The sequence below is a fragment of the Mesobacillus selenatarsenatis SF-1 genome (assembly GCF_000813125.1).
Classification (GTDB): Bacteria; Bacillota; Bacilli; order Bacillales; family Cytobacillaceae; genus Mesobacillus; species Mesobacillus selenatarsenatis.
The window spans coordinates 1-57671 of the sequence record NZ_BASE01000072.1 but is presented as its reverse complement, the minus strand read 5'-3'; the positions used below and the strand labels follow the sequence as shown (position 1 = coordinate 57671).

Genomic DNA, 57671 nt, shown 5'->3' with positions numbered 1-57671 from the left:
TCCAACTGCCCAAGCCCGCTGGCAAGAGTATTTGCACCATTTGCCAACTCTTTCACTCCGGAATTTGCCGAATTCATCCCTTGATTGAACTCGATTGACTTGCCCGCCAACACGGATAAATTTTTATAAAGCTCCTGGCTTCCATCTTTTAGCTTACCCGCACCATTGTTAAGTTCAGCGGCTCCCTCACTTGCTTTACCAAGACCACCGGCAAGGTCGCCGATTTTATTAAACATAGTCTCAGCATAAGTTTCAGAGAGTTTCTCGGACACTGATGCCTTAATTCTCTCAGCAGCCGTTTCACCGATTTGAGCGGACAAAAAGTTAAAGCTCTCATTTGGCATATACACAAGCTCAAGCTTCTCGGGATGTTCCTCTAGTAAGGTTGTAGCATTTTCAGAGAAATCTTCCGGAATTTTAATCATCATATAATACTCTTGCTGCTCCAGACCTTTTTTCCCTTCATTTTCAGATACAAATTGAAAATCGAAGTCTTTACTTTTTTTTAATTTTTCAACTAGATCATCGCCTAATTGCAACTTTTCACCATCCACCGTTGTTCCTGAGTCTTCATTTGCAACAGCAACGGGAAGGTCGGAAAGATGTTCATATGGATCCCAGAATGCCCATAAGAACATGCCGCTGTATAAAACCGGGATGAACAGAACTGCAATTATCGGAATCAACAGCTTCTTATTACGGAAAACAGCAAGCAATTCTTGAATAAATAGTTTGTTTTTCATTGTTGTCCTCCTCGTTAGAACGAATGACCATTTTATCCGATTGGTCATTTGATTGATGAAATTAAGGATTATCTTAAGTAGACAATCCTCTAAAAAGATAGAACTCAAATAGTTCTGAGATTTCAGCCTTATTAAGCGGCTCATTCTTCTTTTCCCAGTCAAATATCAGTGCGATATAAAGCTTCATCATGATGAAGGATGTAATTTCGGGGTCACAATCCTTTATTTCGCCCTTTTGAATAGCAAGAATGACCTTATCTTTTATGAAGTTTAAAATCGCCAGCTCCAGTTTTTCCATAACCTCTAGAACAGCGGGTGTTCCAATATCCCTGGCTTCCTGGGAAAGCTTAATTGTGAGCTGATGCTTTTTACGAAATTCCAGCAATTTATACAATGCCCGGTGGACATTTTCATAAAAAGAATCGGAAGGATTTACAGCGTCATTGGCAACCTCTTTCATTTCTTTTATTAGGTCATTAATAATCTCGTCAAAGAGTTCTTCTTTATTCTTAAAAAAAGTATAGATAGTACCTTTACCTACATTAGCAAGCTTTGCTACTTGATCAATTGTAGTTGCCTTATAGCCGAATAGAGAAAATGAGTTTGTTGCCGCATCAATGATCTGCTGCCTTCGGTCAACTGCCATGCTATCACCTCTTATTATTTGACCAAATGGGAAAAGTGGTCATTCAGTCGAAATTTAATTTATCACACCTTTAACAATATGGCAAGCTTGAAAACATTGGGATAAAATAAAAAACCCTTTAAAGGGTTTTTTATTGATTACTGATCAAAGTTTAGAAAGGCGAGGATTTTCTTCACAGCGGCTTCTCCCTGATCGATGCAGTCTGGCAGGCCGACCCCTTCATAGGAACTGCCGCCTACAAATACGCCCGGAAGCTCATTTGCGAGATTGTTCTTCAGGTTCGCTACCCTTTCCTTGTGCCCCACTGTATACTGCGGCATTGCCTCTTTCCAGCGGGAAACTACTGCAAATTCAGGCTGCGCCTGGATATCCATCGTTTTATTCAAATCTTCAAGAGCAATCTTGATGATTTCATCGTCCGAAAGCTCAACAATTGCTTCATCACCTGGCCTGCCAACATAAAGACGGAGCAATACTTTTCCCTCTGGGGTAGTATGTGGCCATTTTTTATGTGTCCAGGTGCAGGCAGTGATTGTATAATCACTATTCCGTGATACAACAAATCCAGTACCGTCAATATCTTCTTTTATGACACTTTCCGGAAATGCCATCGCAACTGTCGCCACAGATGTAGAAGGCATATTCCGAAATGGATCAAAAATATGTTCATGCTCTGAAAACATATGGAGAGCAGCTTCATGTGGAGCAGAAACAAGAATACTATCTGCATCCAGTGTTTCCCCGCTGCTCAGTCTCATCCGGTAGCCATTTTCCTGCTTGCTTACTTTATCGACTCGGATTCCTTTTATCACAGAACCTGGTTCAAGTTTCGACTCAATTGCATCTACAAAAGATTGCAAACCTGAAGTTACCGTCAGGAACATTCCCTTTTTCTTAGCATGCCCGGTTTCAGCAGGCTTCTTTTTCGCCGAGGGAGTCGTTTTCTTTGTACCAAGAATCAGGCTCCCGTATTTCTGCTCCACCTGATAGAATTGCGGAAAGGTTGATAATAGACTCATGTTATCAATATCCCCGGCATAGATTCCGGAGAGCAGAGGCTCAATCAGATTTTCAACGACTTCATCGCCAAGCCTGCGGCGGAAAAATTCACCTAGTGACTGATCACCTTTCACCTTGGAAGGCGGCATAAAGAAGTCTCCTGCAGCCCGGAACTTGCCTGGCCAAGAAAACAGGCCAGTTGTAACAAAAGGGGCGATTTGTGTAGGAATCCCCATCACTGATCCGCCAGGCATAGGGTGGAGCTTGTCTTTCACTAACACATACGATTTCCCCGTACTGTTATTGACTAATTTATCTCCCAAGCCTACTTCCCTGGCGAGTCGTCCTGCACTTTCTTTCCTCTCCAGGAAAGAATCCGGTCCTCTTTCAATGACAAAACCATCTTTAACATAAGTTTGCATCTTCCCGCCAACACGATGAGAGGCTTCGACCAATTTCACATCAAGCAGAAGCTGGCTCTCCCTGGCATGCTTTTGCAAATAGTATGCAGCCGCCAAACCAGTTATGCCTCCCCCTACGATTACAACTTTCTTCTTTTCTGTCACGGTAAATCGCCTTCTTTAAATAGTTTTAGCGAGGCTCTTTTCGTAAACTTTTTGCTGTCTCAGCCTGTATGAATGCTATCTTAATTTTGAAGTCTCCTCGAAAATAGCAATGATACCATTCTTGATGCGGTATACAGAACATGTACGAAAAGCCGCAATTATTGCGAAAACAGCCTAATTTGAAATTGACAGCTTCTTTAAAATCACATCTGCCAATGCATCAATAAATTCAGGCTCTGTATTTGGCATTGCCGGCCTGTAATAGCTGGCCCCGATCTCATCCGTTACGATCTTGCATTCATAATCATTGTCATATAGTACTTCCAGGTGGTCGGAAACAAATCCAGCCGGCACATAAACAAAGGCTTTATATCCATTTGCCTCGAACAGGTCTCTCGTCAAGTCCTGGACATCTGGCCCTAGCCATGGCTCAGGTGTGTTTCCTGCACTTTGCCAGCCAACCTCGTAATTTTTCACATTTGCCTGGTTTGCGATCATATCAGCTGTTTCTTTTAATTGTTCAGGATACGGATCCCCCATTTGGAGAATCTTCTCCGGAAGGCTGTGGGCCGAAACGATCAATACTGCGTTCTCGCGCTCATCAGCAGGCATTTCAGCAAATGTTTTACTTACTCTGTCTGACCAGTACTTAATAAATTTCGGCTCATCATACCACTGTTCTACCGATACAATTTCTGGTCCGCCCAATTTTGCCGCTTCTTCCTTGGCGCGTCCATTATAGGATTTCACACTGAAGGTCGAGAAGTGCGGTGCGAGCACGATGCTGACCGCTTCTTCAATGCCATCATCATGCATTTGCTTGACTGCATCCTCGATGAACGGCTCGATATGCTTAAGACCGAGATACATCTTGAATTCGATGTCATCCTGGATGCTGTTCAAATACTGTTCAAGCTTCTCACCTTGCAGAGCGGTGATTTTCGCAAGTGGAGAAATACCGCCAATTGCTTCGTAACGCTGTTTTAAGTCCTCAAGCATTTCCGGTGACGGCGTGCGTCCGCGGCGAATATGTGTATAATATCGTTCAATATCTTCTTCTTTGTAGGGTGTGCCATATGCCATTACAAGCAAACCCATCTTTTTCTTCGTCATGATTGCACCTCTTTTTCGTGTCTCTAAGCTTCTATTCTGCCAAAAACCAGACCATTTTACCAAATGTAATGCTCTGAAGCAGTATAGAGACTATTTGCCTAGTTTAGAGGCAGAATACTCATGGATAAAAGCAGTCAGCTTTTTCAATGTTTCCGGGTTCACTGATGGGAATACACCATGCCCAAGGTTGAAGATGTAGCCTGGTTTTGCCATGCCCTGGTCAAGGATAGCCTTGGCCTTTTCTTCGATTACTTCCCAAGGTGCAAGCAGGATTGCAGGATCGAGATTTCCCATGACGGTTTTCTGGATTCCAAGCTCGCGAGCCTCACTGATTTGTAGACGCCAATCTAATCCAACAACATCTAGCGGAAGTTCGTTCCATTCCATGGCAAGGTGGCTTGCTCCAACACCAAACATGATCAATGGAACATTTTCTTTCTTCAGTTCAGAAAAAATCCTGTTCATGACTGGCTTGATGAAAGTTCGGTAATCCTGAACATTCAGCGCACCTACCCATGAATCAAAAATCTGGATTGCTTTAACTCCGGCTTTGATTTGGGATTTCACATATGTAATCACCATATCACCAAGCTTGTCCATCAGCGCGAACCATGCTTCTGGCTGGGCATACATGAATGCTTTAGTCTTGTTGTAATTCTTTGAAGGGCCGCCTTCGATCATATAGCTTGCCAGCGTGAACGGTGCTCCTGAGAAGCCAATCAATGGCACAGACAACTGTTCTTCTGTAAGAAGTTTGATCGTGTCAAGTATGTAAGGGATATCAGATTCAGGGTTAATCGTACCCAACTTTTCAACATCAGCAAATGTTTTTACTGGATTGGAAATGACAGGTCCGATGCCTGACTTAATTTCCACATCCACTCCCATAGCTGGCAGCGGTGTCATGATGTCCTTGTAAAGGATCGCAGCATCTACTCCATATTGTTCAACAGGCAGCCTTGTCACATAAGCACAAAGTTCAGGCTGGTGCGTAATTTCGAATAAAGAATATTTTTCCTTGATCTCTCTATATTCAGGCTGGGACCTTCCAGCTTGTCTCATATACCAAACAGGAACGTAATCTGTTGCTTCTCCTCTGGCTGCTTTTAAAAATGTATCGTTAATAATCTTGCTCATTAGGGGAAATCCACCTTTCAATAATGTCTGTATTCCATTGTAATATAAAAGGAATAAAATAAAAAACAACTATTTTCCGAATCGGCTTCGCGATAGCGTCCGTAGTTCATACCAAAAAAACAAACTATATACACTATATCGTTTTTATCAGCCGATTTCATAGCAAACGCTTTAAATTGTTGAAAATTTGACGAATTTTGCTTTTACTTACTCAATAAAAGGGAAAACAGATGATAGCTTGGGTTTTGAAAGATACAATTAGTATAATAGAAGCAAAGCATTTTTATTTAAAATGAGGTGAGAAAATGAATCTATATATGACGTCAGGAACTCCAGATTTTTTAATGAAGTTGAAAGAAAAGCATCAAGGAGAAAACATGATACTGATGAACAATAATGAGTCGTCGCTCCTTGTCCATGAGACAGGCAAGAAAACATTGTTCAGTTCACCACGGAAATATGAAGTCATTGATTCCGCTGGTTCACTTGACCATGAAGGGTTCGCTGTTCTCAACAATATTCCAGTAACAGATGAAGGCAGGCCCCTATTTGAAGACCGATTTTTGAACAGACCGAGGCTGATAGAGAATGAACCAGGTTTTATCGCAATCCGCGTTCTTCGTCCTTTAAGCTCCAACACATATATCATTTTGACAATCTGGGAAAATGAAGGGGCATTCGAAAACTGGCAAAAATCGAAGGCTTACGAGAATGCACACAAAAAACGAGGTACAGAAGCAGGAATAGACGGTGCTCGACCGAATATTTTTGAGAGCGCATCATATGTTTCAAAATACTATATAGAAAAATAGAAAATGGGAGGGGCAAATAGCACCCTCCCATTTTTATGAAGTTTTTATCAAACCATTTCGATTTGCATAAACCGCTGCCTGCGTCCTGTCTGATAAACCGAGTTTACCCAGAATGTTCGAAACATGGGTTTTGACCGTTTTGACACCGATGAATAACTCCTCACTGATCTGCTGGTTTGTCATTCCTTCTCCAATACATTTCAGGACATCTAGCTCTCGTTCTGTCAGTTCATCATGTGGCTTACGCTCCTGCGGCCTAAGTCTTTTCATCATCCTATTGGCCACTTTTGGTTCAATGACCGTTTCCCCTCTTGAGGCTTTTTCAATCGCCTTGATGACTTCAGTTGCGGACGCTGTTTTTAGCATATAGCTAAATGCTCCTGCCTCGATGGCCGGAAAAACCTGTTCATCGTCATAAAAGCTAGTGATAATGATGATTTTACATTCTGGATAAAAACTTAGTATCTCCCTGGTTGCATCAATCCCCGATCCATTCTCCATTAACAAGTCCATCAGGACAACATCCGGTTTCGTTTCCTTTACAAGTGAAACTGCCTTTTTTCCACCATCCGCCTCACCGACAATCTCGATTGCTGGTTCAGTCTCCAAATAGGAAATGATGCCTTTTCTGACCATTTCATGATCATCAACTACGACAACCCTGATTTTCCCCATTACTCTTCCCTCCTCAAAGCCGGTATCCGTATTTCAATATATGTTCCTTCGTTTGCTTTTGAACGAATATTATATGTACCGCCAATTTGTTCGCACCGTTCCCTCATCGTCTTAAGGCCGTATGATGCCATCTTTTCTTCATGGATGTCGAAGCCCTTACCATCGTCACCTATATACAGATGAATATATCGATTCTCTTCTGCAAGCACCAATTTCACCTTGGTCGCATCGGCATGGCGCAGGATATTTGATAGTGCTTCCTGAACAATCCGGAATATATGCTCTTCTGCAGCCTGCGAAATATGTTCGATTTCATCAACGCTAGCTTCGAATGCCAGGTTCGTTTTTTGCTTCAGTTCCCTGATTAGTTTAATGATTCCTTCACACAAGCTCTCCCCACTCAATTGGACAGGTCTTAGATGAAGAAGAAGAGCCCTCATTTCCCCCTGTGCTTTGCCCGCTATCTCAGATATTTGCTCCAGCTGCTTCCTGGCCTTCTCTGGGTCCTGGTCGAAACATCTTAGTGAAGCAGATGACATCATGCTGAGCGCGAATAGCTGCTGGCTCACTACGTCATGCAGATCCCTGGCGAGCCTCTGTCTTTCCTCCATGGTTGCGGCGGACTTTGCCGTCTTTGATAGCTCCGTTTTTTCTTCCGCAAGCCGCTGCAATGAATGAACCTGGTCCTGGAGGTATTCAGATAACTGATTGAGCTCCTCTGAAATAAGTCCGATCTCATCTTTTTCATCCGTTTGGATTCTTTCCGTGAATTTACCTCTGCGCAAAGTAGCGATGAATAGTAATATATCGCCAAGACGTCCTTTGATTACGTAGCTTCCTCGTAAACTGAAGTAAAATCCGACTGCTGCCATAATGACAAAGCTATACAGCCAAAACCAGAATGTCATAGCAGTTGAAAGACCGCTGTCAGGCACAACGAATAAGAAAATTTGCAGGCCAATGAAGAAGATGAGAGAAGTTATGAAAGCCATCATCAAGAACGTTTGGATAAACCATAAGCGGATACTTGTCACTTGCTACTTCCCCCTACACCCGATCAATCCGGACAGAACCGATCTTCAATTCGATTGTGATGTTCAACTTTCTTACTGCATCATCATAATCATCCGATTTATATGCTATTACGTGTTTTATTTGCTCCTGAGCATAATCGAACAGTTTTACCTCGCCGACGCCTATGACAGCATCGATCTTTACAGGCACATCCTCCGGAATGAGCATTTTCACTTCACCAACCCAGCCTCGCACCCTTATCGGAGTCTCCCTGTCAGGAATGAAGCCTTTGCTGAAGTCGATAAAATATTCACCGACCATATTGTATAAATCCATTGGTTCGACTGCCCAGTTTTGCTTTTTGAATGTTACCTTGCCAATCGACACCCCTCGTATCTTCTTCAATGTAGTTTCGGGAGCTGGTATATTATCAATCTGCTTCGCTGATGGAAAATCCGTTTGGTAAATAACTTTTATTTTTTTATTCCTGAACATCATCGCGAATCCAAAATGAATCAGCAATAGTGGCCAAAGCTTCCACACATCAAGAAATTTAAAGGGAATCAGGCCAAAGCGGTCCATGATCAGCAATGATGAAAACAGAACGATGAATGAACCCCATCCGGGCTTTCTCTGCAATAAAACTACTAAACCATAAATCAGTATAAAAAAAGGATAGGTTACGACAAAAAGCTCTTTTATTTCCAAGGAAATGACACCTAAATTAACTAACAGAAGAATAACTCCCAAGCCTGATAGTATGACAGCCGCAGCTATCTGATTCATCGACCGTGTACGCAAAAGTTCCCCCTTCTTTCTTCCTATCATAATCACTAATTCTTTTCCTGGTGGGAAAATCCCTTTTTTAAGGTTAAACATGCTGGTTATTAAAATATAGTTTCATATTATAATACGGCTCGGCATTTTTCTCCCCTCTGGAGAAGCTGTTCCCCTCCGTCTCGAGACCGAGAAAAAATTCTCCGATACCGCTCACACCTTTCCGCTGCCATCATATCCTGTAGTACTCAATTAGGAAATTTGCCTATATAACGGAAGGTACACAACAAGTCATTTAGAAAGGAGGATTATTCCATGGTCATAGAATTAACGGCACTTCATTGGATATATGTTTTATTCATTTTCCTGATTATCGGTTTCATGGTCATGAAAAGAGACACAACCCTTATCTCAATTACCGGTATCTTTATACTGGCAATCGTCGCAACGGGATCCCTGAGTGGATCGGTCAGCAGTATATTCAATAGCTTCATATATGCGATTACCGAGCTTTTGCCTACTATTCTTGTTATTTCGATTATCGTAGCGATGAGCAGGACACTTACAGTGACCGGAATCAATGATGCGATGATATCCCCGTTTGCAAAGTTGATCAAAACACCGGCGCTGGCTTATTGGACGATTGGTATTGTCATGATGGTCATATCCTGGTTCTTCTGGCCTTCCCCGGCTGTAGCCTTGATGGGCGCAGTTCTTTTACCGGTTGCTGTCAGAGTCGGACTGCCTGCGTTAGGGGTAGCTGTCGCAATGAACCTCTTTGGGCACGGAATCGCGCTGTCCGGTGACTTTGTCATCCAGGCTGCTCCAAAGCTTACGGCTGATGCAGCAGGCATTCCTGTCAGTTCGGTTGTGCAGGCTAGTATCCCGCTGGTCATTGTGATGGGTGTAGTTACTACGGTCACCGCTTTTTATCTATTAAAAAGAGATATGAAAAACGGGACACTAAAAGGTGGCGGCGCACTTGAAATTGAAATGGATCATAATAGTGATCCCAGCTTGCTATCGGCCGATGCCAAGAAATTTTTCGCCATCTTGATACCGGTTTTATTTGCTGCTGATGTCGCGGCAATGTCCATTCTTGACTTGCAGGGTGGCGACGCAACTGCGCTCGTTGGCGGGACTTCGATTTTCATTCTTCTTCTCATTTCACTCGCAGCACATAAGAACAAAGGTCTTGAAAAAACGACTAGCTATCTGATCGAAGGATTTCAGTTCGGCTTTAAGGTTTTTGGTGCAGTCATTCCGATCGCAGCATTCTTCTACCTAGGAGATTCAGGCTTCACAAAAATAATCGGCGAATTCCTGCCAAAAACTTCTCAGGGCATCGTAAATGACCTCGGCGTGGCGCTGGCTTCTGTCGTGCCACTCAGTGCTGAAGTTGGAGCCGTGACCCTCACTGCTGTCGGGGCAATTACGGGCCTCGATGGATCTGGCTTTTCCGGAATTTCGCTTGCAGGCTCGGTAGCAGCGATTTTCTCAACTGCCATAGGTGCAGGAGCCGCTACTCTGACCGCTCTTGGTCAAATTGCTGCCATATGGGTCGGCGGCGGCACCCTTGTTCCATGGGCATTGATTCCCGCAGCTGCAATTTGCGGAGTGGATCCGTTCGAACTAGCAAGAAGAAATCTGCTTCCGGTTACAATTGGCCTGATAGTCACCACGATTGTGGCAATGTTCCTGATTTAAAATACTGGATGCCATTACAAGGCTCCATTTATATACGAAGCTTCCTTTATGGGAGCTTCTTTTGCTATCGTTCTAAAAGGTTTTTATTCTATTTATGTGCTATAATTATTTAAATTATCAAACTATTTTACATAAGGAGATGAACCAATTGCAGGATCAGCTTTTTAAAAAGATCGAAAACCTTTATCCGGAAATGGAGGAAATCCGCCGTTATATGCACCAACATCCTGAATTGTCTTTCCAGGAAGTGAACACAGCACAATATATTCAATCGTATTATGAAAAACTCGGAGTTGAGTTCCGCGCCAATGTGGGCGGCAACGGAGTGGTTGCAAAAATCCATGGTGCAAAGCCAGGAAAAACGGTCGCACTTAGAGCTGATTTTGACGCCTTGCCGATACAGGACGAGAAAGATGTACCATACAAATCATTAGTTCCAGGTGTGATGCATGCCTGCGGCCATGATGGACACACAGCGACATTATTAGTGCTTGCAAAGGTACTATATGAAGCAAGGGAAACTTTGCAGGGAACGTATGTGATGATCCACCAGCATGCTGAGGAGTACGCTCCAGGCGGGGCGATTTCGATGATTGAAGATGGCTGTCTTGAAGGAGTGGATGTGATTTTCGGTACCCATCTGTGGGCAACTGAGACGACAGGAACAATCCAATACCGGATTGGACCAATCATGGCAGCAGCTGACCGATTTGAAATAGCAATCCAGGGAAAGGGCGGACACGGGGCCCAGCCGCATAAAACAAAGGACGCTATTGTTGCTGGAGCACAGCTGGTTTCAACCTTACAGCAAATTGTCAGCAGACGTGTTGATCCTGTCGATTCCGCCGTTGTGACCGTCGGTTCATTCGTAGCAGAAAATGCCTTTAATGTAATTGCCGATAAAGCAAAGCTGATTGGCACAGTCAGGACATTCAACGAATCAACCCGTGATTTCATCGCAGCGGAAATCGAAAAAGTAGTCAATGGCACCTGCCTGGCAACAGACTGCACATATGATTACCAGTATGAAAAAGGCTATCCTGCCGTCGTCAACCATGCAGCAGAAACTGAATTCCTGATCGACTGCGCTACAAAAGTACCAGAAGTGACAAAGATTGAAGAAGGTGATCTCCAAATGGGTGGCGAGGACTTTTCCTACTACCTCCAGCATGTAAAAGGAACCTTCTTTTTCACCGGTGCGAAGCCAGAAACAGAAGGTTCGTATCCACACCATCACCCTAGATTCGATTTTGACGAAAAAGCGATGGTCATAGCCGCAAAAACTCTTTGCGCAGCCGCACTGAACTATCAAATAAAGGAACAAACCAAACACGAAAAAAGTGAGACATTAGCATAAAAACCGCATTGCAAAACACCTCCGCATCTTATAGTTGCGGAGGTGTTTTCAGGATCCTTATCCTATAGGCATTCATCGCTGTTTCACCTAACTGGTCGAGCAGATTGTAATTTGCGTAAGCTCCTACAACAGCTCCAATCCCGGGCATTAGCTGCAGCATTTTGGCAAAGTCGATATAGTCTCTGTATTCCTGCTGAAATTGCTGCCAATCCAGCTCCGACAATTCAGCTTTTCTTGCTTCCCAGTTCTCAATCAAGTCCAGCGTCTGCTTTCGATGGTCATCACTTGAAAAAGCCAGCTGGAAAACATAAAGGATAAAAAGCCTTTCTTCATATCTTGAAGGGTCATAACCATAGACTGATGCAGCCTCGAAAAGAAATTTCATTTTTATCGATAAAAGCAATGGAAAATCCGCCATTCCGAGCAGTATGCCCCCGGCTCCAGTTCCTGCCCCTTCGACAGCCGCCGTCCTCTTGTATGCAGACAGCTTTTTATGAAGCTCCTGGTCTTTCTCAGCAAGTGTAAGCCCTGTTCCCTGTTGCTTTTTCGTCATGTAATTTGATCCAGCCAAAGTTGCCTTGACCATGTTCTTAATACTTTCCGTCAAGAATTGATGGACTCTGTCTGGAATCAATTGATTCACTTTCGTCTGCGCCTTCTTTGAAGCACGCGCCAAAATGCTGGAACGTTTATTCAGCTTCCGCTTCCAGGCGAGAACCTCTTCATAAGCCTTCAATTCATATTCATTCATGCTTTCACCCCTTGTTTTTACTATTACGTCTCAAACACAAAAACGATTCAAAAAAAATCCTTTTCATAAAAGCTCAAAGCGATTACGAAAAGGATTTCCAAATTAGGATTTAAGCTTGCTCTGACTGTAAAAATAGACAAAGAACAGTGAAAATGCGATTCCAGAAGCTAATACAATCGCTCCTAATATCAGTTCCCCTTTAATGAAAACTGTCCCTGCAAAGACAGCTGCCTGAAAAATCATGATTCCCAGCAACAGGCTCGTAAAGGATTTTTTTCTTGAATTCTCTGGTACAGGATACAGACCGACCCATAGCTTGTTTTGGTGATGATTCCATAAAGGCAAAAGCTGAAACCCTGTCAAATACATGAAAAGCAAAGCAAACAAAATTTGTCCTGGCCCATATGATAGGAAATAAAGCGCTGCTCCTCCTATCAATGTTAGGCGGACAAGCAAGCCGAAATAATCCCCGGATCTTGCGAAGGTCCTTAAGTAAAGATGGCTGAAGGCCAGGTCCTGCTTGTATGGAATGATGTTAACGAGCCAATCAAGCCATTTTCTTCTTTTCGTGCGGTCTCGCAGCTTTGGAACATCCGTAAACATATTGGCCACACGGTAAAAGGCATTCATCCGCCGTTCTTCGTCCTCGATCAACTGCTCCCACTTCAAGCCTTTATCCTTTGTCTGCTTTTTATAGTAAAAATACAGCATGATTAAGACAGCAGCTGGAACGGCTGCAAAAAATAGCTGCGCTCCTGAAAAGATAAAATACAAAAGAACGACATTAATACAAAAACGAATGATGCTATCCGTCAATTTTACGTTCTTCTCGATAAAATACTGTACATTCCAGCGTATCAATATATTGATCCATTTTATCAGGATGAGTGCGATTAAAAGGATGAAAAACGATTTGAAATCGGCACCATGTATTTTTACATGAAGCGGCATTAGCACTGCTAGTAGGAGCAGCAATAAATAGGACTGCAGGCTCAGGCTGAATGTGATCGATTTCCGGAAATAGTCATCCAATCTGGTTTCAAGGGGCAATAAGAATATTTTATCCGCCTCGGTCAAAAATGTCTGAATTGGACTATATGTAAGCACGACAGCGAGAACCAAGGCGATGATCCACGCTGCCGGGAAGTCCGGCTGCAGTGTTTCAATCCACTCTTGATAGTAAAAAGCCGCTGTTCCCAATAAAAATAGGACGACAATCACTAAATGGCCATTAAAGATGTATCGCAGGTAGCTTCCGGTTTCCTTGGAAAAAGTACCGAAACGCTCCTTCCATAAGTGCTGCGGATTAAACATAGTCTTCTTCCTTTGTCAGTTGGATATACAGGTCATCCAGTGTTGCGCCAGGCATTTGGAATTGGTCCCTCAACTCTTCAAGCGTTCCATGCGCCCTGACCTCTCCATTATGGAGAATGACAAAACGATCGCAATAACGTTCGGCCGTTGCAAGAATATGCGTCGACATCAATATGCCAGCTCCATTTTCCTTCATCTTGTCCATCAAATCCAACAAAGATTGAATCCCAAGTGGGTCAAGACCGACAAATGGTTCATCGACGATATAAAGTGAAGGTTGTACCAGGAATGCACACATGATCATAACCTTTTGCTTCATCCCTTTTGAAAAATGGGCAGGAAACCATTTCAGCCTTTTGCTCATCCTGAATTCCTTCAATAAAGCCTCTATTCGGTGTTCATATTCTTTTTCCGCAAGACCATAGGCCATTGCTGTCAGCCGCAGATGCTCCTCAAGCGTCAATTCATCATAAAGGATTGGGGTTTCAGGCACAAAGGTGAACTGCTTCCTGTACTCCTCCTTGCCTTCTAAAAAGGTTCTGCCGTTAATTTTAATATCACCCTGATGAGGCTCCATCAAGCCGATTACATGCTTGATTGTCGTACTTTTTCCGGCACCGTTCAGGCCAATCAATCCAACGATTTCATTTTTATTGACAGTGAAACTCACATTTTTCAATACCGGATTCCTTGTATATCCACCGGTTACCTGGTTAATCTCCAATAAAGACATGAACAACGCCCTTCCAGTTCGTATTCTGTACCGTTATTTTAACAAATCCATATCCATTAGGAAAAGCTTCAACTTCTCCCTAAACTTTTTCGCATATATGTTTTCAATCGGGGCATCATAATTTTTGAAGGGGCAACAAGCAATAATTCGAAATGAGGTGTCTGTTAAAGACATATTATTCGATTTATAAGCACACTGATTTAAACGTTCAAACAAGGGGATGGTTGCATTGCGCTACGTAAATGTTAACCCAGCCGTTCAGTAACATCACTCCACATTTTGAAATGAGGTGTGTGTCGCAGATCACTTCCCGCTTTATAAGTTGTGAAACCGACTAAAGCAGACAAGGGGATGGTCCGATTGAACCAGGTACTGAATAACCCATCATTTTTATAATTCAAATGAATTGAAAATGAGGTGTTTATCAAAGGTAAACCTGCTGAGAACGTCAATGAACAGTAATTAGTTCCCCTTCAGGGACAGGATTCCATGCGGATCCTGTCCTTTCTTTCTTTATGTTTATTGGTAAAATGTGATAAAATACCATAAAAAAGCGCAGAGTCCTGGAGTCACGGGGCAAAAGCGAATTTTAAAAGGGAAGGGTGAAAGAGATGAGTGATTGCATTTTTTGCAAAATCATCAACGGCGATATCCCATCAGCAAAGGTGTATGAAGATGAGAACGTCCTTGCATTTCTCGATATCAGCCAGGTAACGAAAGGACATACTCTTGTGGTCCCGAAGGTACATAAAGAAAATGTCTATGAGCTCACTGACGAGATTGCCGCGAATGTATTCAAGGCAGTCCCAAAAGTCGCTAATGCAATCAAGGTTGCATTTGATCCTATCGGGCTGAATGTGCTTCAAAACAACGGAGAAGCAGCTGGCCAATCAGTCTTCCACTTCCACATGCATTTGATTCCGCGCTATGGCAATGGTGATGGCTTCGGTGCTGTGTGGAAAACCCACCAGGATCAATATACATCCGACGATTACCAAAAAATCGCCGCAGAAATTAATAGCAATATTTAGACTTCCGCATTGCGGGAGTTTTTTTATTGGTGCTAGAATCAGCTTTATTATTGGACAATCTTCAGGCTATTCACATTGTGTTTGTCCGATAGAGCTTCCTTATCGGACACTTTTTGCGGTTCTTCCCTTCGGTTTGTCATTTCTTGAAAATTTATTTTAATTTTTCTGAAAACATTAGAATTCTGCTTGAATTTCTGGTAGCATGATGATAACTTTAACACATTAAAGACATACCGTAATTAAATTTTCGGGGGGATCAATTTGAAACGAGCTCTCAATTTTAATGCTGGTCCGGCTGCATTGCCTGAGGCAGTACTAGCTAAAGCAGAAAAGGAAATGATGAATTACCAAGGCAGCGGCATGGGTGTGATGGAGCTCAGCCATCGCAGCAAGGAATTCGAAGAAATTAATCAACTTACAAAAAATCTTCTCAGGAATCTGCTCACCATTCCTGATGAATATGAAATTCTATTTCTCCAGGGTGGTGCAAGTCTGCAGTTCTCAATGATCCCAATGAACCTGCTTGAGGAAGGATCGACTGCGAGCTATGTCTTGACCGGAACATGGTCTGAGAAAGCGCTGAAGGAAGCTCAGAAAGTTGGAAATGCCGTGATAGCCGCATCTTCCAAAAATGCCAACTATAGATCAATCCCCAACCCTTCAGAAATCGACGTTTCAGCTGAATCTTCTTATCTCCACATCACGACGAACAATACGATTTTCGGAACCCAGTGGCATACCCTCCCTGAGGATCTTGCTATTCCTCTGGTTGCTGACATGTCCAGTGATATTCTCAGCCGGCCTCTAAACCTATCATCATATGGACTCATTTATGCAGGTGCACAGAAAAACCTCGGCCCATCCGGTGTCACTGTTGTCATCATCCATAAAGATTTGCTTAAACGTTCTAGATCGGGACTGCCTTCCATGCTCAATTATCAGGTCCATGCTGATTCACAATCGCTTTATAACACTCCTCCTACTTTATCGATTTATCTTCTGATGCTTGTTCTTCAATGGGCAGAAGAGCTGGGCGGGGTAAAACAGCTTGAATTGCTGAGCAAGCAGAAATCGGCACTGCTGTATGATGCGATAGACAGAAGCGAAGGGTTCTATACCGGTCATGCCGAAAAAGGAAGCCGTTCACGAATGAATGTCACCTTTACACTTGAAAATGACAGCGTGGCTTCGTCCTTCCTCCACGAGGCGGAGGAATACGGCTTTATCGGGCTTGCCGGCCACAGGTCTGTCGGCGGCTGCCGAGCCTCGATCTATAACGCCGTTCCACTTGAAAACGTTGAAAAACTTGCTGACTTTATGAATCGATTCAGGAGCAGAAATTAACAGAATATTAATCCTTTACTCCATTAAAATATGTGTTATAATTGGAGAAAGCTTTTCGCTGCAGGCACAGAGAGCACTGCAGGAGGAGTACTAGTTAGCTAGAATAGCAGAGGAGAGATGAGAAATGAATACGAAGAATCTTGTAGCATTGTCACTTTTAGTGGGGATGGGAGCAGTCTTGCACGTTGTTGTACCAGGTTTTTTCCTTGGGATGAAACCAGATATGATGCTGACGATGATGTTCCTTGGAATCATCCTGTTTCCTGACAAAAAGAGTGTACTACTGGTTGGAGCCGTCACTGGACTAATTTCAGGATTGACTACTACTTTCCCAGGAGGCCTTGTTCCGAACATCATTGATAAGCCTGTTACTGCGTTTGTCTTTTTCGGAATACTGATGGCACTGAAAAATTTCAAGTTTTCGATTTATACTGCAGCTGCCCTTACAGCGGTTGGAACCATTGTTTCAGGAATCGTTTTCCTTGGTTCGGCATATTTCCTTGTCGGCCTGCCGGGACCGTTCACTGCGTTATTCGCAGCGGTTGTGCTTCCAGCAGCAGCATTTAACGCTGTTTTCATAGGCATTCTTTATCCTGTGGCAACAAACATTTTTAAAAGAGCAAAGCTCGCTGAAATCCATTAAAAATATCTGCCCCTGTCTATTACGGACAGGGGCTTTGTTATGTCTATTAGAATGTGTAAAAGATAATCCCGATCAATAAAAAAATTGCTCCTCCCCCTGCCAGCGTTCCTGCTCTCTTTCGCAGAAGCGCCTTAGGAGGATACATACCTGGCTTCTTTAACGCAAGGAGATGATGGACGGCCCCCACAAAGAAAGCAACGCTGATGAGAAATACCACACTTGTAAAAATCTTGACTCCCCTCCTCTCCTTCCTGAACATGACCTTACTATATTTTTATGCCTGTTAATTTAAGGCTATGAAGCTAATAACGTTTATTTGTGCGAGAATAGGAAATTAAATATAGAAGAAAAGAGGAATCGCGATTCATTTGGAGAACTTATACAGAAAAATCGATGAGGTGGTCAAAACATGAATGCGAAGAAAGTTTTATCAGGAATGGTTATAGGTGGTGTTGTAGCAGGAATTGCAACCCTGCTAGCAACTCCAAAATCAGGATATGAAACGAGAAGAAATCTTATAGCCAATAAAAATGAATACATTGGATCCATTAAGGATATAAAGGATTCCGCTGTTGAATTGAAAAATACAGTGTCCACTGCTTCAAAAGAAGGAAAAGAATCTATCCAAACATTTATCACCGATGTAAAGACGGCTATCTTTGAGTGGAAGCTTGAAACCGAAGAAAACAAGAAAGGTCTTCAGGAAGATGTAATGGAACTTGAAGATTCAATTAAAGACTTGGAAACTGAATTGGCGGCAGCTAATTCTAAAGAAAAATAATAATCAGGAACAATCCTTCCCCTTAAGTAAAATTTTTCCGGTGGGAAGGATTTTCTTTTTTTATCAAGAAAGATTTATTATGCAAATGGCGTTTTTGTTGTGACAATGAAAAAATTTCATAAAAAAACCCCTGACTTTAGATGGAATTTAACAAATTCAAAAAATTTTGTAAATTTATATCTTTATTAATTTTTGTTTTATTGGCATAATGAAAATAGAAACAATAAAGTAGGTGAATATGAGAATGGGAGATAAAAATTATTCTATGAAAGAAGCAATGATATTTAGCCAGAGAATTGCCCAGTTGAGTAAGGCCCTTTGGAAGTCTGTTGAGAAGGACTGGCAGCAATGGATCAAACCATTCGACCTGAATATCAATGAGCACCATATTTTATGGATTGCTTATCATTTGAATGGAGCTTCGATTTCAGATGTGGCAAAATTTGGTGTCATGCATGTTTCCACTGCTTTCAACTTTTCCAAAAAGCTTGAGGAACGTGGTTATTTGAAGTTTTCCAAGAAGGAAAGCGACAAGAGAAATACGTATATCCAGCTTACGGAAGAAGGCGAAGGTATATTGCTCGCTTTGATGGAAAACTATGAGCCAGATACTAATGCCGTTTTTTCAGGAGCCATGCCACTGAAGGAACTATATGGAAAGTTCCCGGACATCATTGAAATCATGGCAATTGTCCGTAATATTTATGGCGATGACTTTATGGAAATATTCGAGAAATCTTTTTCGAATATCGACAGCAAGTTTTCTGATGAAGACGGCACACTTAAAAAAATAGATCCAGCCGAAAAGGAGTATGCTTGATACTTTATGTATGATGCACTCCAACAATAGAGGAAGGATAACCCCTCGGAGCTACAAACTTGTCCACTTCCTCTGGCTGTAGTTTTTGGCTGGAGTCCAGCTGAAATCATCTTATAAAGCGGATGAATGAACATTAATCCCTCCGCTTTTTGTTCTTCCTATGGTTTGCTCATTCCCTCACATTCCAAAGCAAGCTTACAGTTTGGCAAATCTTGATTTCAGTTATCTTCCTTTCAACCCTCCTACACAAAATAACTAGCTATATGCCTTTATCAAATAACTATCTTTTTCTCAAAATATTTGTTATTGTATTTAAGATAAAAAGATTGCTAAGGAGGGATTCTTCGATGATCTCCATTTTATTCGTGTTTGTCCTATTTGCTGCTTTCATTCTTTTCTATATAAATAAGCTTACAGATTCCCTCTGCATCCAGAAGGAAATACCGGAAGACAAACATGCGAAAATATTCAGGACGATCAATATTTTAGTTACAATCTTGCTAATTTCATCTTTCGTTGAAATTTTGTATACGTGACGTGACTACATAGAAAAGCGGAAGCGCCTCGGTCAGCCCCGACAAGCGCTGGAGGACTTGACAGTGAAGTCGCTCTTTGACTTCATTGGCAAGGCCGAAGCGACTCGAGGGGTTAGGCGCTGGAGCTGGACATTTGTCGATGTGGAAATAATAAAATACCTATTACATAAATTAAGCGGCGAGGTCTCCCTCACCGCTTTTTATTTCCAGATTATTAAATTAGCCAAATGATAAGGGCATGCAGAAAGCATTGCCCCATCAGTGCTTACAGCCAAGAAGCACCGATAATGATTAACAGAATGAACAAGACAACGAGCAATGCAAAGCCGCCGCCATATCCATGTCCTCCTCCAGACATTGAGGTTCCTCCTTTCTGCTTTAGGAACTTGCCTTAACATCGTTGTTTAGAAGTATGGGGGCCAAATGTCCCCCATACTCTTTACTCAGAGATTAAAGCCAAGCTGCACCCACGATGATTAACAGAATGAATAACACGACAATTAACGCGAAGCCGCCGCCGTATCCTGCACCCATATTAACACCTCCTTCCAAAGTGGTTATGGTATCTTATTCAAGTAATGTCGTTTCCGCATAGGCAACTATCCCGCATTACTTGCATTTTGTTGATTACAGGTAAGCTGCACCTACAACGATCAGCAAGATGAACAGGACAACGATTAACGCAAAGCCTGAATTATAGTGGCCCATTATCAACTACCTCCTTTTTTTCTCTTCTATACATCCTATGCACCCTCGAACAAACGGTATAGATATTCGCCCAGCTCATTAAATACCCAATAATATCCATTACTTATTTTTTGTAGAAAAATGAAATTATGTTATAGTAGAGTTTGTGGATTAAAAACGGCCACTAGAATTTTCTGTTTAGGAGATGTTCACCATGAAAAAAATGATAATTTCCCTCACGGTTGCAGCCGGAGTTATGGGATTAGCCGCTTGCAGCAACGATAATGCCGATTCTTCAGAAGTAATCGTTGAGTCGAAAGCAGGCAACATTACCAAGGAAGAGCTTTATCAATCAATGAAGGAAAAGTATGGAGAGCAAGCACTTCAAGAATTGCTTTACCAAAAAGTTCTTGCGGAAAATTATGAAGTGACAGATAAAGAGGTTGAAGAAAAAGTGGCCGAGCTTAAGGAAGAGCTTGGAGAGAACTTCGAGCTAGTTCTTCAGCAAAACCAGCTTAAAGACGAAGAAGAATTAAAAGAAGTCCTTAAAGACCAGCTTCTTATGGAAAAAGCTGCACTTAAAGATGTAAAAGTCAGCGAAGATGAAATTAAGAAGCGTTACGAAGAGTACAAGCCTGAAATCAAAGCCAGTCACATCCTTGTAAAAGATGAAAAAACAGCACAGGAAGTAAAGAAAAAGCTTGAAGAAGGCGCAAAGTTTGAAGACCTTGCGAAAGAGTATTCTCAAGACCCTGGTTCAGCCGCACAAGGCGGAGACCTTGGATTCTTTGGCCCTGGAAAGATGGTTCCTGAATTCGAAGAGGCAGCTTATGCCCTTGAAGTAAATAAAATCAGCGATCCTGTACAATCACAGCACGGCTTCCACATCATCAAGGTGACTGAGAAGAAAGAAAAAGACTCTTACGAAAAAATGAAGGACGAACTTGAGTATGAGTTGAAACTTGCTCAGCTAGACTCTAACAAGATTCAAGAGGTTCTAAAGCGTGAGCTTGATGCTGCTAATGTAAAAATCAAGGATAAAGACCTTAAAGGCGCTGCTGAATTCCCAGAAGCAGAAGCACAAGCACAACCACAATAAGAAAAGCGGAAGCGCCTTGTCCAGACCCGACAAGCGCTGGAGGATCTGACAGTGAAGTCGTTCTTTGACTTCATTGGCAGGACCGAAGCGTCTCGAGGGGCTAGAAGCTGGACCTAGACAGTTGTCAAAGTTGATATTATATAAATTCTGATATTATAGTGAAAAAACACTGGCTCCATTTTATGGAGACCAGTGTTTTTTTATGCTTCCGCCGAATGATCACGCCGCTCTTTTTCCCGCTCAAGACGCTTCATATAAAGCTCGCCTTCACGTTCTATGCTTTCCATTTCTTCTTTTCGTTCTTCTTTCCCTGTTTTCACTGCCATGAAGGCACTGAATACGATCCCTGCTGCGACTGCTATTACCCAGATTGGAATTGACATTTTTTCATACCCTCCATTTAAAAGGTTGTCCAAATTGAACTCTTACAGTATTAATATGAGATTTAATCTTAAATATGCCTTAGGAGCTCCAAAAGATAATAAACAAAAAGACCCCCTCCATAGAATTGGAGTGAGGCCATTTTTGCTTTTACTTATGGAATACAGGCTTGTAAAAGGACCGGTTATCAAGCGCAAATACTCTTTCAGAGAACTCGCCTGGCTTAACCCTGGCAAGCGCGCGGTCTAGCATATTCATTTTTGCATCAAGATTATCGATGTAATGCAGAATTTCCGCCTCTTTGATCATTGGCGGTTTCGGGCTTCCCCACTCCGCTTTCCCGTGGTGGGACAATACCATATGCTGAAGAATGACTACTTCCTCGCCGCTGATTCCTAGTTCATCGGCTGCCTTGCCAATTTCATTGACCATGATGGATATATGTCCGAGCAAATTCCCTTCAACCGTGTAAGTTGTTGAAATAGGGCCGGATAGCTCAAAGACTTTTCCTAAATCATGGAGTATGACCCCAGCATACAAAAGATCCTTATCAAGGCTTGGATAAAGTGTTGCGATTGATTTCGCAAGGTCCAACATAGAGACAACGTGATACGCAAGTCCTGAAACGAATTCGTGATGGTTCTTTGTTGCCGCAGGATATTCCATAAATGCATTCATATGCTTTTTCAAAAGGTGTCTCGTGACCCTCTGGATATTAGGGTTTTTCATTTCAAAAATGTATTGGGTGAGCTTGCTGCTCATTTCATCCTGGCTGACAGGGGCTGTCTCAAGAAAATCAGATAGTTTAACAGAGTCAGCTGTCGAAGCTGGCCTGATTTGTCTGATCTTCAACTGGTTTCGTCCTCGGTAATTCTGGATATCTCCCTGGACTTTCACAATGCTTTCAGCACTGTAAGTACTTTCATCTTCCTCGGAAACATCCCAAAGCTTTGCTTCGATTTCCCCGCTTTGGTCCTGAAGGATGAGTGTCAAAAACGGTTTCCCATTACTGGCAATCCCTTTTGACGAATGCTTGATCAATAAAAACAATTCTACTTGGTCCCCTGTTTCGTGATTCAAAATTCCTTTATTCATAGTTAACCGCCCTCTCCTCTCTGCAACAGTATAACATACAGAGTCTATTGTCTCAGGTTCTACGAGCATGGCATTTTTAAACTATATTTGTACTTTTTTCTTGCAGATTGAGAATTTCATTTTCCGTAAAGTAGTCCAGCAGATGACGATGGCATGTAAAAATGAGAATCTGATTGTTGTTGCTCATTTCCCTAAGCAGCTTAATAATCCGGGCAGTCCTGTTATGATCAAAATTGACAAAACTGTCATCGATGATAATCGGGAATGGATAACGGTCATAATGTCCGGCTGCAAGTGCCAGCCTGATGGATACATAGACTTGTTCTGTAGTTGCCTGGCTTAGTTCATTCGCTTCAAATAACATATGATCATTTCTTTCAATCAGAAAACCGCTTCCTGAAAGTTGAGGAATGATTTTCACATAACTTCCATCAGTCAAAATCGACAGAAAGTTCTCAGCTTTGGCAAGCATTCTCGGTAAGCGCTCATCCTTATAACGGTCTATTGTCCTCGAAAGCAAATCCTTGGCAATCGCAAACTTTGCCCAATCCTTTGCATCTTCCGCAAACTCATGCTGAAGCTGCTTATATTTATGGAGCAATTCACTGTATATGCCGCCTTCTTCAAGTACCTTCATCTTATGCTTTACATCTGCGATTACATCAAACTGTGTGGTTAACTCCCTCTTGCACTTTTCTAGCCTCATTTCATTTTCCTCTATTTGTTCCCCAAGCGAAATTCCTGTTAGAATCTTATCTCGATCCTCATCGGTCAATCCAGATGCAAGCAGCTGATAATTTATATCCTCCTGCCTTGCACTCAAGTTTTTCACCAATGCAGCATCCTTCGCTTTCTGCCTGAATTCATCCTCATCTTCTGCTCTTGCCAGAGCGAGTAACCCTTCCTTTTCTTGACTGATCACTAATTCTTCCTTCTGAAGTGATGAATGTTCTTCTTCAACTTCCTCTAGTTTCACGGTCAATTCGTGATACCTCGACTTCTGGTCAATTGCTTCACGCAATGACCGCTTCAGCAGACTAGCTGCCTCCACCGGAGCAAGATTGCTATTATGAAGAAATCGTTCAGCAAGCATTTTCAGGCTATTTTCCATTTCCATTAAAGATTCAGTTATTTTCTTTAAGCTTTCTCTTATTCTCTTCCTCTCACGGAAGTATTGCTTCTGGGTATCGATTAATTGATAGGCATCCATCACTTTGATAGTGCCAGCAGTTTCCGTTAGACCAAATTGCTTCAGTAATTCTGCCCTTTTCCGCTTTATACCGGCTATATCTGCTTCCCATGCTTCAAATTGCTGGACAACTTTTTCAAAACGATCATGCTGCTGCTCGATTTTGATGAGCAGTTCACGATGGCGCAGTCTCGCCTCCTCGTCCCTGGCAAGCAGATTTTTGATTGTAAAAGCACTGCCTTCAGGCTGGCTGCCTAACGCATCTTTTAGCTCTCTTTCCCGCTCCAGCAACTTGGGTTGGATTTGGTCCTCCACTAGCATTTTCTCATTTGGCTTATAGCGCGCAGCCAACAAAAACACCAAACCTGCTATCCCGATTCCAGCTAGTAACCATGTGCCATTTGTGATTCCCCAAAGAAAGACAATGAGAAAAATACCTCCTAGAAGTAGTAGCTGATTATACTCTTTCTTTTGTTGCTTTTTTCTTCTGTTTTTTTCACTTTCTTCCCTGGATTCGGCCGCTTCAATCTGGTCTGCCACATATTTTAATTCGGACTGGATTCTATCTTTATTCTCCAGGAGATCCATTTCGTTCACTAATTGATTTCGCTTTCCTTCATCAAGAAGTTCACCTTTTGCACCTTCAGCCCTTGCCTCTAGTTCTGCTAGTGCCTTTTTCTCCTCTTCAAAGTCAGCCTCCAACTCCAGCTTTTTATCCTTTAATCTTTGCTCTGTCTGCTGGATGTTTTCGGCCTCTTCCTTAATAAAAATACTTGTGTTGATTTCGTGGATATTTTCTTCATTGAAGTCTGTATGAAGCTTGTCATTTAGCTGACTTATTTCTTCTGTTATTTCCACCAGTTTGGATTCAAGAAGTCTCTTTTCCTGCTTCAGTTGGTCATATAAAGGCAGATTCTCAATTCTGGCTTCAATTTCTGTTTCCATACCGAGCAATTCGGAATTTGGCCTGCTTTTCTCCAATTCTTTCAGGAGGTGTTCCTTCTTTTCTTTTAACCTTAATAATCTTCCCTGTATTACTTTAAGCTGCTCGTCCAATTTCTCAAAAAGGTTCAGACCATCTTCCGGAAAAAATCCCGGATCATGCTCACGGATTTTGCTCTCTATCGTTGCGGCTTCTATGACAAGCTTTTCATTTCGCTTGTACTCACGAAGCTTAAACCCTTTTTGCTCCAGCATTGCAATTTCGTTCTGTAACTGAGCAATTTTCTTGCTCAATCCATCTTTCGTACTCATCAGCTCCGAATATTTTTCGTTCTGCTGTTCTGCAATTTTCAATGAGGTTTGGACTTCCTTCAACTCTTTCAATTTCTCATTCAATAACGGCCTCTTCCCACTTGGCTTGAAACGCTGCTCCATTTCCTTTGTCAGGAAACTCTCCGTATTAAAGAGCTTATCTGTCCCAAGCGTTCCGGCAGAGAACAAGTACCTGCCAAGCTCTTCTCCCTTCATTGCATGGATATTTTGCAACCCATGGACGTTGAACGAATAAATAGACTGGAAAATGCTTTTATCCATTCTTTTCAAGAGATTCTTAAGTAACTCTTCTCCGCCAATCGTCCCGTCCTCAAGAGATACAGTCACATCACCGGTGGACTTGCCTTTCACTCTCTCAATGACAGCCACTCCACTGTCAGGAAAAAAAGCTTTTATTTTGCCGCCATACTTTGAATTATCCTTTGGCTCATAGCGGATTTCTGCACTTTGCTTAGCCGGAAAGCCGAACAGAATACTGTGGATGAATGACATGATGGTCGACTTCCCAGCTTCGTTTTCGCCATAGAAAATCTGCAATTGACCTACGGAGCCAATCACATAATTCTCGAGCTTGCCATAACCGTATACATGCAGTTCAATGAGTTTCATCATGCTGCCTCCTTTCATTAATTTTTCAGCAGCAGCTGAAGCAGAATCCTTTCGGCATCCTCAGCCAGCTGTTCTTTTTCACTTTCCGACAGCAGCCCTAAATGCCTTCTAGCCTGGCTGTGCTGGAATAATGGAGACAGTGAGTCTTTTATATCATCGTATTGCTCAATAGAATTGAATAACTCCTCATAAAAATCGCTTTGCTTAATCAATTCAGCTCGGTCGACAGCAATATTTTCAGTAAATTTGAGCCTGTGCACCCAGACAAAAGACTCCTCATCCTTTTCAGCTTCCTGCAGAAGTTCAAGGAGTTCACCACTGGCTACTTTTTCAATCACATCTGTCTGACCCGAATCCAGGTTGTCAATCCGGATATCCAGCAGGACCCCTTTTCCTTCCCTTCTTTTCCCATCAATGACGGCCAGGCATTTTTCATAAGTCGCATTGAAGCTTAACGAATCCTTCGCGTCAATAACTGTTTCATCCCATATCACATCAGCTGTTTCAATAAATGAAACCTCAGATCCCGCTTCTGTCAACTTAACAATATACGCTCCTTTCTCGCCGAGTTCCTTCCTGTTTCGTCCCTGGGGATTGCCAGGATAGGCAACATATGGCTGCTGTGATAAAAACTCCCTCTTATGAATGTGGCCAAGTGCCCAATAATCATAGTCTTTATCAATAAGCTCAGATAACCTGAAAGGCGCGTATTTCCCATGATCACTCACTCCCTCAAAATGGCCATGAAGCAAACCAACGTGAAAATCCGCACCTTCAATCTTTTTATACTTCTCAATCCATCGCTCCATTACATGCCGCTCAGGATAGCTGAAACCGTACAAATGGACAAGAGTGCCATCATGTTTCCTAAAATTAGCCTTTTCCACCTGATCTGAGAAAATGTGAACATTATCCGGAAAATCAATCGTCACAGTTTTTGCGCCAAGATAGTCATGGTTTCCGTGAATACCATATACCTTAATGCCTTTGTCAGCGAGCCTCCCCATTTCATTGCGAAGAAAGGCCTGAGCCCGTATGCTCCTGTCCTCAGCATCGTATAGATCACCTGCAATGACGACAAAATCAACTTCATGTTTGATCGCAGCATCCGTGAGATTTTTCAAGGCTGTAAAAGTACTCTCCTGCAACCTGTTAAAAATTGCTTTTGGCAGATGCCTCAGGCCAACCATCGGACTATCAAGATGAAGGTCGGCAGTATGTAAAAATTTCACCTGTTTCATTTGGTTATTCCTTTCCCGCCCTATTTTCTTTTATTTTAACATGTTCAAAATACGAATGCACGTTCTGTCATCTAATCAAAAAAATCTGCAGTTCTCATCTGAACTGCAGTTCCACTTTATCCGAGATACATGGTTTCTACCACTGTTTCCCGAACTTTTCCTTCTGTCTTGCAGACATGATAAGCTTTTGCTTTGGGTCTTGAGCTTAATGCCTTAACTAATTCCTCATCGATATAGTGCAATGCAGCTCCATCATCAGCGGCAAATCCGCCTGAAATCCTGCCTGAACCAATAAATTTCTTATAAGCAGGACGCCGATCCTCTTCGCCATCATAATGCGGACAGTTGCTGCCTTTTAGGAACCCGAGTGTTTTCAGCGATTCAAGTCCGCTGCCATAAGAATCTGTTACACCTTCCTCAAACCAACAGATTGAGCCTGCGCTTACTCCAGCCATGATCTTGCCCTGCTGCCAGGCTTTTCTCAGAATAATATCCAGTCCCCATTCCTTCCAAAGAGCCATCAGGTTCTTTGTATTGCCTCCGCCTACATAAATAATATCCTTATCCATAACATAGGCTTCCAGGTCCCTTGTCGGCGGACAGAATAACGAAAGGTGTGAAGAGATGCAATCATGACTTTCAAAAGCTTTATAGAATCTCGTAATATAGTTGTCAGCATCCCCGCTGGCAGTCGGCACAAAGCAAACCTTGGGTCTCTGCTTTTCCGATTGCCCAAGGATATATAAATCCAACAGCGGATTCTCCGGTTCCATTGAAAAACCCCCGCCGCCCATCGCAATAATCTGGCGCAACCTAAACACGCTCCTTCTATTGAATAGTAATCTTTGAGACTGAAATTCTGGGTGACATTCCATCTCGGGTACATGTTTGCTTTTTATGTGAACGTAATCCTGCTTCTTTGCTCTATCTCGGGCACATGCAAGGTAATCATTTATAAATATTCCACTAAACTTACCGAAATCCCTGTAAAAAACCGCAATCCGAGGATTGCGGCTTTTAACCATTACTCTTTTTTCGTTAACTGCAGTGCTTTCTTGATATCCTTGAATGAATTAGACTTTCCGTACATCAGGACTCCACCTCGGTAGACTCTGGCACCAAATATAGCCAAGAAGGCAATTGTAGCAACAAGGATCCCGATTGATAAGGCGATTTCCCAGAAAGGAATGTTCAGCATTCCTACACGCAGGAACATCAACATCGGAGAGAAAAACGGAATAAAGGATGTATATTTTACAAATGGCGCTTCTGGCTGACCAAGCCCGAACATCGCCATCATGAAACCAGCGACAACAAGCATCGTCATTGGTGTAATCATTTGCTGGACATCTTCAATCCTGCTGACGAGTGAGCCAAGGAAGGCAGCCATAGTCGCGTACAGGAAGTAGCCTAAAATGAAGAAAATTACTGCATATGCTATTGTGCTGCCTGCGATATTCCCAAAACCGAAGAACTCGAAAAATCCGCCTTCCATATTATCGAGATTCTGTTTGACCGAGAAGTACCCGACAAGCAAGAGAACGGCGAGCTGAGTCAAGCTTAATAGCCCAATTCCAATAATCTTCGCAAACATTTGCTTGATAGGGGATACACTGGATATCATGATTTCCATTACTCTTGAAGATTTTTCAGTCGCGACTTCCATAGCGATCATGTTGGCGTACATGATGACCGCAAAATAAATGATGAAAAGAAGAACATAAACCAATCCTCTTGCCTGATTCAGTTCCTCTTCCGTCTTGGCATCTTCTTCAAGAGCAGATTTCTCGAATTCAACTGGAGCATAAAGTTTTTCCAATTGATCTGGAGCGATATTGATTTGAGTGGATGCCATCGCCGTCTTAATCTGCTGTAATGCTGCCTGCAGGTCTCCAGGAATAGCAGAATCAGCAATGCTCATCGCTTTGTAGGAAGCTGCCGGAAGCTCTTCATCGTTCAAGCTTAATTGAAGTAATCCTTTATAATTTCCTTCCTCGACTGCTTTCCTGGCACTGTCTTCATTTCCATCATACTTTTCCAGGACAAGTTCTTCGTTGATCATCTTCATTTGCTCATTCAGCGGCTCAAAAAGTTGGCCTGTCTCGTCAATGACAGCGATCTTATCTGCCTCTTCACCTTTATTGAAAAAGTCGATGATGTTGGACATATTTGTGAGCGCTAGCATAATTACTACCGTCAGGATTGTTGTAACTAAGAAGGATTTTGTTTTCAACTTGCTCATGTATGTATGGATTAGGATGATAAAAAAATTATTCATATGAATCACCCACCTTTTCAATGAAAATATCATTTAGACTTGGCTCTTCAAGAACAAACTTGCGAATAAACCCTTTGCCAACGATATCTTTCATGATGTCCTCGGCAACCTGCTCACCCGAGATTTGCAAATGGATTCCCTCTGCCGTCATTTTTGCTTTTGTCACGCCAGGATACTCCTTTAGAAATGAAGTATCAAAATCCGCATGGATGACGAGATTCTTTTTACCAAAAGATCGTTTGATTTCTCTCAGTGCCCCATGTACTACTGGACTTCCCTTGTGCATGATGCAAATATGCTCACACATTTCTTCCACATGCTCCATTCGGTGGCTCGCAAATACGATTGTTGTTCCCGCATTTTTGAGTTCGATAACAGCTTCCTTTAATTGTTCCACATTCACCGGATCAAGTCCGCTGAAAGGTTCATCAAGGATTAGCAGTCTTGGCTTATGTATGACGGCGGCAATAAACTGGATTTTTTGCTGGTTACCCTTTGAAAGCTCTTCCACTTTTTTATCCGCATACTCTGGCACCTTGAAGCGATTAAGCCAGTAATCAAGCTCCTTGAGGGCGGCCTGTTTTTGCATTCCTCTTAACCTTGCAAGATAGACGATTTGCTCGCGAACTTTAAGTTTTGGGTAAAGTCCCCTTTCCTCAGGCAGGTAACCGATGATGCTGCTCGTTTCATAATTTATTGGCTTTCCATCCCACATGATCCTTCCATCTGAGACATCAAGGAGACCAAGGATCATCCGGAAGGTCGTTGTCTTCCCGGCGCCATTTGCACCAAGGAATCCGAACATTTCTTTTTCTGGTATATTGAGTGAAAGCTGATTCACTGCTGTGAAATTGCCGAATCTTTTTGTAACTCGTTCAAGTTGTAAGACCATATACATTCTCCTCCTTTTCCAATAAATTACTACGAATTTTATAGGGAAATAGTTTCATATTTTAAATATATTTTTTATTTTGCATATTTAAAAAAGTTATGCAAAAATAATAGTAACAGTCTGAATTTTACAAGAAAAGCGGAAGCGCCTTGGTTAGCCCTGACAAGCTCTGCCCGCCTAAAACGCCACACCGTGTGGCTGGCGGGTATGCACGTCCTGTGCCTCAGAGGGCCGACCGGTGAAGTCGCTCTTTGACTTCATTGGGCGGACCGAAATCGAAAAGTGTAGCCGACTGCTCAGAAACGCAGAAACTGGAGACTCCGACAAAGAAGCGCTTTTTGCTTCTGCCGGCGGAGTTGAAGTTTCGGAGTTTCTAGGAGGCGACACTAGACAATTCGAAAAGCGGAGGCGACTTCCCAACTCCGACAAGCGCTGGAGGGCCTGACAGTGAAGTCGCTCTTTGACTTCATTGGCAGGACGAAGCGTCTCGAGGAGTTAGGAGCCGCAGCTAGACAAACGACTCGAAGGGCTAGGCGCTGAAGCTGGACAGTTCTCGAAGTTAATTATTTACTTATTAATCTTTATAAAAAGGGGAAGTTGTGATGGATACTTACAAACTAACAGCCTTTGAACCAAATGGGGAAAAACTGATCGACGAATCTTTCCAAGCCGGCAATGATGATGAGGCAAAGGAAATCGGGGCAAGAATGCTTGATGAAAAAAACCTCAGCGACAAGACTCACCGCTGTACATCACCTAGAGGAAAATTAGTTCTTTTCCACCCATAAGAAAAAGCAAAGAGGTCACTCCTCTTTGCTTTTTTGTTTATTTACCTTTGAATTGCGGCTTCCTCTTTTCAAGGAAAGCATTAATGCCCTCCTGGTGGTCCTCTGTTTGGCGCATCTTAAATTGTCCGTATTTTTCCAATTCAAGAATTTTCAATAGATTAGGCCTGTTTTTCTCAGCTAGGATTTTCTTTGTTTTTATCATAGCCTGAACCGGTTTATTCAGCCATTCTTGTAGCTTTCCTTCAATTGCTTCTGCAAAATCTCCCGCTGGTACCTCGTCGATAAGTCCCAGTGTCAGGGCTTCATTGGCAGAAAGCGTCTTGCCTTCCCAGATCAGTTGCTTCGCCTTCGTTTCTCCAAGGCGCTCCTCCATGAAGAAGTGGCCTCCTCCATCTGGAATCAAGCCGATGCCAATGAAATTCATCGCAATCTTGCTTGATGGCTCAGCGATTATGTAATCTGTCGCAAGCGCAAGGCTGAATCCCAGGCCTGCCGCAGCACCTGTAATCGCTGAGATTGTTACCTTTGGCATGCTGTACAGAGTCACGATCATATCGTGAATATCATCCATCACATGGTAGAAATCGCTTTCATTTGTATTGGAAAGCATCGTTTTGATATCACCCCCGGCAGAGAAGGCCCGCCCAGCTCCTTTAATTACAACGATATCAACCTCATCAGACTTGCAGATTTCCTTCAGGTTCATCGTGATTCCCTTAATCATTTCCACATCAAGGGCATTCAGTGCTTCAGGCCTGTTCAACTCGAGAACGGCAACACGTCCATTAATGCTCAATTTTACAGTGTTCGTTGAAAATTCAATCGCCACAATTCATCCCCTCCATTTATCCTTATACTTTTATTATATAGGGAGATGTTATATTTAAAAACCTTTTTCTTACTATTTAGATTTTTTAAAGAATGGACGATTTTTGATTTGGATAATTGCATGTTTTTTCCACTTCGCGGAATTATGATGGCTTTTCGCGGAATTACTTGTCCTTTTCGCGGAATTAGAAGCTGTTTTCGCGGAAATGCTGGCCATTTTCGCGGAATCACAAGTTTTTAGCAGGAAATTGCTGGCCCTTTTTTGAGGAATAAAACTTATTTCACAGCGAAAAGCTCCCGAAATGAATCTTCGGGAGCTTATTAACATTAAATTGTCGCTTTTTTAAACAAAGAATCAAGGATTTCTATTTTTTTATTGGCGTATTCCTCAAAGCTGTCGTTATATGACTTTGGATCCTTTGGATTCGAAAATTGCGTGATGACACCTGTTTCGGGATTGATGAACTTACTTGATGCTCCGCATCCTAGGCCAATGATGGTTTGCTGCTCTTCCATGATGATGATATTGTACAGGCTCTCCTGCTCTGGGAAAGCGTAACCAACATTCTCTAGGTTTCCTAGAATATTCTTCTGCCTGTACAGATAATACGGAACATAGTCATGTTCCTTCGTCCATGATTCAGCCATGTTCATCATTTTTTCTATTTCATCGCGGCCAGCGACCTTGTATTTCTGTTTATTCCTTGTCATTTCTGACGCTCTTTTAAATGAAAGTGTATGGACCGTCAAAGATTCCGGCATTAGTTTTTTCGTTTCTGCAAGGGTATGAGCAAACTCCTTCGCCCCTTCACCTGGAAGACCGATAATCAAATCCATGTTTATGTTGTTCATACCCATCTCGCGGGCCAGATGGAATTTTTCAATCGTTTCTTCCACTGTATGGTGGCGGCCGATTGCCTTCAAGGTTTCCTGGATATATGATTGCGGATTGATACTGATCCGGTCGATGTTCCACTTTTTCAGCACTTCAAGTTTTTCAGGTGAAATCGTATCCGGCCGGCCGGCTTCGACGGTCACTTCCCTGATATTCTCAACATCCGGGAAGGACTGCTGAACCTCTTCATACAGCATATCCATTTCTTCAGCGGTAATCGAGGTCGGTGTTCCGCCTCCATAGTAAACCGTTGTAATCTTGATATCATTCTTCTTAAGCCAGTCACCGATTTGGCGGATTTCGTAGTGAAGGCCGCCAAGGAAAGAATCCACCGACCCCTGTCGGCCGTTGATAGCATAAGCCGGAAATGTGCAGTATGCACACTTCGTCGGGCAAAATGGAATGCCAATATAAATGCTGACCCCATTTTTTAAATCATACAGGTCAGGCATAACAGCCAGCTGGCGGTCGACGATTTGCTGCATTAACTGTATTTTTTCATCTGATATCAAATATTGTTCCTTCAGCTCTTTATGGGCATCCTCCTGTTTCATTCCTTCACGGAGCTTTTTATGCAAAAGCTTAGTAGGACGGACTCCGGTCAGTATGCCCCACTTCTGGATCATTCCTGTCCAGTCCTGAAGCACTTTTAAATAGGCCCTGGAAATGACGGTCTTAAGCAGTTTAAATTCTTCCTTTTCGCTCAAGCCAGCTGGAATTTCTTTGTTGGCTTTTGCTGTAAAACTCTCGCCATTGGCCACCAAAGCTGCTTTTACAAAAAACTCCCCGTCGGCATTTTGAACATCGAAATCAATTACCGCATCAACTTCCTGATCTGTCCCGCTTAATCTGACTTCTGATTCTTCAAAGAATAAATTAGCGATTAACCCTAAAGGACGCTGTAATCTGTCATCTTGTATTCCATTTATATTAATTCTCATGAGATTCACCTTTTTCAATTAAACATGCTTCAATAAGTGTAATAGAAGTATGATTCAAAGGTCAAGACAGTGCAAAAGCTGCCAGTTTTCGGTGTAAGTCGGATTGAGTATCATAGACTCCCGGTTTATTTTACTTAAAAACCTCACATATTCCTGAATCCAGCACTTATATTCCTAAAAAGTTTCATATTTTCCTTAAACACCCTGAGATACTCTCTAAATCCACAATATATTTCCAAACACAACAAAGCATGCCTGCAATCCTTCCAGGCATGCTTCTATTCTACATTTTTATTATATTCATTTTCTTCAGGAATTCAATTGGCTGCTGCTTGCGGAAATGTTCCTTGACCATATAGCTGACACCGTGCTGGTTGTTCGATCGGGTTACCCAATCCGAAGCCTTTTTTACTTCTACTGAAGCATTCCCCATGGAGACGCCAAGTCCGCAGGCTTCGATCATTTCAATGTCATCATGCCCATCGCCAATTGCGACCATTTCTTTCAACTGTATGCCAAGGTGTTCACCTAACTGGATCAGACCATTCAGTTTTGATACACCCTCAGGCATGATATCCATCCTGTAATCATTCAGTTTGGACAGGGACACTTCTGAGAACATCCCATTTATCGCCTGCTGCGCATCCTTCAAATCTTCTTCGTACTCGAAATAGACTTCGATTTTAGGAGGAGAGACTGGCTCATTGACCAGGGTTTCACTGATAGAATCCGTGAATTGCTGTGAGTAAAAAATCGGATCGCCTGATGTGAACACGGTTTTCGCCAGCAGGTTATGGTTTAATTTATACTTATTTGCCAGTGAAAACTTTTCATGTACAAGCCGGATTTGGCACGGAAAGCTTTCCAGGAATCTGACGAGTTGGAAGGTTACATCCTCTGGAATCCGTTTTTCAAAAACTGGGTCACTGCGAAGGTCATTGGAAATATAGGATCCAAGGTGAGTTATAAGCAATGAATTTATTTTCAGCGCTTTAGCCACTTTTTTGGCAGATGGAAAGCTTCTTGAAGTTACTAGAGTCACGTAAACCCCTTTTTGCTGAACGTACTCAATCGCATCCCTCGTGGATTTATGGAGCCTTCCATTTGATTGGAGAATCGTGCCATCCACATTAAGCGCAAGAAGACGGTAAATCATATTTATGCCCCCATTTCTTCGGTGTTTTTGTCCTTATTTAACTTGTATGATAGAAAGCGAGAGAATAGAACATGGGCAGGATTTTGATTTAGCTTCCCAGGGGGATCCAGTCGTCAGGGTAAATACTGGCAGTGTATTTTATACCAAAAAGAGTCATAGATGACGGACAGTTTTTTCTCTTTTCCGCTGATTTGTGTCCGTCATGGCCTTGATACGCAAATTCCCCTCTTTTCCGAACAACAAAAAAACTCCCGCACATCGGCGGGAGTTCTGTCATTCTATTATTGCTGCTGGTTCGGATTTCCGTAAAGCTCTTCAAGAGGCTTCATGATTACCTGATTAAGTTCGCCAATAACCATGCTCATTCTTTGCTCTGCTTCCATCAGCTTTGAGATTAACTCATGCTGCTGAACAAGTGCGACTGTCTTTTGCGCCTGCTCTACTTCTTCCTGGGTAATTTCCTGCCCAGTCATTTGCTTTTCCTGAAGCTGCATCTGGATATTGCGGAAGCTTTCAAACATTCTTTTTGCTGATTCATCGCTGTTTACAGCATCATAAAGTTTTTTTAATTCTGTGTATTCCGCACTGTTCCTGATTGCTTTTTCCAATTCGTAGGCTGAATCGTAAAGATTTACTGCCATTCAAATCACTCCTTCTACGTTAAACGCTCCACACCACTATAACAAACTATGTTGCTGAATGCCAAAAGTTCGGGTTATGCACAATCCAACTCCTATTATGAAATCACCAATAACAACTACTATTCATAGGATGCAATATGTGTGTTTGCCTATTTTACAATAGGGTGATAAGAAATGCGCAAGCGGCTTGGTCAGCCCCGACAAGCGCTGGAAGTCCTGTCAGTGAAGTCGTTTTTTGACTTCATTGGCAGGACCGAAGCGTCTCGAGTGGTTAGGCGCTGGAGCTAGACACTTCTAGAAGTGAAAGAAATTCACTTTCTTATTTCTTGAGACACCCTAAAAGAAAATGAGGAGAAGCTATGACGCCAGCAAAATCGAAAAGCTTACCCAGCAATCCCGTCATTGCTTTGCTGACTGAAATAAAAGAAGATAACGGACCTGACTTTGGTAAAGTCCACTCCTTTTGCGAAGAGCTTCACCAGGGAGTTTCTGAACAAGGCGGAAGTTTTTACGTATTTTCACTGAAAGGCTTTTCTGATGAAGGAGTCGAGGGCTATTCCTACGATGACAATGCAGATGACTGGAAAAAAGGACTTTTTCCCTTTCCCGCTGTCATCTACAATCGGGTTTCATCCCGAAGGACCGAAATCAGCAAAGGATTTAAGGGATTTTTAAATAAATTGGATGCTCTGGGAATAAAGATATTTAATCACCGGTTTCTTTCAAAGTGGGAGATCCATGAATCTTTATTGAGAGAAGAACATTTGCATTCGTTCATACCTGAAACACATCTATATTCCGGGAGTCAGCTCGAAACCATGCTTGAAAAGCATGATGAGCTATACATCAAACCTGTTCATGGCAGCCAGGGACGCAATATTATCCAGGTAGCCAAAAATGACGGGATGATCAATGCATCATTATCCTCGATGCCGGCCAAGGATCTCCCGGTCTTCGAACATGTATCAGAACTGTCCCGTGCCATCAATCCCATAGTTGGAAAACGGCTATGCATCATTCAGCAGGGTGTACAGCTATCAGAATTAAATGGAAGAAGGATGGACTTCAGGGTTCTCTGTCATAAAAACGCCCAGCAATTCTGGAAGGTTACTTCCATCGTCGCCAGAGTTTCCGCAGAGCAGCTTTTCGTATCTAATATAGCCCGCGGAGGCGAGGTCATGAAACCGGGGCATACTCTCGCATTGATTTTCGGAAAGGAACAGGCGAGGCATCAGTTGGCGCTGATGAAAGAGCTGGCTCTTGAGATTGCAGAAGTCATCAGCAAAAATGCTGAAGGACTCACCGCCGAGCTGGGGATTGATATTGGAATTGATATTAAAGGCAACCTGTGGCTGATCGAAGCCAACTCCAAGCCTTCCAAGAACTTTGAAGAGCGCGGCACGAAAATCAGGCCCTCGACAAAAGCCATCATCGACCATTGCTATGGACTTTGCCAACTATAAACTGAAATGCGCAAGCGCCTTGGTCAGCCCCGACAAGCGCTGGAGGGCCTGACAGTGAAGTCGTTCTTTGACTTCATTGGCAGGACCGAAGTGACTCGAGGGGCTAGGCGCTGGAGCTGAACAATTCTATAAGTAAGAATTATACTTTCTTATCCTTGCACAAAAGGAGTAATGCAAATGATTACATTCGGAATGATGTCACTTTCCTTAAAAAGTGAACTAACATATTTTACCGAGATTGCCAAGAGGGCGAATCCAAACATCTTCACCTGCTTTCGGTTCTCACCGGCTAAAATCCACCCAGTAACACAATTGGTATCGGGAGAAAAATTCGACCACAAGAAAGGCTGCTGGGTTAAGTCCGAATTTCCGCTCCCCATGATCGTTTATGACCGTTGTTTTTATACAAATGATCCTTCATCGAAGCAGGCGATGGCGATTGTAAAATGGCTCAAGAAAAAAGCCGATATTACCTTCCTTGGAAACGGCTTGCCAAATAAATGGGCCATTTACGAGGTTCTGTCGAAATCATCCCTGTCTCCATACATCCCGAAAACGATTCTTATCGGCAGCGGAAAAGATGTTATTGCCCAGCTAGAAGTGATGAAAAAGGCAGTCTTGAAACCGATCTTCGGTTCTGGCGGCGCAGGGATCTATAAAATTGAAAAATCAGGTGGAGAGTTTGAAATTTCAGCTGATCCTGGCGGCAGGTTATTCACAAAAACTTTCCATTCCACCTCTGAGACAGAGGATTGGCTCGACAGCCTGTTCAGTAAAAAAGAGTATATGATGCAGCCTTACCTAGAACTGTCCGATATGCAAAATTGTCCTTTTGACATAAGAGTGCTGCTGCAAAAGGATCATGAGGAAAAGTGGATTGTGCGCGGCAAGGGAGTCCGCCGCGGCAGCAGGGATGGAATCCTTTCGAACTTACGTGCCGGCGGAGAAATCCTGCCATTTGAAGAGTATACGAATTCACTGAATATCCGTTCAAGAAGATTCATTTTACATGAATTGGAAGAAATTCTTTCGAAGCTGCCCGGTATCCTTGAAGCCTCTTTCCCTCGGCTTTTTGAGCTGGGTGTAGATATTGGTGTATCAAAGGACCATGCCCTGTGGGTGCTTGATACAAATTCAAAGCCCGGCAGAAAGGTCATTGCTTCCACAAATCCGGACCTGAACGAGGTGCTATATAATGCACCGCTTGAATATGCCAGAGTCCTTTCGGAAATTATGCCAGAAAGAGAGGAACAGCGCTTATGAGAAAAAAATATCCCGTTGAAGTCATCTCACACTCCAAGCAACTAGTCTTTGTACCTGCTGACCTGACAAATAACAAGGAAATCAATAAAATCGCGTTTGGCAACAAGGTGGTTGATGTTACATGTGCTCCTCATCCTAAGGGAAGAAATGTGGTAGTCCTGAGTAATGACGTGCAGAAGGAGCTCTCAATGCCTGATTTATCAACTTCATTGCATATTTTTATCGATCAGCACACATTGTTTATCGGGCCCCTGATAGGCATTCTGACGTCTGGGTTCACGCCTTTTCCATTAAGACCGATTGGTGAGAGGTCCATGTTCTTCGCCAAACTGCTTTCTGTCAATAAATCTGTAGGTGCCCTTCCCTTCGTCTTTGGCGAGGAACACATCGACTGGGATCAAGGATTGATCGAGGGTTATTTCTTTGTCGATGGTGGCTGGATGAAAATAAAGGTGCCCTTTCCCAATGTTGTATACGACCGTCTACCTAATAGGCGCACCGAAAGAAAATCTGAACTCCGCAGCATGAAGTCCAGGATGCAGACCGATTATTTGATTCCATGGTATAATCCGGGCTTTTTCAGCAAGCTGGATGTATTTGAGCGCCTGCAGCAGGACGAACGTGCAGTAGAGTATTTGCCTGAAACACATCAATTTTCTTCTTTTACCGTAATTGAAAGAATGCTTTCAAACTATGGAAACGTCTATGTCAAACCGGCTAATGGAAGTCTTGGACTGGGAATCCACCAAATTCTGTTTGATAAGCACAATGGCTATTATTATTGCCGTTACCGTGACCAGGAGGGCATTAATAAGTTAACAAAGTTTGAAAGTCTTGAAAAGTTAATGCAGAAGGTTTTTTACAAGCGAAATCTTTCCCAGATGATTGTTCAGCAGGGTATAAGCCTGCTTAGATCCGAAAAAAGACTCATTGATTTCAGGGTTCATACAAATAAAGATGAATACGGTCAGTGGCAAGTAGCAGCGATCGCCGCAAAAATTGCCGGCCAGGGCAGCGTGACCACCCATGTGAACAATGGAGGAGTCGTAAAATCGCTTGATGAATTGTTTGAAGACAGGACCGAGAGAGAGCTTTGTGAGAAGAAACTTTCTGAAGCATCACTGCTCCTAAGTTCCATTTTGGAAAAGAATATGGAAGGTATCATAGGCGAGATTGGTTTTGACTTAGGAATTGATAAATCAGGAAGAGTTTGGCTCTTTGAAGCCAACTCAAAGCCTGGACGGTCGATCTTTAAGCATCCAAAGCTAAAGAATTTCGATCTGCTCACGAGAAAGCTGTCTCTATCTTTCGGCATTTTTTTAGCAGAAAAAGCCATTACGGCACCTGAGGATATTTTCAAATGATTCTCCGCTATAATGCTGAATCGAAGGAATGGACACATGAAGCCAAAGCTGGCGAAAAATACAGCTTTGGCTTTAATAGAATCAGCGTGCCTGCCGCTTCGTCAGAGACACTCCCGGAGAGGAGCCAACAGTTTTCATTGAAAAATAAGCAGGAAAATATCGGACCGTTGGTTGGGATCATGACCTCAATGAGCAAGAATATGTCCCTTTCCGGCAATGGTTCATTGTTTCAGGCACTTCAGACAGAGATGCTGAAACGGAATGGATTGATTGTCGTCTTTCCTCCTGAAACCATCGTCAAAGATGGACTCACCGGGTTCGTATTTTTGCCTGATGCTCGAAAATGGATTCCTGTGAGAACACCTCTGCCTCATCTTGTTTTCAATCGTGTCCCCTTTCGGAAAGCAGAGCAGCAGCCTGCCTTTAAAGATGCCGTGAACTACCTGACCGCGCTCGGAATCCCATTTTTCAATCCTGCCTTTATCAATAAAAACAAGCTATACTCACTATTTGCCAGACATCCACAATTAAGAAAGCTAATGCCTGAAAGCATTGCTGTAAAATCGATGATCCAATTAGCCGCCTTCCTTGATAAGCATGAGGGCATCTACCTGAAGCCTGCTTCTTCTTCTAAAGGAATCGGGATATTCCGGCTCCGGCAAAAAAATGGGCAAATCGAATTCGATAGCCATTCACATCGCCATCTTTATCCTGGCATAAAGGAATTCTGGAAGGTCAAATCCAGGCAGTTGTTAAAATACGAGTACATTGCCCAGAAAGAAGTCACGCCGACAGCCATCGATGGCAAACGATTTGACTTCCGCGTCCATGCCCATGACGGACCGGATGGGTACGAAGTGACTGGAATCGGCATCCGCCAATCCCGGAAACAGGACCTGACCACCCACCTGCCAAACGGAGGAGTCATGCTCCCCTATATTAAGGTCAAGAATGATAGACATGACCGATTTTTCGACTGGGCCGTAAAAGAAATTGGACAGCTGCTTACTGAAGAGTTAGGCTATTTCGGAGAATTTTCCCTTGATGCAGGAATCACCGAAAAAGGCCATTATGTCATTTATGAAGTCAACTCAAAACCAATGAGCTTCGACGAACCCCAGATTGAGGAAAAAAGGATCTCCGCTCTTGTCGATTTATTTTTCAGGAAAACAGGATTTTGATGCAAATTCCTTGGTACAGCTATTGTGGGCCGCCATGAAACGCGGCTTCTTTTTTATTTTCTCTAAACTTCTGCTTTATTTCAATAAGGGTTTATCTGCACTTCTTCTTGCTTGAATACTATATAATAATGAAAAAGACATTTTCACAGGGGGAATCAGATTGATTACTCATTTCCAGTTCAAATCATTATTCGAAAATAAGGATATGCCCGGCTGGCATTTTTCATTTTATTTTAACAAGCAGAAGTTTACGGGAATCTATCATCAAAACGGGGATATTGAGTGGACCTCTGAGGAGCCATCCGACGAGCATATCCATCAGTTGAAAGAACAAATTCACGAGCTGATGCTCTTCCATGTATATGACAAATAAGGTGTATGTTTCTTCTCCTTTTCCGGAATTCTAAGCTTAAAAACGTTGAAGGAGGATATCATGAAACAAAAACGGAGCAAGAAGTTCGCTGAGGACTTGCAATATGAGGGACGGGACGAAGTTTACGTCGATGTTGACCGGATGATCAATGAAGGCATGGCCGGCGGTACTGTGCATAGGTTGGACGGTACACCCAATATCGATGAAAGCCATGACTTTTACCCAGAAGATCCGCCTAACGAATAAAAAGCGTAAGCACCTTGAACAGCCCCGACAAGCGCTGGAGCCGGACACTAATCTTAGTACCAAAATTAATACTGTATTTTTAAACAAAAAAAGACACCACATCCTAAAAGGATGCTGGTGTCTTATCTGCTTTTTACAATCATATTTACTGCTTCTTTGATCGCTTCGTCGGCATCTTTGCCTTCCTGAGCTGCTTCAGTGATGCAAGATTCAAGGTTCTTAGCGACGATGAAACCAATGGCGCGGTCTACTGCGGAACGGACAGCTGATAATTGGGTAACAACATCCTTGCAGTGGTTTTCTTCTTCCATCATGCGAATGACTCCGCGTACCTGGCCTTCTAATCGCTTCAAACGATTTTTCATTTCTGTTGTGTATTCCATTTCCTACACCTCTCTCTTACGGTACCCCGTATTGTATCTATTATACCAGTATTTTTTCCTTTTTTCTACCAATTATAGCTCTCTGCACGAATTAACATTTTAAAGCTACACCTGTTATAATAAAAGATATGTCAGCTTTTATCAAATTAAATCTGAGGATACTTATATGATTAATAAAATATTATCTTATTTCCCTGATTCTGTCACGCATGAATATATCCCACTCCCTCCATCACCTGATTACTACTGGTTTAAAGAGGCAGATGAAAGTCCTTTGTGGATTGGTATTCCAAAAAATAAAATTTCTGAAAGCCAGCTTGAACTAATGAAAAACTTGTTTGAATTTGTCGAGTTGGAAAATAATACACATCTAAAAGGAGCAGCGCATTCCTGGAATCAATTTCTTTTCCATGATGGTGCTCTGCCAGCCGCAGCGATCGACGAAGTCCGTTTCATCCAGTTCAAGTTGCAGTCAAATAATATCGAATCAGAGGAAATCCATGAAGCTTTAAAAGGATTCTTTCCTGACCATACCACCCTCTGGGTAAAGGATTCGTACGGAATCATTATTGAAGAAAAAAAGGAAGTGCCGGAAAACGCTGATGATCTTTTTTCCATTGCCTCCACACTAGAGAGTGACTTCTATGTAAAGATCTCCTTTTATATCGGCAAATACAAGAATGTTTCTATGCAGCTCCCTGACTTTTTTAAAAGAGAAAAGCAAGTATTCGAGGAATTGACCACACATACCACCCGTGATGCTGTATACACCTTCGAAAAAGCTTTCCCACTGCTGTTAGCGACACATTTGCCAGATTACCTTAAGGAAATTCTTGAAGCTACCATCCTTGAGGCATTTGGAGAGGATAAAGAGTTAATGGCTACGATAAAAGTATTTCTTGAAAACAATTCTAACGCCTCTCTTTCGGCCAAAAAACTTTATGTCCATCGCAATACTCTTCAATACAGATTGGACAAGTTCATGGAGAAGACCGGCGTCAGCTTAAAGGATTTTGATGCAGCCGTTGTCGTTTACCTTGCCAGTATTTATGAAGAAATGCGCTGATTCAATACCATTAAACAAATTGCATAAAAGGGCTTACATTTTTTTGTGCACCCTGCCGATGCTTATTTCAGGTCATTTCCGCTAAACTGTTTTTGTAGACAAACATTCAGGGAGGCTTAACAAAATGGCCGAGTTAAAATTAGACAATATTTATAAAATCTATGACAATAAAGTAACAGCTGTAGAAGACTTCAACCTTCACATCCAGGATAAAGAATTCATCGTATTCGTTGGCCCATCAGGCTGCGGTAAATCTACTACACTTCGTATGATTGCCGGACTTGAAGAGATTTCTAAAGGCGATTTCTATATCGATGGAAAGCGCGTGAACGATGTACCTCCAAAAGACCGTGATATCGCAATGGTTTTCCAGAACTATGCACTATATCCACACATGACTGTTTACGATAACATGGCATTCGGATTGAAGCTTCGTAAATTCGCTAAGGATGAAATTGATCGCCGCGTTCAAGAAGCTGCCAAAATCCTTGGTCTTGAGCCGTACTTAGACCGTAAGCCAAAAGCACTTTCTGGTGGTCAGCGCCAGCGTGTTGCATTGGGACGTGCGATTGTCCGTGACGCAAAGGTCTTCTTAATGGACGAACCATTATCAAACCTTGACGCAAAGCTTCGTGTACAGATGCGTGCAGAAATCGCAAAGCTTCACCGCCGTCTGGATACAACGACTATCTACGTAACGCATGACCAGACTGAAGCGATGACAATGGCAACTCGCCTTGTAGTCATGAAGGATGGTATCATCCAGCAGGTTGGAGCTCCTAAAGAAGTTTACGAAAATCCTGAAAACGTCTTTGTTGGCGGATTTATCGGATCACCTTCCATGAACTTCTTTACTGGTAAGCTTGAAGAAGGCAAATTCACAAACAATAACTCTTCGATCGCTATTCCAGAAGGCAAAATGAAAGTTCTTCGCTCTCAAGGTTATGTCGGCAAGGACATCATCCTTGGCGTAAGACCAGAAGATCTTCACGATGAGCCAGTATTCATCGATGCTTCACAAGGCGCTACTATCAAAGCGACTGTTGAAGTTTCTGAATTAACTGGTGCTGAAACAATGATCTACTCTCAATTTGAAGGCCAGGACTTTGTTGCTCGCGTTGATTCACGCACAGATGTAGAACCAGGCCAGGTAATCGAATTGGCATTCGATATGAATAAAGTCCACTTCTTTGATGCTGAAACAGAAAGTAGGATCCGTCCTTAATAATGACAGTAAAAAAAGCAACCGCCTGTGCGGTTGCTTCAGACTGTAGACAAACTCGATGGAAGTCGAGATTGTCTACAGTCTTTTTGTTTGGTGGGAAAATGGGGCTGTTGATTTCCGTTCCAGGCGCTTCGCTTTCCGCGGGGCTGGCGGTGAGCCTCCTCGCCGCCGTTGGCGTCTGCGGGGTCTCACCTGTCCAGCTGATCCCGCAGGAGTCTACGCGCCTTCCACTCCAATCAACAGAACTTCTAAATTTAGCGTGGAACTACAACGTAGTCTATTTTTAAATAAATACATATAACGCTTTAGGTGATAAAAAAGATGCTTTCGAAGAACAATCCACTCCAACGAGACCAATTAAAAATGGTTGCTATAGACCAGCTTGTTCCTCAGGAACATTTAGTACGCAAGATGGAAGCGGCTCTTGATTTTTCATTCATCTAAAGCAACCGCCTGTGCGGTTGCTTTTTTTAGTTCCATGGAATAGAAAACCTCATTCTTTAATTAAGAAAACCTTGCTAGACCCGCAATTAGGACATTTAAACATATGCGGGCATTCCCCTTGCGCGAAATCAGTTGGATACCCATCTTCAAGCTTCATTTGATCGATTGGCATATAAGGACTGTAATCATCGTAAAAGTCTGCTTCTCGCCCATTGTTCTCCATGCTGCCGCTGCAGTTTGGACACGACGGAGTGATCGACTTGAAGCCATTGCAAATCGGGCACATCCCCATTCTCTTCAATCCTTTCTGCTTTACTGATATCGATAGTTTGCGTTGATTAGAAATGGATATGTAGACTGATTATTTTGGAAGTAATTACCTAAATCACTTGACGCATAAACTTCTCAAAACAAAACATACTAGTTATTAATAAAACAGCAACAGAAAACAACGCAGCAACAACAAGCGCAACAAAATCATTGGGTTAAGCCTTAGAAGGCAGCTATAACGCGCGCCGGTGCAATTCCGGCTAGCCCAGCCAATATTCCCATCACGGGTTAAACCAGGCGGCATGGCAAAGCCATGATTGGTTCAAGTCCAATACTAACCCAAATACAACTTTGAAAAACACAAAGGAGGAAATATTAATGGCTAGCAGTAACAACTCTAATCAATTATTAGTTCCTGGTGTTCAACAAGCTCTTGATCAAATGAAGTACGAAATCGCTACAGAATTTGGCGTACAACTTGGTGGAGAAACTACTTCTCGTGCTAACGGATCTGTTGGTGGAGAAATCACTAAGCGCCTAGTTCAAATGGCTGAGCAACAACTTGGCGGTTCTGCACGCTAATTGTAATTAACAATAAAATTAAATAGAATGGCTAGGCCCCCTTTCCAAAGGGGGCCTTTTAAATTGTAGTTCTGAGCCTTTCAAGCAACTGCTTAACTGAAACTTGAATTTGTTTGACTTCCATTCACCTATTCCGGCTAAATGAAGAAGCACTCTGTTAAATCATCTTTTCAGGCTTAACCCACTCGTCATATTGCTCTGATGTTAAATAGCCTGTTTTAATCGCCGCTTCTTTCAAGGTTGTATTTTCTTTGAAAGCGAGCTTGGCGATTTCTGCTGCTTTTTCATAGCCAATATGTGGATTCAAAGCTGTTACAAGCATTAATGACCGCTCAACATGGCCAGCAATGACATCAAGATTCGCCTCAATACCTTCTGCACAGTTATCATTGAATGATCTCATTCCATCGGCCAACAGCCTTGCACTCTGCAAGAAGTTATAAATGATAACTGGTTTAAAAACATTCAGTTCAAAATTCCCCTGGCTAGCAGCAAAACCGATGGTTGCATCATTTCCAAACACCTGTGTCGCTACCATTGTCAGTGCTTCGCTCTGGGTTGGATTAACCTTACCAGGCATGATGGAGCTGCCAGGCTCATTTGCCGGTATCGATAGTTCTCCAATCCCGCTTCTTGGACCGCTGGCCAGCCAGCGAACATCATTGGCAATTTTCAACAAGTCTGCTGCGAGTCCTTTTAATGCTCCATGAAGGAACACGATTTCATCATGTGAGGTCAGTGCATGGAATTTGTTTGGAGCGGAATGGAATGTCTCCCCCGTTTGTTCAACAAGCTGTTTTGCAACCTTGTCACCAAAATCCTTCGCGGCATTTATGCCTGTACCTACAGCAGTTCCGCCAATCGCTAAATCTCGTACGTATTTCAATCCATCCTTAATCATCTGTTCATTTTTTTCAAGCATGGCTCTCCAGCCGCTGACTTCCTGCCCCAATGTCAATGGGGTCGCATCTTGGAGGTGTGTCCTGCCAATTTTGATGATGTCATTGAATTCTTGTTCTTTTTTCTTCAATGTTTCTTTAAAAAGATCTAGAGCAGGCAATACTTCACCTGTCACTTTTTTGACAGCAGCAATATGCATCGCTGTCGGGAATGTATCGTTCGAGCTCTGTGACATATTCACATCATCATTTGGGTGGACTTTTTCATCAGACCCTTGATTTTTGAGCAGTTCACTCGCCCTTCTTGCAACCACTTCATTCACATTCATATTGGATTGAGTTCCGCTTCCCGTCTGCCATACGACTAACGGAAAATGTGTATCAAAATTCCCGGCTAGGATTTCATCGCAGGCTGCCTCGATCGCCTTCGCTTTTGCATCTGACAACTTTCCTGAAGCGGCATTCACACTAGCTGCAGCTTTCTTAACTTCTGCAAATGCATAAATCACATCAATTGGCATTCTTTCTGTGCCTATCTTGAAATTCTGTTTGCTCCGTTGTGTTTGCGCACCCCAGTACTTCTCTGATGGCACTTTGATTTCGCCTATTGTATCTCTTTCAATCCGATAATCTGACAACACAATCCCTCCTCAATCTAATTATTAACTTATCAAAACATTTAAAACATTTTCGCCTATAGGATAACTGTTTTTAAGAAGAATTTACAGAAAAGTGCATATAACGTCAAAAAAGCGGAAGCAGTCATGAATGCTGCTTCCGCTTTTCATTATGTCTATTTTCGCTCCAGGTTATGCCTTATAAATTGCATAGCCTATATAATAGCCCAGGATCATTATGCTTGCGATGCTTAAGGTTACTGCGAACTCCGCCATCTTGACAACCTCCTGAAATTTTATGTGGTTATTATTAAATTACCACAGTAAGCCTAACGGCAACGGGAGGGTTTCGTAACATTCTGTGACAAAAACAGGGATCGAAGTGACGTTTCTCATATTACAAAACCCATATCCCAATGAACGTCAATTTTTTAATACCGAGGGTTACCCACTAAAAAATCCACACCCAAAAAGAATGGGTGTGGATTTTTTTAACCTGCCTTAACTTTGTTGCCAAGCTGCAGCTGGTACATTTGAAAATATTTACCTTTAAGCTCCATCAGCTGATCATGGTTCCCTTTTTCAACAATTCGACCGCGGTCCAGCACAAGGATCTGGTCAGCATTGCGGATGGTCGACAATCTGTGGGCAATGATGAAAGTCGTCCTGCCTTCCTTAAGGATATCCATAGCTTCCTGGATAATCGCTTCTGTCTCGGTATCGATGCTTGATGTCGCTTCATCAAGAATCAGGATAGCCGGATCAAAGGCCAAGGCTCTGGCGAAAGAAACCAGCTGTCTCTGCCCGCTTGATAGCGTACTCCCCTTTTCAATCACCGGCTCATCATACCCTTTTTCAAGATTTTTCAGGACGGTGTCTGCCCCAACGCTGGCCAGCGCTTTCTCAACCCTATCCCTGGTGATGTCAGGGTGATCGAGGCTAACGTTGGAGGCTATTGTGCCGGTAAAAAGGAATGGATCCTGCAGGACGATGCCCATATGCTTCCGCAACGTCTGTCTTGGCATTTCAGTAATATCCATGCCGTCAATCAGAATTTTACCTTCCTGCGGATCATAGAACCTGAACAGCAGGTTCATGATCGAACTTTTGCCTGATCCCGTATGGCCTACGAGTGCGACTGTTTCACCCTGTTTTGCTTCAAAGCAAAGATCCTTAAGCACATACTCACCTTTTTTATAGCCGAATGATACATGGTCGAAAAGGACATTTCCTTTGTATCGGGGAATCTCCTTCTCGCTTACGTCGATTCCTTCCTCATCCATAAGATTGAACACCCGCTCTCCAGCAACCAGCGCCTGCTCTAGGTTAGCCAGCTGGTTGACGATTCCCTGGACAGGATTGAACAGACGGTTAATATAATCGACAAACGCGTAGAGCATACCAAGTGAAATGGCAGAAGATGGCTGAAGTGCCTCACCGCCGAAATACCAGATGAACGCCACGAAGACGATATTTCTTAAAACTCCCACAAGGTTATGGGAGGTTGAGGAATTCAAACTTAACAATTTATTTTGATAAGTGAAATGCTCCTTGTTCAACGTCTCGAATTCCTGTTGTGTTTCTTTTTCCCGGCTGAAGGCCTGAATGATGCTCATGCCCTGGATCGATTCATTGACCATGCCATTAATATCACTTACGCGGGAGCGGATGACATGGTTGTATTTTGATGCGTACTTCCGGTAAAGCTTCGCCCAGACAAACAGGATTGGCAACAGCAGTAAACAAATTGCTGCAAGGTTCGCATTCAGGATGAACAAGGCAATATAGATGCCGGTAATATAAATGAAACTTGTAAAGAAAGTTGAAAGGACCGTAACGTACAATTCGCGGATCGCCTCTGTATCATTCGTGATCCTCGCAACGACCTTCCCTGCAGGAAGATTGTCAAAATACTGAATTGGCAGCCGCTGAATCTGTCTGAAGACATCCTCCCGGAGCTTCTGGATAATCCGGTTCGCTGACTTTTGCAAGTAAAATCTCTGCCCATATTGGAAGATGGACGCAATGATCAGCAAGCCGAAATAAAACGAAAGCAGCTTAATAATATTCGGGATTTCTGGTTTGTAAAAGTTCATCAAATCATCGCCGGATAGAACTTCTGCTTCATATTGCGCAGCCTTTGACCCTTTGCTGATTGTTAATAACCCATCCTCATAGCTGCGGCTTCCATCGAATTCGACATCAGCATCCACAAATAAAAAATTCCTGCCAACCTGTAAAATCCGGGCAGAATCTGCGTTCGCAGCTTCGCCATCCTTTGTGTAATAACTGCCATTATATTCAACTGCACCAGCGCCAGCTTCTGTCTTGTGCCAGACTGACTCAATTCCTAAAATGTGGTTATCAATCATCCGCTTGGCTATGAATGGTCCTGCCAGGTCTGCAACAACAGCGACAGTCAGCATCGCCAGGGCAATCAGGATTATTTTCTTATAATTTAACGCATATCTAAACAGTCTTTTTCCTGTACTCATACGGAGTGCACCTCCTCTTCGACTGCTGCAGCCTGCTGCTTGATATATTGCTCGTAATACCAACCTTGAGCAGCCATCAATTGTTCGTGCATGCCTTCCTCAATTATTTTTCCATCTTCAAGTACGACGATATGATCAGCATGCTCAACCGCAGACAATCTGTGAGTTGTTATGATGGTTGTTTTCGCATTCCGCTCTCTGCGGATGTTATCAATGATTTTTTTCTCTGTTTTTGCATCGACTGCTGACAGCGAATCATCGAGAATAAGGATTTCCGGATCCTTGATCAAAGCACGTGCAATCGAAATACGCTGCTTCTGGCCGCCAGAAAGCGCGACCCCTTTTTCACCGACAAGTGTCTCCAGACCTTCCGGCAGCATTTCCAGGTCTTTGCGAAAAGCAGCCAAATCGATGATATCCTGCAAATCTTTTTCAGAAGCCATCGGGTTTCCGAACAGAATATTTTCCTTAACCGAACGGGAGAAAAGGATGTTTTCCTGAGGAACATACCCCATCCAGCCCCGAGTCTGCCTCAGGCTGTGCTCCTGGATCGGCACTCCTGATACAAAGAGGTTCCCACTGCCTTCAGGATATTCCCTCAACAGCTGTTTGATCAGCGTTGTCTTGCCGCTCCCCGTCTTCCCGACGATCCCCAGCGTTTCACCACGGTTCAAATGCAGCTTGATATTATCTAGGTTGTTCACATTGGATGACGGATATTTGAATGTGAACTCGGACATCTGTAAATACTCCGGATCATTGCCCTCCACTGGTTTCACTGGATCGGCAACATCCTCTTTGTACGATAATGTCTCATTCAGGCGGTCAAGAGACGCATTGCCTCGCTGCATGACATTGATCAGTTCACCGATTGCGAACATCGGCCAGATCAGCATTCCCAGGTATACATTGAAGCTGACCAGCTCTCCCAGCGTCAGCTTTTGCTGGAAAACAAGAAATGCTCCATATCCTAGACCAATCAGATAGCTCATACCAACAAGGATCTTAATGGTTGGTTCAAACAAAGAATCGATTTTCGCGACTTCGACATTTTTACGATAGACATCTTCAGTCAAGTCATGAAACCTTGATTCATCGGATTTCTCCTGTACATAAGCACGGATGACCCGCACTCCTGATACGGATTCAAGCACCCTGTCATTCAGCTCGCCGAATGCATCCTGAGCAGAAGTGAATTTAGAATGAATCTTTTTGCCATATACGTTAACTAGAAATGCCATGATTGGCAGTGGGATAATTGAAACAAGTGTAAGCTCCCAGCTGATGAAAAAGCCCATTGTGAACAAGATTGTCAGCATGAAAATGCTCGAATCGACAAGTGTCAGTACTCCGAAACCAGCCGTGATTGATATTGCTTTCAAATCATTCGTTGCCCTTGCCATCAAGTCACCTGTACGATTCCTTTCAAAGAACGTCGGTGTCATCTTCAGCAAATGCTTCATGAAGCGGGTCCTGAGTTTCCGTTCAATCAGGAATGCTCCGCCGAATAATTGATACATCCAAATGTAAGTGATGAAATAAGAGACCACCGTAATCAGCAAGAGGCCGCCAATATACTTTAGAATTAAATTCTCGTTCATGGAACCAATCTGGATTGCATCGATTGCCATCCCGACGATTTTCGGCGGCAGGACATCAAGAATACCGACAAAAATCAGTAATGAGATAGCCACACTGTATCTCTTCCAGTTTTCTTTAAAAAACCAGCTTAACTTTGATAAAACTGATAACATAAATAATCATTCTCCTCTCGTCGAAAAGCGCAAGCACCTGGTCAGCCCCGCAACCTCTCGAGCTAGGTGCTGGAGTTCGGCATTTCTCGGAATAAAATTTCAACATGTTTCTAACTAGCAAATCTGACTAACCGCTTTCAAGATATTCCTTTTTTACCATTTCCCTTACATTTGACTTACTCATTTCGATTCCTCCTTAATAATTTTTGGAATGGATATTCGCTCGCTGAACATGAAAAAAGACATACCGCGGCATGCGATATGTCTTGAATCACTCGATAAAGACAGAAAAAGGCATACGTCACGCAGATGCGCAACCCATGCCTTTTCAGTCACAGAGCAACTTGATTAAAAATCAGTTATGGTAAAAGAATGGGTTACGTGTATTTAGTTGAGCGTATCTTGCGTTTTTTACAATGTTCATATCCGTAACCCTCCTTTTAGTTATATTTTCCATTCCTTTGTAAGGTTATCACCTTAACAGTCACAATGTCAATTCTAACTTTTCGATATTTTTCATCATTTTACTTTTCAGCTGACTTGCTGCGCCATATTTTTCGTACAAACAGCAGATAAAATAGCAGCGGCATTGGTGCCTGAATCAAACCTAGGATTCCCCAAAGCCAATAATTATGGCCATGCTTTCGAGCATTTATAAAAAGAAAAATGCTCTGCACCAATAGAATCAAAACGACCACGGCCAGCATAACAGGTGACAGTTCCTCATTCATCGGCTGCCCACCTGCTTTTGTACTCCTTTAAAACTATAGATTGCTGTAATCGCGAGCGTCGCAGCCTGCAGCATTAAGAAGAGCATCGGGAGCTCCAGCATAGTGAAGATCACCCCGCTCAAAATCAGCATAGCACTTAAAATGAACCACGCTAACTCGCGGCGATATTTCTTCTTTTGAACCTGCTGCTGATTCAGAACCATCTCTTCAAACCATTTTTCAACAGGGGTATAGGTGTCCAAGGAATCCAGTTTGTCTAGTCCATTATTGATGGCGCTGATAGTGTCAAAAAATTCTTTATCCATTTGTTCATGTTTTGACGAGATTCCCTTTTGGTTTTTCATCTACTTTCAGCTCCCTTCTAACAGCTAGAAGTCCATGGTGGACTCTAGACTTCGCGGTACCAGCGGCGATATTCAGGATTTCACTAATCTCATCGTACGAATATCCATAATAATGCTTAAGGATAAGAGGAATACGCATTTCATCTGTCAGCCTGGATAATGCAGCGAGCGCATCTGTCCATTCTTCATTCTTCGATTCCATTTGCCACTGCAGCTTGCGTGACGCTGCTTCTCCTTCGTTCCATTCCCGCTCGCGCTTTTTTTTGCGGTGCTGATCAATATACATATTTGTGGCTATGCTGATCAGCCATGACGAGAATTTTGATTTCCCATTGAATAAATGGATTTTCTCCACACATTTAGCCATCGTTGCTTGTGCTATTTCCTCTGCGATATCAGGATTCATCGTTATTTTCACCAGGTATTTTACCAGCAGGGGATAATGACTCCTGAATAGCATAGCAAACGAACGGTGGTCGCCCTTTTTAGCGCTATTGATTAACTCTTTCTCATCCATCAAAGCATGCCTCTCTTTCCCCGCCACCCCGAAAAATTATCTCTTAGATTGATTATTTATTAATTAGACGCATGAAGTAAAGAATCGTTCAAATAAATTTTTTAAAAGTTGGCTCTGTATAATTCAATTGAAAATGAAGTCTACGAAAAAAGAAAGCCCTGTATGGACTTTCCTCTATATCCCCTGCTCGACAGCAGACTCTTTAACAGCGGACCCACTCTCTTCTGCGAGCTTAGGCAAAACAATCATATAAAACACCCCAACAATGGCGAGGCAGCCGCCGACAATCCAATATAGCATTTCAATTGTTAGCAGAGCCGGAAAGCTGTACGCAATGAATGCAAGAGTCAATGAATGAGATAGCATGTTAAGCGGGCTGATTAGTCCCTGGACCCTGCCCATCATTTTCGGATCTATGATGCTCGGAAGCCACCCTCCAATTCCTACATTTATAAGCGGTAACGCCAGTGCAGAGATAAACAGGATTCCCAGGAATAGATAAATATTGTTTGGCAGTGATGCGAGAGCCGTAAAGCTGCCAGAGATGATCAAACCTACTGAAATCAGGTGGTAGAGCTTCACTTTTTGAGAAAGCAATGACGCAATAAAGCTGCCAATCAACACCCCGATGCCAAACACGAAGCCGATGACAATCGAGTATTGTTCATACGTATCTGGAGCCAGCTTATATTTCAGAATGAAAATTGGCATGACGGAGAAGCCGCCATTTACGATTCCAAAGATAAAAAAACCGATGATCAGAGTGAACAACAATTTACTGCTCAAGACATACTTAAAACCGTATTTAAAGTCCTTGAAGACCATTTGGATGTTCAAATCCTTTAGTGTATGAGAGCCATTTGGCAGTCGCGCCTCATTCGAAACGTCAGTCTTCTGAATGAGTAATGCACTGATGATGAACGACAGAGTGTCAACTAATATAGCGCCATAAATACCAACCGACCAATAAGCGAGTACCCCTAGTCCATTGCCAAACAACATGAACAGACTCATCACGAGCTGATTCAAACCAGCTGCAGTTGTGTAGTCCTCTTTTTTCAAGATTCCTTGTACCATCCCATGCTCAGCCGGGAAAAAGAACTTTTGAACCGCGCTTCTCAAAAACAGAACAGCAAAGACCAACGGCATCCAGCCAACATAGATTGCAGCAATCAATGCGACAGATAACCCGGCACTAATCCAATCACAATAAATGGCGATTTTTTGCCGATCCATCCTGTCCGCAAATACCCCGATCAGGAAAAACACCGCAAGCATTGGCACGGAATACATCAGCTCGGTTATTGTCGCATAGGCGGGCTGGGAGCTGAAACGGTCCAGTAAGAAAAACATGAAGGCTGTCAATCCGATTGTACTGCCCATTTGGGAAGTGAAGTTTGCTAAAAATAACTTCGTGAAACTCCTGTTCCTGAAAATCTCCGCAAATTTTTTCATAATTTTCTACTCCTCGCATCTCTTTTAATAACCTCATATTAACTTAATTTTCAGGTAACAATAAACTTTCTCCTGACCGTTTCTTTCTCCATCCTCAGACGGAGTGCCTCTGCACTTGAGAACTACCCTGGCTTCAGATGCTTTCAAGCTGGTTAGCCTGCCAACTCCGCCCAATTTAACCTCTAAAGGTTTTCGAACCAAGTTAACGGGGTAATATTCTATTAACCTAATAAAAATGATTCATTAAAGGAGTTATATATAAATGAAAGAGATTATGTCATCTAATGTTATGGTTCAGAAAAGATTCACTATGAAGAAGATGCTTGAAATCTATCAGGCTGCTAAAAAGTTGGACGGTACGACTTACCTATACAGCCGCCAGAAGGCAGTTGAGGCAACTTCATTGTCTAAGCTTGTTTCTTTCCTGCTGACAGTTGAACCAAATACAACTTTAAAAATTATTTTGGAAGGTACAGATGTAGAACCGAAATTAAACCAGCTGACTAAGCTGCTTACGAATGAAGCTTCTGTCCTTCGCGTAAAACGCAAGCGACTTATTGAGTCTTCCGAATCATTCCAAATTTAGTCCTAATAATAGATAAAATAATGACTGAGGTGAAGTTACATGGTAAGAACAATTCTTATGATTATCGGCGCTGTAGTCGTAATCGGTTTCCTATTAAGCTTAATATAATTTGATTTTAGTAAAGACCTGCTTAAATGCAGGTCTTTTTTTATGTTCACTCCAGTAGTTTTCATGAGGACATCCAATGTTTTCTGCGAGATACTCGACTTTTTGTTGAAATCAATTCTAACCTCGCAAAGGAATACACATAAAAACAGCACAGGAGACATATCCCCCGTGCTGTTTAGCATCAGTTATTGCTATCATCATCTTTTTCTTTATCATCAGATCCGTCGTCTTCAGATTCTCCGGTGTCTCCGGTATCTCCTTCGCCTCCGGTATCTCCTTCACCTCCGGTATCTCCTTCGCCTCCGGTATCTCCTTCACCTCCGGTATCTCCTTCGCCTCCGGTATCTCCTTCGCCTCCGGTATCTCCTTCACCTCCGGTATCTCCTTCGCCTCCGGTATCTCCTTCGCCTCCGGTATCTCCTTCGCCTCCGGTATTTCCTTCATCACCAGAGTCATCGGATTCACCGGTATCCTTTTTATCACTCGCTTCACTGGTGTCATTGCTGTTGCCAGAATTCGTTGACGCTGCTGCCGATTCAGTATTAGTTTCCTTTTTATCTTTCTTTTTTGCTTCTTCTTTCGGCTTTTCTTTCTTCTCTTTCAGCTTCTTTTTTGCTTCTTCCCATTGCTTCTTTAGTTTTTCTGCTTCCCTCTTAACCCTTTCCTCTAATTCTTTTACAGACTTGGCACGCTGCTGCCTCTTGTGTTCCTCGATATATTTAGAAAGTGGAGGAACATTGAAGGATCGTGCTTTTGTATTTTTCAATGCTTCCTTCATAAAGTCCTTGAAGACCAAGGCGGCTCCTTCACTGCTAGTAGTGGTTAAGTAGTGTTCCTTATCTGTCTTGTCATAACCAACCCATACAGCGCCAACAAGCTGTGGAGTATACCCTACAAACCACTGGTCCTTCGTTCCTTTGACGCCTTCAATCGGAACCTGTGTTGAGCCAGTTTTACCCGCTAATTCTCTACCCTCGATTTGGGCACCTTTCCCTGTTCCTTCCTGAACGACACCAAGAAGCATGGTTGTCATTTTCTCTGCGGTTTCTTTTGATACAGCCTTGCTCTTCTTCCCTTTATATTCAACAATGGTGTTGCCTTCTTTATCAACAATCTTGGTGATTGCATGCGTTTCATGACGTTCACCCTCGTTGGCAAATGCTGAATATGCTTCAGCCATTGTTACTGGAGATACGCCAGTAGATAAGCCTCCAAGTGCCAGGCCAAGATTACGGTCATTCTTAGGATCAAGCTTAATGCCAAAGTTCTTTACCGATTCCATGCCTTTGACTATCCCTATTTCATCCAACAGCCATACGGCAGGCACATTCAATGAATCTCTCAATGCTTCATACATCGGGACTTCGCCTTTATATTTATCATTGTAGTTTTGAGGCTTATAATCTTTGAATTCCATTTCTTCGTCTTTAAGCATGTCCGTAACGCCCCAGCCTTCTTCAAGCGCTGGTGCAAATACGGCAAGAGGCTTCATTGTTGAGCCTGGCTGTGCTTTTAACTGAGTAGCGCGATTATAACCACGGAACACATGCTCACCGCGGCCGCCTACAAGGGCACGAATCCCACCTGTTTTTGGATCAACCAGAACTGCTCCGCTTTGGACGATTTGCTTTTCAGTGCCTTTTGGAAACAGGTCATCTTTCGCGTAAGTCGCTTCCACAGCTGATTGCATTGTCACATCAAGTTCAGTATGAATTTGCAATCCGCCAGTTAAAATTTCTTCCTGAGTAAGACCGTATTTTTTGATTGCTTCATCAATAACATGATCAACATAATATGGATAGCGGCCACGCAACGGATCTCCGCCTTTTTCATTGAGTACAATCTTTTCAGCAACTGCCTTTTTATATTCCTCTTCCTTAATAAAACCATGGGTATTCATCATTTGGAGGACAAGATTTCGTCTGTCCACTGCTTCATCATAATTTTTATTAGGATCCAATGCAGACGGTGCCTTGATCAAGCCAGCAAGCATAGCCGCTTCGCTTATAGAAAGATCTTTAACATCCTTGCCAAAGTACCCCATTGCTGCCCGTTTGATTCCCCATGAACCATTTCCGAAATAAATACGATTCAAATACATTTGCATGATATCATCTTTGGAATATTGCTTTTCGATTTCCCTTGCCATGAAAAATTCTTCGAGCTTTCTTTTATATGTCTTTTCGCTCGATAGCAAAGCATTCTTTGTTAACTGCTGTGTAATCGTGCTTCCACCTTCAACAATACTTCCTGCTTTGACGTTTTGCACAAATGCCCGTGAAATTCCGACAAGGTCCACACCATCGTGTTCATAAAAACGGTGATCCTCGATGGCAATTACAGCATTCTTGACATGATCCGGGACATTTTCAATCTTGACCCCCTCATTTTTCAGAGCCGAAATCTTGCTGGCCACTTCACCACTAGCATCGTAGATGACTGTTGACTGTGACATGTCATCATTCAATGCACTGATGTCAGCACCCTCAGAATATACATGAAAAAAACTCAAGAAAGCCAGTATCGCTGTTGAAACAGACAAAACCAGCACCTGGTTCATATGAAGCCTTTTCCAGCCTCTTAAAAAACGTGTCGCTATAGAATTTTTGCTCACTGAGCACCCCAACCTTTTAAAAATAGTTTATAAATATGACACTTTCTTTTACCCATTTTTAAAAGGGATTAACACATATTGGCTAAATATGAGGAAAAAAGACATATAAGCAAGCAAAAGGCCAATTCATTTTCAAAACCAGCCATCACTTCAGACAAAACCTCATGCTGGAGACGTTGTTTTGTCCGAACACGGTA

General features: G+C 42.7%; 60 protein-coding genes (1 of these 60 running past the window's edge). 24 read left to right on the top strand and 36 right to left on the bottom strand.

From position 1 onward, the window contains the following. From TY49_RS15155 to hemE, 5 genes are all read right to left on the bottom strand, one after another. Positions 1 to 743: the 5' portion of a YhgE/Pip domain-containing protein gene (locus TY49_RS15155; protein ID WP_041966745.1), read on the bottom strand. 1459 nt of this gene lie to the left of the window's left edge; the window shows 743 of its 2202 coding nt (coding positions 1–743); the start codon lies at positions 741 to 743; its stop codon lies off the left edge, out of view. A 73-nt stretch (positions 744 to 816) separates the two neighbouring features. After that, a complete protein-coding gene (locus TY49_RS15150) occupies positions 817 to 1389 on the bottom strand; it encodes a TetR/AcrR family transcriptional regulator (protein ID WP_041966744.1) in 573 nt (190 codons plus the stop codon). 137 nt (positions 1390 to 1526) lie between these two features. Next, positions 1527 to 2954 (bottom strand): protoporphyrinogen oxidase, encoded by a 1428-nt coding sequence (hemY, locus tag TY49_RS15145; RefSeq protein WP_041966743.1) that lies wholly within the window; start codon positions 2952 to 2954, stop codon positions 1527 to 1529. Between the two features lie 174 nt (positions 2955 to 3128). Further along, complete coding sequence (hemH, locus tag TY49_RS15140; protein WP_041966742.1) at positions 3129 to 4067, bottom strand: ferrochelatase; 939 nt, start codon at positions 4065 to 4067, stop codon at positions 3129 to 3131. 90 nt (positions 4068 to 4157) lie between these two features. Then, entirely contained in the window at positions 4158 to 5204 is a 1047-nt protein-coding gene (gene hemE, locus TY49_RS15135) for a uroporphyrinogen decarboxylase (protein WP_041966741.1), read from the bottom strand. A gap of 305 nt (positions 5205 to 5509) precedes the next feature. On the opposite strand from hemE, the gene TY49_RS15130 reads away from it, so the two are divergent. Then, on the top strand, positions 5510 to 6016 hold the full coding sequence (locus tag TY49_RS15130) for an antibiotic biosynthesis monooxygenase family protein (RefSeq protein WP_041966740.1): 507 nt from the start codon (positions 5510 to 5512) through the stop codon (positions 6014 to 6016). A 33-nt stretch (positions 6017 to 6049) separates the two neighbouring features. Here TY49_RS15130 and TY49_RS15125 read toward each other — a convergent pair whose 3' ends face one another. Genes TY49_RS15125 through liaF form a run of 3 tightly spaced genes read right to left on the bottom strand, consistent with a single transcriptional unit; the run spans position 6050 to position 8506 of the window. After that, positions 6050 to 6691: a response regulator transcription factor gene (locus TY49_RS15125; protein ID WP_041966739.1), complete on the bottom strand. Its 642-nt coding sequence runs from the start codon at positions 6689 to 6691 to the stop codon at positions 6050 to 6052. Then, positions 6691 to 7725, bottom strand: a complete 1035-nt coding sequence (locus tag TY49_RS15120) for a sensor histidine kinase (RefSeq protein WP_369390141.1) — start codon at positions 7723 to 7725, stop codon at positions 6691 to 6693. The genes TY49_RS15125 and TY49_RS15120 overlap by 1 nt, the downstream gene beginning before the upstream one ends. A 13-nt stretch (positions 7726 to 7738) precedes the next feature. After that, a complete protein-coding gene (gene liaF / locus TY49_RS15115) occupies positions 7739 to 8506 on the bottom strand; it encodes a cell wall-active antibiotics response protein LiaF (protein WP_041966738.1) in 768 nt (255 codons plus the stop codon). Positions 8507 to 8797: 291 nt separating this feature from the next. On the opposite strand from liaF, the gene TY49_RS15110 reads away from it, so the two are divergent. Together TY49_RS15110 and TY49_RS15105 are read left to right on the top strand one after the other, a co-directional pair. Further along, positions 8798 to 10189 carry a hypothetical protein gene (locus TY49_RS15110; protein WP_041966737.1) on the top strand — a complete coding sequence of 464 codons (1392 nt, stop codon included), beginning with the start codon at positions 8798 to 8800 and terminating at the stop codon, positions 10187 to 10189. Positions 10190 to 10337: 148 nt separating this feature from the next. After that, on the top strand, positions 10338 to 11546 hold the full coding sequence (locus TY49_RS15105) for a M20 family metallopeptidase (RefSeq protein ID WP_041966736.1): 1209 nt from the start codon (positions 10338 to 10340) through the stop codon (positions 11544 to 11546). Positions 11547 to 11574: 28 nt separating this feature from the next. Here the strand turns inward: TY49_RS15105 and TY49_RS15100 are convergent, their stop codons facing one another. The 3 genes from TY49_RS15100 to TY49_RS15090 form a co-directional block, all read right to left on the bottom strand. Further along, positions 11575 to 12297 carry an EcsC family protein gene (locus TY49_RS15100; RefSeq protein ID WP_041966735.1) on the bottom strand — a complete coding sequence of 241 codons (723 nt, stop codon included), beginning with the start codon at positions 12295 to 12297 and terminating at the stop codon, positions 11575 to 11577. A 102-nt stretch (positions 12298 to 12399) separates the two neighbouring features. Then, positions 12400 to 13611, bottom strand: a complete 1212-nt coding sequence (locus TY49_RS15095) for an ABC transporter permease (protein WP_041966734.1) — start codon at positions 13609 to 13611, stop codon at positions 12400 to 12402. Further along, positions 13604 to 14344, bottom strand: coding sequence for an ABC transporter ATP-binding protein (locus TY49_RS15090; RefSeq protein ID WP_041966733.1), 741 nt, complete (start codon positions 14342 to 14344; stop codon positions 13604 to 13606). Before TY49_RS15090 ends, TY49_RS15095 begins: the two co-directional genes overlap by 8 nt. A gap of 611 nt (positions 14345 to 14955) precedes the next feature. Here TY49_RS15090 and TY49_RS15085 point away from each other — a divergent pair. The 3 genes from TY49_RS15085 to TY49_RS15075 all read left to right on the top strand — a co-directional run bounded on the left by TY49_RS15085 (position 14956) and on the right by TY49_RS15075 (position 17362). Further along, entirely contained in the window at positions 14956 to 15375 is a 420-nt protein-coding gene (locus TY49_RS15085; RefSeq protein WP_041966732.1) for an HIT family protein, read from the top strand. Positions 15376 to 15636: 261 nt separating this feature from the next. Continuing rightward, the gene (gene serC / locus TY49_RS15080) at positions 15637 to 16719 is read left to right on the top strand and encodes a 3-phosphoserine/phosphohydroxythreonine transaminase (protein WP_041966731.1); all 1083 of its coding nucleotides are present in this window, start codon (positions 15637 to 15639) and stop codon (positions 16717 to 16719) included. A 124-nt stretch (positions 16720 to 16843) separates the two neighbouring features. After that, positions 16844 to 17362 (top strand): tryptophan transporter, encoded by a 519-nt coding sequence (locus TY49_RS15075; RefSeq protein WP_041966730.1) that lies wholly within the window; start codon positions 16844 to 16846, stop codon positions 17360 to 17362. A gap of 46 nt (positions 17363 to 17408) precedes the next feature. On the opposite strand, the gene yhzF is transcribed toward TY49_RS15075, so the two are convergent. Further along, on the bottom strand, positions 17409 to 17621 hold the full coding sequence (yhzF, locus tag TY49_RS25650; RefSeq protein ID WP_041966729.1) for a membrane protein YhzF: 213 nt from the start codon (positions 17619 to 17621) through the stop codon (positions 17409 to 17411). 150 nt (positions 17622 to 17771) lie between these two features. Between yhzF and TY49_RS15065 the strand changes: the two genes are divergently transcribed. The 4 genes from TY49_RS15065 to TY49_RS24720 all read left to right on the top strand — a co-directional run bounded on the left by TY49_RS15065 (position 17772) and on the right by TY49_RS24720 (position 19730). After that, complete coding sequence (locus tag TY49_RS15065; protein WP_041966728.1) at positions 17772 to 18143, top strand: YtxH domain-containing protein; 372 nt, start codon at positions 17772 to 17774, stop codon at positions 18141 to 18143. Positions 18144 to 18387: 244 nt separating this feature from the next. Then, the gene (locus TY49_RS15060; RefSeq protein WP_041966727.1) at positions 18388 to 18963 is read left to right on the top strand and encodes an HTH-type transcriptional regulator Hpr; all 576 of its coding nucleotides are present in this window, start codon (positions 18388 to 18390) and stop codon (positions 18961 to 18963) included. A 347-nt stretch (positions 18964 to 19310) separates the two neighbouring features. Continuing rightward, positions 19311 to 19499, top strand: coding sequence for a hypothetical protein (locus tag TY49_RS15055; RefSeq protein WP_214705013.1), 189 nt, complete (start codon positions 19311 to 19313; stop codon positions 19497 to 19499). 63 nt (positions 19500 to 19562) lie between these two features. Next, entirely contained in the window at positions 19563 to 19730 is a 168-nt protein-coding gene (locus TY49_RS24720) for a hypothetical protein (RefSeq protein ID WP_156972698.1), read from the top strand. Between the two features lie 34 nt (positions 19731 to 19764). Here the strand turns inward: TY49_RS24720 and TY49_RS15050 are convergent, their stop codons facing one another. The 3 genes from TY49_RS15050 to TY49_RS24305 all read right to left on the bottom strand — a co-directional run bounded on the left by TY49_RS15050 (position 19765) and on the right by TY49_RS24305 (position 20207). Continuing rightward, the gene (locus TY49_RS15050) at positions 19765 to 19857 is read right to left on the bottom strand and encodes a YjcZ family sporulation protein (protein ID WP_023615405.1); all 93 of its coding nucleotides are present in this window, start codon (positions 19855 to 19857) and stop codon (positions 19765 to 19767) included. Positions 19858 to 19949: 92 nt separating this feature from the next. Then, entirely contained in the window at positions 19950 to 20033 is an 84-nt protein-coding gene (locus tag TY49_RS24310) for a YjcZ family sporulation protein (RefSeq protein WP_064503397.1), read from the bottom strand. Positions 20034 to 20126: 93 nt separating this feature from the next. Continuing rightward, complete coding sequence (locus tag TY49_RS24305) at positions 20127 to 20207, bottom strand: YjcZ family sporulation protein (RefSeq protein ID WP_023615406.1); 81 nt, start codon at positions 20205 to 20207, stop codon at positions 20127 to 20129. Between the two features lie 193 nt (positions 20208 to 20400). Between TY49_RS24305 and TY49_RS15040 the strand changes: the two genes are divergently transcribed. Then, positions 20401 to 21285 carry a peptidylprolyl isomerase gene (locus tag TY49_RS15040; RefSeq protein WP_041966726.1) on the top strand — a complete coding sequence of 295 codons (885 nt, stop codon included), beginning with the start codon at positions 20401 to 20403 and terminating at the stop codon, positions 21283 to 21285. A 200-nt stretch (positions 21286 to 21485) separates the two neighbouring features. Here the strand turns inward: TY49_RS15040 and TY49_RS15035 are convergent, their stop codons facing one another. From TY49_RS15035 to TY49_RS15005, 7 genes are all read right to left on the bottom strand, one after another. Then, a complete protein-coding gene (locus tag TY49_RS15035; protein WP_041966725.1) occupies positions 21486 to 21668 on the bottom strand; it encodes a sporulation YhaL family protein in 183 nt (60 codons plus the stop codon). A 148-nt stretch (positions 21669 to 21816) separates the two neighbouring features. Continuing rightward, on the bottom strand, positions 21817 to 22761 hold the full coding sequence (yhaM, locus tag TY49_RS15030) for a 3'-5' exoribonuclease YhaM (RefSeq protein WP_041966724.1): 945 nt from the start codon (positions 22759 to 22761) through the stop codon (positions 21817 to 21819). 76 nt (positions 22762 to 22837) lie between these two features. After that, on the bottom strand, positions 22838 to 25837 hold the full coding sequence (locus tag TY49_RS15025; protein WP_198135628.1) for an ATP-binding protein: 3000 nt from the start codon (positions 25835 to 25837) through the stop codon (positions 22838 to 22840). Positions 25838 to 25851: 14 nt separating this feature from the next. Next, positions 25852 to 27075, bottom strand: a complete 1224-nt coding sequence (locus tag TY49_RS15020) for a metallophosphoesterase family protein (RefSeq protein ID WP_041966722.1) — start codon at positions 27073 to 27075, stop codon at positions 25852 to 25854. 116 nt (positions 27076 to 27191) lie between these two features. Then, the gene (locus TY49_RS15015) at positions 27192 to 27887 is read right to left on the bottom strand and encodes a Type 1 glutamine amidotransferase-like domain-containing protein (protein WP_041966721.1); all 696 of its coding nucleotides are present in this window, start codon (positions 27885 to 27887) and stop codon (positions 27192 to 27194) included. A gap of 212 nt (positions 27888 to 28099) precedes the next feature. Continuing rightward, positions 28100 to 29353, bottom strand: a complete 1254-nt coding sequence (locus TY49_RS15010; protein WP_041966720.1) for an ABC transporter permease — start codon at positions 29351 to 29353, stop codon at positions 28100 to 28102. Next, positions 29346 to 30245, bottom strand: coding sequence for an ABC transporter ATP-binding protein (locus tag TY49_RS15005; RefSeq protein ID WP_041966719.1), 900 nt, complete (start codon positions 30243 to 30245; stop codon positions 29346 to 29348). The genes TY49_RS15010 and TY49_RS15005 overlap by 8 nt, the downstream gene beginning before the upstream one ends. 238 nt (positions 30246 to 30483) lie before the next feature. On the opposite strand from TY49_RS15005, the gene TY49_RS15000 reads away from it, so the two are divergent. Then, a complete protein-coding gene (locus TY49_RS15000; protein WP_041966718.1) occupies positions 30484 to 30690 on the top strand; it encodes a hypothetical protein in 207 nt (68 codons plus the stop codon). A 157-nt stretch (positions 30691 to 30847) separates the two neighbouring features. Then, a complete protein-coding gene (locus tag TY49_RS14995; protein ID WP_041966717.1) occupies positions 30848 to 31033 on the top strand; it encodes a YhzD family protein in 186 nt (61 codons plus the stop codon). Between the two features lie 37 nt (positions 31034 to 31070). Here the strand turns inward: TY49_RS14995 and TY49_RS14990 are convergent, their stop codons facing one another. The 4 genes from TY49_RS14990 to TY49_RS14970 all read right to left on the bottom strand — a co-directional run bounded on the left by TY49_RS14990 (position 31071) and on the right by TY49_RS14970 (position 35494). Next, a complete protein-coding gene (locus TY49_RS14990; protein ID WP_041966716.1) occupies positions 31071 to 31862 on the bottom strand; it encodes an enoyl-CoA hydratase in 792 nt (263 codons plus the stop codon). 326 nt (positions 31863 to 32188) lie between these two features. Then, a complete protein-coding gene (locus tag TY49_RS14980) occupies positions 32189 to 33697 on the bottom strand; it encodes a coproporphyrinogen III oxidase (protein WP_041966714.1) in 1509 nt (502 codons plus the stop codon). Between the two features lie 283 nt (positions 33698 to 33980). Then, positions 33981 to 34853, bottom strand: coding sequence for a Cof-type HAD-IIB family hydrolase (locus tag TY49_RS14975; RefSeq protein ID WP_041966713.1), 873 nt, complete (start codon positions 34851 to 34853; stop codon positions 33981 to 33983). A 281-nt stretch (positions 34854 to 35134) separates the two neighbouring features. Further along, complete coding sequence (locus TY49_RS14970) at positions 35135 to 35494, bottom strand: YlbF/YmcA family competence regulator (RefSeq protein WP_041966712.1); 360 nt, start codon at positions 35492 to 35494, stop codon at positions 35135 to 35137. Between the two features lie 359 nt (positions 35495 to 35853). On the opposite strand from TY49_RS14970, the gene TY49_RS14965 reads away from it, so the two are divergent. The 6 genes from TY49_RS14965 to TY49_RS14940 all read left to right on the top strand — a co-directional run bounded on the left by TY49_RS14965 (position 35854) and on the right by TY49_RS14940 (position 41384). Next, the gene (locus TY49_RS14965) at positions 35854 to 36957 is read left to right on the top strand and encodes a YheC/YheD family endospore coat-associated protein (protein ID WP_041966711.1); all 1104 of its coding nucleotides are present in this window, start codon (positions 35854 to 35856) and stop codon (positions 36955 to 36957) included. A gap of 177 nt (positions 36958 to 37134) precedes the next feature. After that, positions 37135 to 38220 (top strand): YheC/YheD family endospore coat-associated protein, encoded by a 1086-nt coding sequence (locus TY49_RS14960; protein WP_041966710.1) that lies wholly within the window; start codon positions 37135 to 37137, stop codon positions 38218 to 38220. After that, positions 38217 to 39584, top strand: a complete 1368-nt coding sequence (locus TY49_RS14955) for a YheC/YheD family endospore coat-associated protein (RefSeq protein WP_041966709.1) — start codon at positions 38217 to 38219, stop codon at positions 39582 to 39584. The genes TY49_RS14960 and TY49_RS14955 overlap by 4 nt, the downstream gene beginning before the upstream one ends. After that, complete coding sequence (locus TY49_RS14950) at positions 39581 to 40765, top strand: YheC/YheD family endospore coat-associated protein (RefSeq protein ID WP_052442198.1); 1185 nt, start codon at positions 39581 to 39583, stop codon at positions 40763 to 40765. Before TY49_RS14955 ends, TY49_RS14950 begins: the two co-directional genes overlap by 4 nt. Positions 40766 to 40925: 160 nt before the next feature. Beyond that, complete coding sequence (locus TY49_RS14945; protein ID WP_041966708.1) at positions 40926 to 41138, top strand: YheE family protein; 213 nt, start codon at positions 40926 to 40928, stop codon at positions 41136 to 41138. A gap of 60 nt (positions 41139 to 41198) precedes the next feature. After that, positions 41199 to 41384, top strand: a complete 186-nt coding sequence (locus TY49_RS14940) for a hypothetical protein (protein ID WP_041966707.1) — start codon at positions 41199 to 41201, stop codon at positions 41382 to 41384. 122 nt (positions 41385 to 41506) lie between these two features. Here TY49_RS14940 and TY49_RS14935 read toward each other — a convergent pair whose 3' ends face one another. Continuing rightward, positions 41507 to 41767 (bottom strand): metal-sensitive transcriptional regulator, encoded by a 261-nt coding sequence (locus TY49_RS14935; protein ID WP_041966706.1) that lies wholly within the window; start codon positions 41765 to 41767, stop codon positions 41507 to 41509. Between the two features lie 166 nt (positions 41768 to 41933). On the opposite strand from TY49_RS14935, the gene TY49_RS14930 reads away from it, so the two are divergent. The 3 genes from TY49_RS14930 (at position 41934) to TY49_RS25430 (ending at position 44502) form a co-directional block, all read left to right on the top strand. Next, positions 41934 to 42833, top strand: coding sequence for a PucR family transcriptional regulator (locus TY49_RS14930; RefSeq protein WP_041966705.1), 900 nt, complete (start codon positions 41934 to 41936; stop codon positions 42831 to 42833). 124 nt (positions 42834 to 42957) lie between these two features. Next, positions 42958 to 44058: an ABC transporter ATP-binding protein gene (locus TY49_RS14925; RefSeq protein WP_041966704.1), complete on the top strand. Its 1101-nt coding sequence runs from the start codon at positions 42958 to 42960 to the stop codon at positions 44056 to 44058. Positions 44059 to 44379: 321 nt separating this feature from the next. After that, the gene (locus tag TY49_RS25430; protein WP_269745752.1) at positions 44380 to 44502 is read left to right on the top strand and encodes a hypothetical protein; all 123 of its coding nucleotides are present in this window, start codon (positions 44380 to 44382) and stop codon (positions 44500 to 44502) included. 49 nt (positions 44503 to 44551) lie between these two features. Here TY49_RS25430 and TY49_RS24295 read toward each other — a convergent pair whose 3' ends face one another. Continuing rightward, on the bottom strand, positions 44552 to 44794 hold the full coding sequence (locus TY49_RS24295) for a hypothetical protein (protein ID WP_084135499.1): 243 nt from the start codon (positions 44792 to 44794) through the stop codon (positions 44552 to 44554). Between the two features lie 356 nt (positions 44795 to 45150). Between TY49_RS24295 and TY49_RS14920 the strand changes: the two genes are divergently transcribed. Continuing rightward, positions 45151 to 45354, top strand: coding sequence for an alpha/beta-type small acid-soluble spore protein (locus TY49_RS14920; RefSeq protein ID WP_023615428.1), 204 nt, complete (start codon positions 45151 to 45153; stop codon positions 45352 to 45354). 157 nt (positions 45355 to 45511) lie between these two features. On the opposite strand, the gene fumC is transcribed toward TY49_RS14920, so the two are convergent. From fumC to TY49_RS14885, 7 genes are all read right to left on the bottom strand, one after another. Then, entirely contained in the window at positions 45512 to 46891 is a 1380-nt protein-coding gene (gene fumC, locus TY49_RS14915) for a class II fumarate hydratase (RefSeq protein ID WP_041966703.1), read from the bottom strand. A gap of 470 nt (positions 46892 to 47361) precedes the next feature. Beyond that, positions 47362 to 49365, bottom strand: coding sequence for an ABC transporter ATP-binding protein (locus TY49_RS14910; protein ID WP_041966702.1), 2004 nt, complete (start codon positions 49363 to 49365; stop codon positions 47362 to 47364). Further along, a complete protein-coding gene (locus TY49_RS14905; RefSeq protein WP_041966701.1) occupies positions 49362 to 51119 on the bottom strand; it encodes an ABC transporter ATP-binding protein in 1758 nt (585 codons plus the stop codon). Before TY49_RS14905 ends, TY49_RS14910 begins: the two co-directional genes overlap by 4 nt. Before the next feature lie 524 nt (positions 51120 to 51643). After that, positions 51644 to 51850 carry a hypothetical protein gene (locus TY49_RS14900; protein WP_041966700.1) on the bottom strand — a complete coding sequence of 69 codons (207 nt, stop codon included), beginning with the start codon at positions 51848 to 51850 and terminating at the stop codon, positions 51644 to 51646. Beyond that, positions 51847 to 52194, bottom strand: a complete 348-nt coding sequence (locus tag TY49_RS14895; protein ID WP_041966699.1) for a YxlC family protein — start codon at positions 52192 to 52194, stop codon at positions 51847 to 51849. The genes TY49_RS14900 and TY49_RS14895 overlap by 4 nt, the downstream gene beginning before the upstream one ends. Beyond that, positions 52160 to 52711, bottom strand: a complete 552-nt coding sequence (sigY, locus tag TY49_RS14890) for an RNA polymerase sigma factor SigY (protein ID WP_041966698.1) — start codon at positions 52709 to 52711, stop codon at positions 52160 to 52162. Before sigY ends, TY49_RS14895 begins: the two co-directional genes overlap by 35 nt. Positions 52712 to 52885: 174 nt before the next feature. Continuing rightward, the gene (locus TY49_RS14885) at positions 52886 to 54166 is read right to left on the bottom strand and encodes an MFS transporter (protein WP_041966697.1); all 1281 of its coding nucleotides are present in this window, start codon (positions 54164 to 54166) and stop codon (positions 52886 to 52888) included. 262 nt (positions 54167 to 54428) lie between these two features. Between TY49_RS14885 and TY49_RS14880 the strand changes: the two genes are divergently transcribed. Beyond that, positions 54429 to 54752: an HPr family phosphocarrier protein gene (locus TY49_RS14880; RefSeq protein WP_041966696.1), complete on the top strand. Its 324-nt coding sequence runs from the start codon at positions 54429 to 54431 to the stop codon at positions 54750 to 54752. Between the two features lie 289 nt (positions 54753 to 55041). Here TY49_RS14880 and TY49_RS14870 read toward each other — a convergent pair whose 3' ends face one another. Further along, complete coding sequence (locus tag TY49_RS14870) at positions 55042 to 57474, bottom strand: transglycosylase domain-containing protein (protein WP_439646173.1); 2433 nt, start codon at positions 57472 to 57474, stop codon at positions 55042 to 55044. Positions 57475 to 57671 lie beyond the last annotated feature (197 nt).

Coding starts and splice junctions, on each gene's coding strand:
- TY49_RS14930 (WP_041966705.1), top strand. CDS start 41,934: ATGATTAATAAAATATTATCTTATTTCCCTGATTCTGTCACGCATGAA.
- TY49_RS14980 (WP_041966714.1), bottom strand. CDS start 33,697: ATGAGAATTAATATAAATGGAATACAAGATGACAGATTACAGCGTCCT.
- TY49_RS15125 (WP_041966739.1), bottom strand. CDS start 6,691: ATGGGGAAAATCAGGGTTGTCGTAGTTGATGATCATGAAATGGTCAGA.
- TY49_RS25430 (WP_269745752.1), top strand. CDS start 44,380: ATGCTTTCGAAGAACAATCCACTCCAACGAGACCAATTAAAAATGGTT.
- TY49_RS14900 (WP_041966700.1), bottom strand. CDS start 51,850: ATGAATGAGGAACTGTCACCTGTTATGCTGGCCGTGGTCGTTTTGATT.
- TY49_RS15060 (WP_041966727.1), top strand. CDS start 18,388: ATGGGAGATAAAAATTATTCTATGAAAGAAGCAATGATATTTAGCCAG.
- TY49_RS15150 (WP_041966744.1), bottom strand. CDS start 1,389: ATGGCAGTTGACCGAAGGCAGCAGATCATTGATGCGGCAACAAACTCA.
- TY49_RS14925 (WP_041966704.1), top strand. CDS start 42,958: ATGGCCGAGTTAAAATTAGACAATATTTATAAAATCTATGACAATAAA.
- TY49_RS15025 (WP_198135628.1), bottom strand. CDS start 25,837: ATGATGAAACTCATTGAACTGCATGTATACGGTTATGGCAAGCTCGAG.
- TY49_RS14940 (WP_041966707.1), top strand. CDS start 41,199: ATGAAACAAAAACGGAGCAAGAAGTTCGCTGAGGACTTGCAATATGAG.
- TY49_RS14905 (WP_041966701.1), bottom strand. CDS start 51,119: ATGTTATCAGTTTTATCAAAGTTAAGCTGGTTTTTTAAAGAAAACTGG.
- TY49_RS14920 (WP_023615428.1), top strand. CDS start 45,151: ATGGCTAGCAGTAACAACTCTAATCAATTATTAGTTCCTGGTGTTCAA.
- TY49_RS24310 (WP_064503397.1), bottom strand. CDS start 20,033: ATGGGTGCAGGATACGGCGGCGGCTTCGCGTTAATTGTCGTGTTATTC.
- TY49_RS14960 (WP_041966710.1), top strand. CDS start 37,135: ATGATTACATTCGGAATGATGTCACTTTCCTTAAAAAGTGAACTAACA.
- TY49_RS24295 (WP_084135499.1), bottom strand. CDS start 44,794: ATGGGGATGTGCCCGATTTGCAATGGCTTCAAGTCGATCACTCCGTCG.
- TY49_RS14955 (WP_041966709.1), top strand. CDS start 38,217: ATGAGAAAAAAATATCCCGTTGAAGTCATCTCACACTCCAAGCAACTA.
- TY49_RS14965 (WP_041966711.1), top strand. CDS start 35,854: ATGACGCCAGCAAAATCGAAAAGCTTACCCAGCAATCCCGTCATTGCT.
- TY49_RS15095 (WP_041966734.1), bottom strand. CDS start 13,611: ATGTTTAATCCGCAGCACTTATGGAAGGAGCGTTTCGGTACTTTTTCC.
- TY49_RS15100 (WP_041966735.1), bottom strand. CDS start 12,297: ATGAATGAATATGAATTGAAGGCTTATGAAGAGGTTCTCGCCTGGAAG.
- TY49_RS14910 (WP_041966702.1), bottom strand. CDS start 49,365: ATGAGTACAGGAAAAAGACTGTTTAGATATGCGTTAAATTATAAGAAA.
- TY49_RS15065 (WP_041966728.1), top strand. CDS start 17,772: ATGAATGCGAAGAAAGTTTTATCAGGAATGGTTATAGGTGGTGTTGTA.
- yhaM (WP_041966724.1), bottom strand. CDS start 22,761: ATGAATAAAGGAATTTTGAATCACGAAACAGGGGACCAAGTAGAATTG.
- TY49_RS24305 (WP_023615406.1), bottom strand. CDS start 20,207: ATGGGCCACTATAATTCAGGCTTTGCGTTAATCGTTGTCCTGTTCATC.
- TY49_RS14935 (WP_041966706.1), bottom strand. CDS start 41,767: ATGGAATACACAACAGAAATGAAAAATCGTTTGAAGCGATTAGAAGGC.
- TY49_RS15085 (WP_041966732.1), top strand. CDS start 14,956: ATGAGTGATTGCATTTTTTGCAAAATCATCAACGGCGATATCCCATCA.
- TY49_RS14975 (WP_041966713.1), bottom strand. CDS start 34,853: ATGATTTACCGTCTTCTTGCGCTTAATGTGGATGGCACGATTCTCCAA.
- TY49_RS15055 (WP_214705013.1), top strand. CDS start 19,311: ATGATCTCCATTTTATTCGTGTTTGTCCTATTTGCTGCTTTCATTCTT.
- TY49_RS15040 (WP_041966726.1), top strand. CDS start 20,401: ATGAAAAAAATGATAATTTCCCTCACGGTTGCAGCCGGAGTTATGGGA.
- TY49_RS15005 (WP_041966719.1), bottom strand. CDS start 30,245: ATGGTCTTACAACTTGAACGAGTTACAAAAAGATTCGGCAATTTCACA.
- TY49_RS15050 (WP_023615405.1), bottom strand. CDS start 19,857: ATGTCTGGAGGAGGACATGGATATGGCGGCGGCTTTGCATTGCTCGTT.
- hemH (WP_041966742.1), bottom strand. CDS start 4,067: ATGACGAAGAAAAAGATGGGTTTGCTTGTAATGGCATATGGCACACCC.
- TY49_RS14895 (WP_041966699.1), bottom strand. CDS start 52,194: ATGAAAAACCAAAAGGGAATCTCGTCAAAACATGAACAAATGGATAAA.
- sigY (WP_041966698.1), bottom strand. CDS start 52,711: ATGGATGAGAAAGAGTTAATCAATAGCGCTAAAAAGGGCGACCACCGT.
- TY49_RS14950 (WP_052442198.1), top strand. CDS start 39,581: ATGATTCTCCGCTATAATGCTGAATCGAAGGAATGGACACATGAAGCC.
- TY49_RS14995 (WP_041966717.1), top strand. CDS start 30,848: ATGGATACTTACAAACTAACAGCCTTTGAACCAAATGGGGAAAAACTG.
- TY49_RS15090 (WP_041966733.1), bottom strand. CDS start 14,344: ATGTCTTTATTGGAGATTAACCAGGTAACCGGTGGATATACAAGGAAT.
- TY49_RS14880 (WP_041966696.1), top strand. CDS start 54,429: ATGAAAGAGATTATGTCATCTAATGTTATGGTTCAGAAAAGATTCACT.
- TY49_RS15010 (WP_041966720.1), bottom strand. CDS start 29,353: ATGAATAATTTTTTTATCATCCTAATCCATACATACATGAGCAAGTTG.
- yhzF (WP_041966729.1), bottom strand. CDS start 17,621: ATGTTCAGGAAGGAGAGGAGGGGAGTCAAGATTTTTACAAGTGTGGTA.
- TY49_RS15130 (WP_041966740.1), top strand. CDS start 5,510: ATGAATCTATATATGACGTCAGGAACTCCAGATTTTTTAATGAAGTTG.
- TY49_RS15035 (WP_041966725.1), bottom strand. CDS start 21,668: ATGTCAATTCCAATCTGGGTAATAGCAGTCGCAGCAGGGATCGTATTC.
- TY49_RS15110 (WP_041966737.1), top strand. CDS start 8,798: ATGGTCATAGAATTAACGGCACTTCATTGGATATATGTTTTATTCATT.
- TY49_RS14970 (WP_041966712.1), bottom strand. CDS start 35,494: ATGGCAGTAAATCTTTACGATTCAGCCTACGAATTGGAAAAAGCAATC.
- TY49_RS15075 (WP_041966730.1), top strand. CDS start 16,844: ATGAATACGAAGAATCTTGTAGCATTGTCACTTTTAGTGGGGATGGGA.
- hemE (WP_041966741.1), bottom strand. CDS start 5,204: ATGAGCAAGATTATTAACGATACATTTTTAAAAGCAGCCAGAGGAGAA.
- TY49_RS14885 (WP_041966697.1), bottom strand. CDS start 54,166: ATGAAAAAATTTGCGGAGATTTTCAGGAACAGGAGTTTCACGAAGTTA.
- TY49_RS15020 (WP_041966722.1), bottom strand. CDS start 27,075: ATGAAACAGGTGAAATTTTTACATACTGCCGACCTTCATCTTGATAGT.